Origin of the sequence: Methylobacter sp. BlB1 (assembly GCF_015476545.1) — a bacterium.
In the GTDB taxonomy this organism is placed as follows: Bacteria; Pseudomonadota; Gammaproteobacteria; order Methylococcales; family Methylomonadaceae; genus Methylobacter.
Genome location: NZ_JADMKV010000002.1, coordinates 1 through 57,671 on the forward strand (window position 1 = coordinate 1; position 57,671 = coordinate 57,671).

Here is a 57,671-nt window from a genome sequence, read left to right on the forward strand (position 1 = left end):
TTTTTGTCAAGAATCGCTATTTCCGCTTTCCGGACTCGCGCCATGAAAATTTTAGACGAGCCAATAGAAAAAATTCCCAGCGTAAAGGCAACATCAGCAATTCAGCCCTAAATCTCTTGAATCAGCCAAAGAATTTGCAAGGCAATAACAGAAGCATAGATAAACTGTTAGAGGCTTTTTAACCCGTTTGGCTTTAATAAAATTTTTATAGGAGGTGACTGGCGACTTCAGCAATTACGAAGACTCTAATTGAGCCGTCGAGAATGCAGAGAGCCTTAGTAAAAATATATTTGTCGAAGAGTTAAATTCATTGCTAAAAAATCTAATTTATCTATATACTGTGACCAGCATTTATGCGTATCTTTCTACTGGTTTTGATTTCTCTGTATCCCGCTATAGGCCGAATAACAGGGGGTTTCAACCCGGTCAAAATATTATTCATTAAGTTTTGCTCCGCCAGTATTTTAAGTTCTACCATTGGATGCAGTGAGACGTTTGAGCCGGCTTTATTGTTAAGGCTGGGATTTATAAAGCCAACAGAAATTGGCGATTTTTTTTAAGTTTAAGAGTGAAATATGTCAGAGCAAGTCGTAGGTACCGTTAAGTGGTTCAATGATGAAAAAGGGTTTGGATTTATTGAACAAGAAGGTGGTAAAGATGTTTTTGTTCATCACAGTGCAATTAACGGCACCGGCCGCAAAACCTTGCGCGAAGGCCAAAAAGTTACTATGCAGGTAACTCAAGGTCAAAAAGGCCCGCAAGCTGAGAATGTGACCCCAGCGTAACCAACCCCAAAATCAAGCCCAAAAGTCGATAGACTTTTGGGCTTATTTTGCATGCGAAATAACTGCCGGTTCGCTTCGGCCATGCATTGGGAGCTAAAACCTTTTCAGGTTTATTTATTAAAGCTTCCCTGTACTATTTGATATAGTCATTGTTGGCATTCTCTCATTTAGCGAGGCCGCTGTCTTGCTTATAGACTTTCTCGCAGGCCTTGCGATTCTCTGATTGCGGCCGCCCAGCTACCGTTTTTTCAGCAAAAGTCAGATTTATACCAAACCGATACGGTAACGGAGTCTTTGCCATGCCTGAGTTTTCCTTAAACACAAACTGGCTGATCCCTGCGCCTGTTGAAGCCGTCTGGCCGTGCCTGATCGATACTGAAAATTGGCCGTCCTGGTGGAAATATGTGATATCGGTTGAGGAAATAGAATCGGGAGATGCGTCCGGCATCAACAATATCAGGCGTTATTACTGGCGCACCTGCTTGCCGTACACGCTGATGCTTAATTTATGCGTCACTGAAATACAGCCTCGTCGTTTTATCGCCGTAAAGGTTGATGGCGATCTGCAAGGTCATGGCTATTGTCAATTATGCCCGGACTCCACTAACAGCCGCACTGAAGTTGAATTCAGATGGCAGGTGCAAACCTGCAAACCCTGGATGAACCGATTTGCGACATTAGCCGCGCCGATTTTTGCATGGAACCATGCACGCGTCATGAAGTCTGGAGAAGAAAGCTTGATCCGACACCTGTCAACGGTTAAAAATTTATAAATAACATGGAATAATAGTACACATCAGGTTACCCTTTATCAATTTACAACTGATACGCAAAAATATGGCGCAATACATATATTCAATGAATCGGGTAGGGAAAATTGTCCCGCCCAAAAAATACATACTCAAAGATATTTCGCTATCCTTCTTTCCCGGCGCCAAAATCGGCGTGCTGGGTTTGAACGGTTCCGGTAAATCGACATTGCTGCGAATCATGGCCGGCATCGATAAAGAAATCGAAGGTGAAGCGATTCCGCTAAAAGGCACTAATATCGGTTATCTGCCGCAGGAGCCGCAATTAGACCCCAATAAAACCGTGCGCGGCAATATAGAAGAAGCCGTTGCCGAAACCAAATCGATCCTGGACCGTTTTAACGAAGTCAGCAATGCTTTTGCCGATCCTGACGCCGATTTCGACGCCTTACTGGCAGAACAGGCCGAACTGCAGGAAAAGATTGAAGCGGCCGGCGCCTGGGAACTGGACAGGAAACTGGAAATTGCGGCCGATGCATTGCGCCTGCCGGACTGGGATGCCGATGTGACCAAATTATCCGGTGGCGAAAAACGCCGCGTCGCCCTGTGCCGGTTGTTGCTATCCAATCCGGACATGCTGCTGCTGGACGAACCCACCAACCATTTGGACGCCGAATCGGTCGCCTGGCTGGAACGCTTCCTGCACGATTATCCCGGCACTGTCGTCGCAGTAACGCACGACCGTTATTTCCTGGATAATGTCGCCGGTTGGATTCTGGAACTGGATAGAGGCTCGGGCATTCCATGGGAAGGCAATTACTCCAGCTGGCTGGAACAAAAAGGCCGCCGCCTGGAACTGGAGGAAAAGCAGGAATCTTCCCGCCAAAAAGCCATGAAAGCCGAGCTCGAATGGGTGCGTTCGAATCCCAAAGGCCGTCATGCCAAAAGCAAGGCCCGTCTGGCGCGCTTTGAGGAATTGTCATCCCAGGAAGTGCAAAAACGCAATGAGACTCAGGAAATTTATATTCCGCCCGGTCCACGCCTGGGCGATGTCGTGATCGAAGCGGATAACATCAGCAAGGGCTTCGGCGACCGGTTGCTGTTTAACGGCCTGAGCTTCAAACTGCCGCCGGGAGGCATCGTCGGCATTATCGGACCTAACGGCGCAGGTAAAACCACGCTGTTCCGTATGATGGCGGGCCTGGAGCAGCCCAGCTCAGGTTCGCTGACCATGGGACAAACCGTGCAGTTGGCCTATGTTGACCAGCTGCGCGACAACATGGACCCGAACAAGACCGTCTTTGAAGAAATTTCCGACGGTTTGGATATGATTACGGTCGGCAGGTATGAAACGCCTTCGCGCTCTTATGTCGGGCGTTTTAACTTTAAAGGCGCTGATCAGCAAAAACGCATCGGCGAGCTTTCCGGCGGTGAGCGCAACCGCGTACATTTAGCCAAGCTGCTGAAAACCGGCGGCAACGTATTGCTGCTTGACGAGCCGACCAACGATCTCGACGTTGAAACCTTACGCGCTCTGGAAGAAGCCTTGCTCGCCTTCCCCGGCTGCGCCGTGGTTATCTCGCATGACCGCTGGTTCCTGGACAGAATCGCCACGCACATGCTGGCCTTTGAAGGCGACAGCAACGTGGTCTGGTTTGAAGGCAACTATCAGGACTACGAAGCTGACCGCCATCGCCGTCTGGGCAGTGATGCGGATAACCCTCACCGGTTGAAATACAAAAAGCTGGCTCAATAGTGTCAGTCGTATGGAGCGGGAATAACCCGCTCCATACCCAATGCCGTTAAGTTAAGCCGTTCGTGGTGAGCTTGTCGAACCATGAATGGCTTAACTTAACGGCATTGACACCAGACCCGATCCCTTAGCCCGCAAACACAACGTCATACCGCTTCATCAGCCCGGCTATGTCCTTTCTGTAAAACTCCTGCACCGGCAGACATAAATCGCCCGGTTTCAACCCCCTCTCTTGCAGGGATTCAACTTCCGTATAAATATCATGCACATCATAGATTTCCAGCGCCTTAAAGATGGCGGCCGTATCCTTCATGCCCGCAATACCGGGTTGCTGGCCGTTTTTCAGATGGAAAACCCCATCATCCAATAACAGGATCGCGACCTGCTGATCGAATGCCGCCGTGGTCAGAACAATATCGAGCATTTCCTGAACCTGGCCGCCGCTGTGCGCCGGCTTGCGCAATACAAACAAATATTTTTTCATTTCTCAACCAAAAACGATGAAACGGTCAGCTTCCAGCGTAGCCTCAACCAATTGCCCCAGCCCTGAAATACGAAAGCCCTCAGCCAGATCATTATCGGCCTTGCCCTGCCTATTGCCTTCGTCCGTGCACAATAAACCGCGCCGCTGGGCGGCAGAGATACAAACGACCAGGTCAATCTGATGCTGCCGCGCCAATTCACGCCACTGCGCAGTGAACTGAAGCTCATCATCCGGGGGCGTGGCGTACCTGAAGGCATGATAGATGCCGTCATGATAAAAAAACACCCGAAACACTTCGTGCCCCTGTGCCAAAACGGCCTTGATAAACTGATAGGCAATATGGCCGGCGTTCGACTGATAAGGACTGGTATTAACTTGAATGGCAAATTTCATTATTAAAAGAATCGTTAGACATAGAATAAATACACTCGGCCCCCTCGAGAACAGCCTTGTTGATAGTGACGATCTTAGCCTATTATAATCCTATAAAATATCAATAGTCGGCTGTCAGGCCGTTATTTCATTGTTTTCGGAACCAATCCTGTCTCACTCAGTCTCATCGCCATGAAATTTAAACCATCCGCTCTAACGCTGGCTTTGGGCCTTGCCCTGTTCCCTGCTGCACAGCAGGCTGTTGAAATTGATAAGATTGAATTGCCCGACATGGGCGATTCCTCAGGCGCACTGATCACCCCGGCGCAGGAACAGGAACTCGGCGCCGCTTTTTTCAGAAGCCTGCACAGCCAAGTTTCCATCAGCCAGGATGCCGAAATCCAGCAGTATATTGACTCTATCGGCAAAAGGCTTGCAACTAACAGTGATACCCCGGGTTATCCTTTCCATTTCTTTGTCGTCATGGAAAATCAAATCAACGCCTTTGCGGGTCCTGGCGGCTATATCGGCGTAAATTCCGCGCTCATTCTGACAACTGAAGCCGAAAGCGAGCTGGCTTCGGTCATGGCGCACGAGGTTGCTCACGTAACCCAGCGTCATCTATACCGTGCCTTTGAAGCTGCCAGCCGTTTGTCGCTTCCCACAGCTGCCGCCACCCTGGCCGCTATTTTATTAGGCACACAATCGCCAGCGGCTGCACAAGCAGCACTCATGGCCATACAGGCCGGCAGTGTTCAGTTTCAAATTGACTTTACACGCGAACATGAAGCGGAAGCCGATCGCGTCGGCATGCAAACATTGGCGGGGTCGCAGTATGACCCGCGCAGCATGCCCACTTTCTTTGAACGTCTGCAGCAATCCACCCGCTATTATGGGCAGGATGTTCCGGAGTTTCTAAGAACACACCCGGTTACCGCTTCGCGTATTTCCGATACCCGCGGCCGGGCGGAAACCTATCCTTATAAACAATACCCCGACTCGCTCGGCTATCAGCTGGTCAAAGCCAAGCTGCGCGTAATAACCGCAACCGATACTGCCGATGCCGTCAACTATTTTCAATCACGCTTGACGCAGGGCACCGAAGAGCAGCGCACCGTTTCCCGTTACGGCATGGGTTTGGCTCAGCTTCATGCGCAAAAATTCAAGGAAGCCGAAGCCATCTTTCGACAACTGGCCCAAGAACATCCCGAGCAGGCCCAATACGTAGCGGCGCTGGCCCGTACGCTGCTTGAAGCAAAGCATTACCCTGAAGCCCTTGCCCTCTATCAAAAAACGGTTAAACAATTTCCTGACAATGATGCCGTCAAGCTTGAATATATAACGTCTCTGTTGAAAGCGGGCAACCCCGAGGCGGCCCGCAAAAATCTAATGGCGTTGAGTCCTAAAATCCAGCAGCAGCCGATGTATATGCAGCTCCTGGCGCAAACCTACAGCGATTTAAACCAACCGGCCGAATCGCATCGCTATCTTGCCGAATACTACTATATGACAGGACAAACCAGAGACGCTATCCTGCAGATCAAATTGGCCCAGAAATCAAAAGACCTTAATTTTTATCTGTCCTCCATTCTTAACGAGCGCCTCAGTTTCTTTCTGAACGAGGAAGAAGAAGCCCGGCGTGACCGGTAAAAATTTTGCATTGACTGGCAAAAGGCAATCACGTGTATTCTTAACGTTTACTTAATTGACTGCAATCTTTGCCAGCCATTTCTTACATTAGAAATCGCTAAAATTTCATAACATAATGTATCTATTAACTATTTTCGAGCCGATACTATTTAACTTAAAAAATCATTTTTTTTGATGGACACTACTGTTTTTTTTGATATAGAATCTTCACCAGCTTAACGGAGTGAGCCCGGTTTAACGGCCGGCTAAGAGGAGGATAAGCCTTTCAGGCTATTGATAACAATAATAAATTAAGTAATTCTGCTTGAGTTAAGTTGTACAGAGGATCATAGAGTACAACAAAAATAATAAAAATAATAACACTCAGTACGCCCGCTCCATGCGGGCTTTTTATTGCCTGCAATTTATACAAACTTGTTTCAGATTTTCGAGCGTCCCTGCTCAGCTCAATCCGGAATTTTACATGCTCAAGCGCACACCGATCCATCCGGCCCTTGGCGCGCCGGGCGAGACAAAACGGCCGCTATTGAAAGCATCGCCCAAAACTTCATCAGCTTGCCCGTAGACACCGAAAGAGGCATAGTCCTTATCGAAAATATTATCCACCTTACCAAACAAGGCCAGGTGTTTATTGATCTTATATTCCGCCTTCGCATTGAACAACCAGTAACCGGCCAGCTTCGGAGTCGTATTGGCCTCATCGCCCCTAAAGAACTGATCACCGCTGTACAGGCCATCAATGCCCAACGAGAAACGTTTCCATAAATCGACACCGATCGACGCCTTGAAGATATGCTCGGGCATGCCCGGAATTCTATTGCCGCGCGTTACTTGAGCCGGCTCGTCTTCATCCAACGGACTTTGAATCGTAAAGCCATCCATAAAACGCGCATTCAGGTAGGTATAATTGGCCGCAAAATGCCAGTCGTCAATGCCGCTGAACAACTGCGCATAATTAAGCGTAGTGCCGGCTTCTATGCCGTAACGGCGCGTTTGCCCGACGTTGCTGAAAAATCCTTCGCTGATGCTGTCGCCGCCGCGATTAAAGATGATATCGTCATGATTCACGGTATGGAAATAGCCCAGATTCCACTTCATGTCGCCTTTCTCCAAGAATTTATCAAAATTGCCGCGGAAACCGCCCTCCCAGGTTTTGGCCACGACCTGATCCAACGGCGGATCGGAAACAAACGCATTCGGCAGCCGGCAGGGATCATCCTCATCGGCACAGCTTAACTCCATCGGCGTCGGCGCCCGCGAGGATTCACTGTAACTGCCGTACATGCCGACGTTATCGATAATCTGATAAGTAAAGCCGGCCGATGGATTAAAGCGCTCGAAACTATGCTTGCCGCTTAATTTGTCCTCGCCGTCGATGAACTGGTTGGCCATGGTGATGCTGACATGGTTATAACGTCCGGCCAATGTGACGGCCAGATCGTCGGTCACCGAGAATGTATCGCTCAGATAGAAGCCATAGATTTCGGTATTGGTATTCAGGCGCACCCTGGCGTCTCTGACCAGAATACCGCTGCCTATGGTGCCGCGGTCATCGGTCAGCTGCGCCAATTCGGTATCGGAACCAAAATGCACATCGGCATAATCATAGCTGGCGCCGACTGTCAGATTGTTTTCATGCTCGAACCAGTCCTGCTTGAACATCGATTGCAAAGTGCCGCCCCGGCTGCGCATATTGGTTGCGCTGGTATTATTGGTCGCGCCTTCCACGCTGTCGTCTTCAAGCACCTGGTTGCCGTTGATATCGACAACCGGAAATTCGCCTGACTCATCGCACAAAAAGCCGCTGTCATCTGCACAGCCATCAAAATCGCTGTCATCGCCGTTAAAGGTTCTGATCCGGTTCTGACGGAAATAGGCATTACCGCTTACTTCAATGTCATCAGTCAGGTCATAACTGCCTGACAGTTCGGAAAAGAACATGCGCGTAATGGTTTGGTCAGGATGCGTGAACACGGCTTTTCTGCCCAGACCCAGCAACTGCTCAGGCGCTGCGCCGTTGCCTTTCATATCGTTATCGTTGGCGGCCAGCGTTAAATCCAGTTCTCCGCGGTCGTTCTGCCAACTCAAGGTGCCTAAAACCTGCTTGGCGCGCGTCGGCGAGAAATCGCGCCAACCCTGTTCGCCGAAATTGTGCACATCGAGAAAATAGCCCCAGGTGCCGTTATTGGCGCCGCTGGTTAATTCTTCCGAATGCCGGTCCCATGAACCGCCGTAAACTTCAAACTGATGGCCAGGCGCCGAAAAACCAGTTTTGGTTTTGAGCGCTATGGCGCCGCCCAGCGTATTCAAGCCATACATCGGATTGGACCCTGGCACCAATGCCATCGTGTCAATCGCACCCTTGGGGATCAGGTCCCAGTTGACCGTATCGCCGAAGGGCTCGTTAAATCTGACCCCGTTCACATAGGTCGACAAGCCTTGCGGCAATCCCAGCAATGGCGAAGCGACAAAGCCGCGGTAATATATATCAGGCTGCAACGGGTTGTTCTGTGCTTCATTGACATGTACGCTGCCCAGATAGCGGTTGATATATTCATTCAGAGACAGACTCTGCGCCTTCTCCAACTGCTCGGATGTTACCGTCTGGATATTGGCCGGTATCTTGGCGGCCTCAACGCCACTGCCCGGCAATGGCGTAACGCCTACGACATCGATGGTTTCCAGCGTAACTTTTGATTGCTCTTCCGCCATAACGGCAGACAGCGAGGACAGGCTGAAAAGCCCGATCGCTCCATAAACAAGATTTTTTTTCATTATCCCCCCAAGCTTAAAAAACCGGTCATGGTAGCTGAACCAGCAGGGAGGACATAGACATGACAACAAAAAAGGAAAAATTCCTATATTCGGGCAATTAAATTACCATGCGGCAGATACAGGCTTATTGAATTACTTAGGTTTTTATAACCATACAACAGCAGAGTATTTAGCTATAATGCCAGGCACAATAACTATAACCATTCAGATCAGCTGAGGCAGGCCACGCTTATGACAATCACAGTAAATACTGTCAATAAAATACAGCGCTACTTAGAACATCAACTAGTCCGGATAAAATCCAGCCAGAACTATCAAAAACTGCAGGCCATGCCTCCATTGAAGCGCTGGAGCGTTGTAGCCGGACTGTTTTTATTGTCGCAGATAGCCCTGTTCGGCGCTTTGTATCTGATTTTCGGCAAAATCGTTGTGATTGGCTTTTTCGCCAGCATTCTGGCTGGACTGGCGACCGGCATCGGCGCCCTGCCCGCCCTGTACTTTAAAAACATTTCAGTCAACCTGTTCAATGGCATGCTTGGTGCGGCGGCCGGCGTGATGCTCGCGGCGACGGCCTTTTCCCTGCTGGTTCCCGGCATGACTTATGGCAACGAGATCTGGCCCGGCAACGGCATTTACGTCGTCTCCATCGGCATGCTGATTGGCGGGCTGTTTCTGCATTATGCCGATCGCCAACTGCCCCATGTTCATTTCGAGACCATCTCAGATACGCAACTGGCCTCGTTAAAAAAAATCTGGTTATTCATTATCGCTATTACGATTCACAATTTTCCTGAAGGCATGTCGGTCGGCGTCAGCTTCGGTTCAGGAGAGATCAAAAACGGTGTGATTCTGGCTGTCGCGATCGCCCTGCAAAACATTCCCGAAGGTTTGGCCGTCGCCCTGCCGCTGGTGGGCCTCGGCTATAACCGTTGGAAAGCCATAGGCATCGCCACTGTCACCGGCCTGGTTGAGCCCGTGGGGGGCTTGCTGGGCATCACCATGGTCACGCTGTTCGAACCGGTACTGCCGGTCGCCATGGGATTTGCTGCCGGCGCCATGCTGTTTGTCATCAGCGAGGAGATCATTCCTGAAACGCATTCCGGCGGCCGTTCGCGTTATGCCACTTTCGCCCTCATGATCGGCTTTATCATCATGATGGTTCTGGATAACCTGTTGGGCTGACAAAGATCCCTAACTTCCACTACAAACCAAACACATATATCGGCTGTCCGCCGCATCTGCCGGTGGGGCGGACGTTTGCCTTTCGTACTGTTTACAGAGACAAATAATGGGTGAGCTGCAAAATTTCTTTCAAAACTATCTACAACACTTTCCAAATTATCTACAGCACTTTCAAAACTATCTACAACACTTTTTATCTCTACTGACTTCCGGCAACTTGGCTGAAATATCGGCCACGGCCGCAACCAGCTATGCGCTGATTGCAGCGGCTGAAATTGGCGATAAAAGCCAGCTGGTTTGCATGACGCTGGCGTCAAGGCATCGAGGGCTGCCGGTCATGCTCGGCGCCATCACCGCCTTCGCTTTTTTAAACACGCTGGCCGTGGTTTTCGGTGTTGCTATCGCCGCCTGGCTGCCTGAGTATATCGTTGCCGCCACTGTCGCTTTCTTGTTTGCGGCCTTTGGCATTCATGCATTACGGATAGAAGAAGAGGATGAAGACGAGGAAGTCAAGGAAAAAAGCGGCCACGGCATTTTCTTTACCACGTTTCTGCTGATTACAGTGGCTGAATTCGGCGATAAAACGCAGTTGGCTGTCGTCGCTTTAAGCAGTACCGCCTCTCCTGTCGCCGTCTGGCTGGGTTCTACAGCCGCCCTCGCCTCAACATCGGCCCTTGGCATTCTGGCAGGACGCACTATCCTGCAGAAATTCCCGTTAACTCTGCTGCACAAAATCAGCGGCGCAATTTTTCTGATATTGGCTGCCCTTGCCGGCTACAGAGCTTATACGGATTACATGGGTTAATAACGTAATCTTCTTAGAGAATAATGACCTGAGCATCCGTCGACTTAATCTATTAAGACTTTCACAGACTCCTTGAATTGATAGGGCACTTGAGCGAGCGGGCGGTGTCTGAGAGGTATGAAAAAGAAGCCTATTGAGTTGCCTGCATTACTGCAAGCAGCTGCTGATCCCGATCAATTCCATATTGATGCTCTATCTTCATCCGGCGCAATCATATGCCTGTGCTTTTTCAGATTAAGTCCTATTCAAGGACTACTCCATCGACCGGTCATACCGTTCATCCCTTAGAACAGCGCTTACAGGAGGATTGTCCGGCCCAACAATTCCGAAATGCTTCGCTAATCATGCGGCTTGCTTAACTTTTATCGTAAGCCTCTAATTTCGGTTCAAAAATTGAGGCTGATAAATAGAGGAGAGAGAAAATGAAAAAATCGTTTTCACTATATATGATGGCCTGTCTGCTTTTTGTCTCAGCCGGAGTGGATTCCGCGCCATCCATGAAAATCTACGGCATCGGCGGAGGAAACGGCCGCCAAGTAGATATCTTGAAACCTAATAATGGCGAAACGCAGCCGGAAATCACGGTTAAAGGCTCTAACGGGACGGCATGCATTAATATCGCCGGCCGATGGAATTTTTCGGAAAATGGCACGTTTACCTGTCAAGCTGAGGGAGAACAGCCGTTTACTGACCCTATAAGCGACACGGGAACATTTGACATTCTGCAGAATGGTTGCAACATCAGCTATACGGGACCAGGCCCCGATCCAATCAAAAGAACCGGCCAGATAAACGGCAACATGGTCACTCTTTCCGGGGTACTTGTTGTTCCCGGAGCCGGCGTAACGCTTTCTGAAAATAGCTTTACCGCGACAGGCGCAGTAAACGCTCCAGATGAGTTTACTTTAAGTGGTACGGGCCAAATCAGAGGCACGGACTCCGGCGTACCCTTTTCGTGTACATTAAACTCGATCGGTAAATTTACGCGGGATTCCGTGTTACGCAATCGAATAGAGTGTCTTCTGAATTGGGCGGAAAATAATTACCCAGACTTATTTTCTCCGGCTGGAGCAACCTCGCAATTTCAACCGCCGTATACTTATCGCCATTATAGCCAGACAAACTCTTATGCAGGGGTTTCAGCCGACAACAACCATGTTTACTATCTGGGTCCTGATGGCGTTTTAGTCGATGTGGGTGATTTAGCGGGCTGGTTGACCAGGGCATCGTGTCAATGATGCTGTGCCGGTTCGAGAGCGCATGTCCCTGGGCTTACATGTCCCGGCCAGGCCGCGCAGAGGACTGATCGTTGGACTTTCGATTCCTAAAAATGGTCAATTGTGAGGTAATGTAAAAGACGACTCCTGTTCTCTTCGGCTCAATCCGCCAGATGAGGAAATGATCATGATGTTCAGAAAACTATCAATTGTGCTGATGATCCTTGTTGCTTTCCTAGTTAGCGAAAGTTCCTCGGCCCGTGACGGAGGCGGAGCCCGTGGAGGCGGCTTTGGCGGAATTCAAGGCGGCGGTTTTGGCGGAGGTCGTGGAGGCGGTATCAGTGGAGGTCATGGAGGCGGCTTCAGCGGCGGCTATAGGGGCGGCGGTTTTGGGGGGATCTACAGCGGTGGATTTAGTGGCGGCGATCATCGAGGAGATTATGGCGGAAGCTATAGAGGCGGCGGCTTCAGGGGGATCTACAGCGGCAGATTTAGCGGCGGCTATGGAGATGTTCGCAGAGGCGGCTATATCGGGCCAGGGCATAAAGTATATCCTTCTTATTATTACGGCGGTTGGGGATTTTACGCAGGTTACCCTTTCTTCTGGCCAGACTATTATTGGCCGCCCTATTATTACTGGCCTTACTATTCAACCCCTCCTTATTACTCCTCGACTATCACCCCTCCTGTTTACATAGAACAAGGGACTGCACCCAAAGTCCAGCCGCTTGAACCGGGCAGCTGGAGCTATTGTTCAAATCCCAAGGGATATTATCCCCATGTGAAAGAATGTCCGTCAGGCTGGGAGAAAATCGATCCTCAACCTGTCGGGCAAGAACCCGGCTATTGGTATTACTGCACCAGGCCAGCCGGTTATTATCCTTATGTCAGGAATTGCTCAACCAGTTGGCAAAAAATTGTTCCCTAACGGAGGCGTGCCCAATGCGACAGATTCTGATAATCCTAATTTCTGTTTTCGTGCTCGGCGCATGCACGACAATGCCAAGCAGCCCGAGTATTTTAGTACTGCCAGGCACTGGTAAAAGCTACGATCAGTTCCATAATGACGATCAGTTGTGCAGGCGGCTTGCCTATAAGCAAATTGACGAATCGCAAAACCGGCCCGATTCCGAAGAGGAAGGTCAACAAGATTATGACATCATTTACATTCAGTGCATGTACAGTCAAAACCATCGGGTTCCCGTGCCGGGAAGGCTGACATATGGTACTCAGCAGGAATGGCTTGCGCCGCCGCCGCCAAATTTGCCTGCTCCGCGGCAGACAACCAAACCCAAGCCGTCCGGCAGCGACTAAGCGCCCATGGGCTCTGGCGCACTAGCTATTTGAGTAGCAGATCGGACTTTGAAAGCGATAATCTTCAAGCGCTGATGCGCCGTTGAGCCTGGCCTTGTGGCTTGGATCGGCAATCCTCCCCTTTCAGGCAGAGGCGCATTCAATCCCGATTATTTTGCATGATATTTTCATGATGATTGGGATCATGCCGATATTGCCCTTTGGTATTTTCACAGCCCCAAAGTAGCGCCAGTATAAAAAGCATTAGTGCTGATTGTTTCATCACCCGCTCCTTAATCAAAAGATGGCACAGGGAGATAAACTAGCAGAATCTATTGAGACGAACTATGCCTATTTTACTCAAAGAACGCTTAAGTTTCAGTCATTTAAATTAACTATCTTTTAACAGGACCACCTTCGATGTTTTCAAAGCTTTGTTGAGAATAAGATAAGTATCTCGGTCAAACACCGGCTTTCCTGCGGCCAATAATGCCTGAACATCCGCTTCATTTTTTGCCGTACCGAGGCAGCACCATTGATCAATGACATGCAGATCATCCCCCTCCCGAATGCCGATGGCGCCCGGATAAGGCCAGGCGGCGAGTTTAAGCCTGGTCATTGCCATCAATAGCCGGCCTGCATGAGCCAGCGGTCGTTCCTTGCCTACGCAAGCTCCCCGGCATTTTTTAAGCTGATGGGCAAAACAGGGGCGGTTTCCGGCTGTCTTCTCGAGACCCAGCACACTCAAACAGAGCTGATGTTGATCGGCTAGACTGCGCAATGCTTTTTGCGCGTCGCGTTGGCTGTGGTACAAGCCATACAGATTGTCCTGGGCGCCAAAATCAAGATCGTCGGCCCAGGCCAATACCGGCCGCAAATGATCACCTTGTTGCTGAAGCTGCCAGGCGCACAGCGCCTTTTTCCTTCGCAACCGTTGATTGTGCGTCGGCAGCAATTGTTTGACCAGTTTGGCTTCGGTCAACAATGCGCCCAATTCGCCTGCCGTTTCAATCCAGTCGATCCGGCGTAACTGCTGAGATAGGCTCATCTCCTTATGGTGACGATGATCGGCGGAAAAATGCGACAAAACACGGCTTTTAATATTGACACTTTTACCTATATACAACGGCAGGTCATTTTCGCCATAGAATAGATAAACGCCGGGGCCTTCGGGCAGTTCATGGATCAATAGCGGATCGATATGCGACGGCAGACTCGAACGATTGATCAACTGCCGGACCGTATCGTTGAGCTCTGATTCGGAAAATTTTTCCAAGAGCACATGCCAGAATTGGTGAATCAGCTGGGCATCGGCCAAGGCCCGATGGCGATCTTTGGTGATCAGGTTATGGCGTTCCATCAGACTGTCGAGATTATGATGCCTGTACTGGGGATAGAGCGCTCTCGATAACTTGACGGTACATAACACCGTAGGCCTGAACGTCATGCCCAGACGGTTGAATTCATTTTTCAAAAAGCCGTAATCAAAACGGGCATTGTGGGCAATGAACAGCCTGCCCTGTAACATCGCCTCGACTTCGTCTGCCACTTCGGCAAACTTCGGCGCCTGTTCAACCATGGCATTGGTGATGCCGGTCATCTGCTCGATGTACGCAGGTATTCGGGTTTGCGGATGAACCAACTGGCTCCATTCCCGAATGCCGTTTTCATCGACTAACACGATGCCAATTTCTGTAATACGGTCTTTAGTTGCAGAAGCGCCGGTTGTTTCCAGGTCGACAAAAGCCATCGGCTGTTTTATGGATATCAAACTTTTACTACTCTTTGAACAATAGCCTGGATATAGATCACAGGCTTAATTACAGCGAACGCAGGATTAAGCAATCACAGGAGATGCGTTGTCTGTGATAGTTTCCACGACCAAGGCATCAATGCTATCAGGAATATCCGCTTTGGGGGGTTAAATACCCATTAAGATGGGACGATTGTGCAGTAAGTTCCCTCTACAGGCAAACCGGTCAGCTCGGGCATTGCAGCGATTAGTATCGGGAAATCCCTGCACAGGCTTACATAGGTCCTGATAGTCTTACTTAAATACCACTATTCATACTCCGACATAGGTGGGCAAGTGCATACCAGATGCCGGTCGCCATAAACATTATCGATACGCCCCACTGGAGGCCAGTATTTATCGTCATGCTGATAGCTGGCCGGAAAAAAAGCCTGCTGTTTAGAGTAAGGCAGTGTCCATTCTTCCAGTAATAAACGGTGCGTATGCGGCGCATTGCGCAATATATTGTTTTCAGCATCGGCCGTGCCGTCTTCAATGGCCTTGATTTCCTGGCGGATCGCGATCAGCGCATCGCAGAAACGGTCGATTTCAACTTTATTCTCGCTTTCGGTCGGCTCTATCATTAGCGTGTCGGCGACCGGGAACGAGACGGTCGGCGCATGAAAGCCGAAGTCGATCAGGCGCTTGGCGATATCGTCGACGGTAATATTGCAGGATTTCTTGAAGGCATGGCAGTCGATAATGCATTCATGAGCAACCCAGCCGTTTTTGCCGGTATATAAGATCGGGTAATAAGGCGCTAGCCGCCTGGCGATATAATTGGCATTCAAAATGGCTACCAGAGTCGCGCGTCTCAACCCGGCCGCCCCCATCATGGCAATATAAGCCCAGGATATGGCGAGTATGCTGGCCGATCCCCATGGCGCGGCCGACACGGTGCCGATCGTGCCATATTTGCTTTGAGCCGGATTGACGCCCTTGACCACCGGATGATCGGGCAGATAGGGCGCCAGATGGGCGCGCACGCCTATGGGGCCGACACCGGGCCCGCCGCCGCCATGCGGAATGCTGAAAGTTTTGTGCAGATTGAGATGGGCGACATCGGCACCGATTTTGCCGGGCCGGCTCAAGCCTACCAGCGCATTGAAATTGGCGCCGTCCAGATAGACCTGTCCGCCATGCTTGTGGATCAGGTCGCAGATGGTGCGGAATGATTCTTCATAAACGCCATGCGTGGACGGATAGGTAATCATCAACGCAGCCAGCGTGTCGTGATGCTCGGCGACTTTCGCCTGTAGATCATCAAGGCTGACATTGCCGTTTTCATCACAGGCCACGACAACGACCTTGAGGCCAGCCATAGTGGCGCTGGCAGGATTCGTGCCGTGTGCCGAAGCCGGTATCAGGCAGATGTTGCGCTGGCCTTGACCCGTGACTTCATGATATTTGCGGATAACCAGCAAGCCGGTGTATTCGCCCTGAGAGCCGGCATTGGGCTGCAGCGAAATGGCATCGAAGCCGGTCAGGTCGCAGAGCATATCCTCCAGTTCGGCGAACATTTGCTGATAGCCATGGGTTTGATACAACGGCGCAAATGGATGCAGACTATGAAACTCATGATAGGAAATGGTCTGCATGGCGGTGGCCGCGTTCAGCTTCATCGTGCAGGAGCCAAGCGGTATCATTGAGCGGTCCAGCGCAATATCCTTCCGCGCCAATCGGCGCATGTAACGCATCATTTCGGTTTCCGAATGGTAGCGTTTGAATACCGGGTGCTCGAGGATGTCATCGGTACGCAATAACGATTCGGGAATGCATTCCATTATCGATGCATCAAGCGCATTAATATCGGGCAGACTGGCAAAAGGCGATGAAAAGACCTGCCAGAGCGCTCTTAAATCATTGCGCGTCGTTGTTTCATCAAGCGAAATGCCGATATGGTCAGGGTCGACGACGCGTATGTTGATATGAGATTCGGCGGCATGCGCGGCAAGGCGCTTGGCCCGGTGCGGAGTATGCACCAACAGCGTGTCGAAATAGCATTGGCTGATAACGTGGTGCCCTAATTGCCTGAGACCGGCGGCCAGAATTTCCGCATAACAATGCACGCGGCCGGCAATCAGGCGCAGGCCTTCGGCGCCATGGTAGATCGCATAAAAGCCCGCAATAACGGCCAGCAGCACCTGCGACGTGCAGATATTGCTGGTGGCTTTGTCACGGCGGATATGCTGCTCGCGCGTTTGCAGGGCCATGCGCAGCGCAATCTGGCCGTGATTGTCTTTGGATACGCCGATGATGCGGCCCGGCACGGAACGCTTATAGTCGTCCCTGGTGGCAAAAAAAGCGGCATGCGGGCCGCCGTAACCCATCGGCACGCCAAAGCGCTGCGAATTGCCGACGACAATATCGACCCCGAAGGCGGCGGGCGGCTTCAGCAGCACCAGGCTCAGCAAGTCCGCCGCGACCGTAACCAGCGCCGATTTGCTATGGGCGATTGCGGTCATTTCGCCGAGATCATGAATTTCGCCTTTCGAACCCGGATATTGCACGATCAGCGCAAAGAAGTCCTGCTGCGCCAGATCCTGATGCGGATCGCCGACGATAACTTCATAGCCTAGCGAGTGCGCGCGGGTTTGAATAACGGCGATGGTCTGCGGGTGGCAGTCCTGATCGACGAACACGCTGTTGGAAGCGCTTTTCGATAAACGCCGCGACATGGTCATTGCTTCGGCCGCGGCAGTTGCTTCATCGAGCAGCGAGGCATTCGCCAGCTCCATGCCGGTTAAATCGATCACCATCTGCTGGAAGTTCAGCAGCGCTTCGAGCCGGCCCTGGCTAACTTCGGCCTGATACGGCGTATATGCCGTATACCAGCCGGGGTTTTCCAATACGTTGCGTTTGATCACGGCCGGCATGATCGTGCCGTAATAGCCCATGCCGATCATGGAGGTGAACACCTGGTTGCGTGCGCGCATCCTGCGCAGATATTTGAGCACGGCGCGTTCGCTGATCGTTTCAGTCAGCTTCAGCGGTTCGTCAGTCAGAATATCCGCCGGAACCGCCTGCTGGATGATGTCTTCCAGTTCATTCAAACCGAGTTCCGCTAGCATATCCTGAATTTGCTGCTGATCAGGCCCGATATGGCGATGGATGAAGTTGCCGCGCATTTCCAGTTTGTCCAGACTGAGGCGAGATGAAGGCATGGTTTTATCTCCGGTAGCGATGGGGGATAAAAGGCAATTCCGTGATCATGACCGGAAGCTGGTGGTCACGCACTCGTGCGTATAATGCCCTGTTGGAGTCCGGCGCCGGGTTGTGCAGCATCGCCATGGCGATGGGGCGGCCAAGGCTGGGGGAAAAACCGCCGCTGGTGACATGGCCGATGGCCTCGCCCGCTTCATCGGCAATAATACAGCCTTCACGTACCGGTATTTTGCTTTCGACCAGCAGGCCGACACGGCTTTTCTCTGTGCCCTGCTTTAGCTGCGCCAGAATCCTGTCAGCGCCCGGAAACTGATCATGGCCTTTTTTGATCAGCCAGCGCAGGCCCGCTTCCACAGGCGTTATCGATTCGTCAAGTTCATGCCCATACAGGCACAGGCCCGCTTCCAGCCGCAAACTGTCGCGTGCGCCGAGCCCTATGGGTTCCACCGCCTCTTCAGCCAACAATAAGCGGGCAAGATGATCCGCCTGCTCGCCGACCACAGAAATTTCAAAGCCGTCTTCGCCGGTATAACCGCTGCGGCTGATTATGCAATGGATGCCGTTGATATCGTCTTCGCAAGCATGCATAAAGGATAAATCAGCGGCTGCCGCAGAGAATTTCTGCATGACCGTTGCCGCGGCAGGGCCTTGCAGAGCGAACAGTGCCCGATCAGTCATTTCTTTGAAATAACAGCGGTGAGATAAATGAGTTTTAAAATGCTCAAAATCTTTTTCCTTGCAGGCCGCATTGACAATGACCATGTAGCCTGAAGGCAGGCGAGTCACGATGATGTCGTCAATAATACCGCCAGTGTCGTTGGTCAAAACGGTATAGCGCTGCTGGCAGGGAGCGAGTCCGGTGATATCGCTGGGCGTCAGCCTCTCCAGTTCGCCGGCGGCTGAATCGCCTTGGATCAGGCATTGGCCCATGTGGGAAATATCAAAGAAGCCGGCGTAATGACGGCAATGCAGGTGCTCGTGCAGCATGCCGTTGCGGTAGTGTAGCGGAATCCGATAACCGGCGAAAGGCACCATTTTGGCCCCTAGTTCAAGGTGAAGAGGGTAAAGCGGCGTTTGTTTTAATGTAGTCACAACACTATCTCCGCGTATCAGCAAGCCCCTAGTGTAACGCCGAAGATTGATTAAACCAAGCCAATCAGCCTAACTTGTAAGTTGATGGTGCCGAATGCGCATTTTATCGCTACAATAGCTGTAACCCTACAATTAAGAAGGAATTAATCCCTCGACGTCCATGGAGGCCCACCTTTGGCTTAACTGCTGAAATAGACCAAATTGCCTGAATTCGATCAAAACAGCTCGATACCTAGTGGTAGCGAAGAACAAACAACAAAAAGCGCAACCGTAATAATCCAATGACCAGCAAATCCGACCCACCTGATCCGGTAAACGAAAATAATTCATCACACATCGAACGCCGCAGGCAATTCCGGCGCGCCGCCGATTATCAGGCCGAGCATTTTCAACACATTTTTTCCTCGTTTGAAACTTTCGGCAGACATGTTTTGCTGTTAGACAGTCAATCGCGTGTGTTGTATCGGTCTAAAAAGGTCGATGCCCTTCTGGAGAGCGATGCGATACCTTTGCGGTTGGAACCGAAATTCACTCTGCTCGACTCGTACAATGCAAAACAGTTCAAGGCATTTATCAATGGATTGGCGCAATCTCGTACCGTCGATTCGACTCCTTCGGCGCTTGATTCTCGACGGGCTAGAAGCTGTATTCTGCTGTTAGAGCGTGCTAATAGCTCTCCACTGTTATTGGGCTGTTTTCCAATGCGGCGGCAATCGCCGGACGATGAGAACGGGTTAAAAATTATGGCGATATTGTGTGACCCCGGCTGTTATTCCGAAGAGCAATGGCGGGCATTTCAGGATTTATTCAGCTTGACAGCCGCCGAGTTGCGGCTATGTCTGGCCTTGGCGGACGGTTTGTCATTGGCCGAATATGGTCAAAAATACGATATCACCGACAATACCGCTCGCAGTCAGTTGAAAAAGGTATTCGAGAAAACCAATACCCGACGTCAGGGCGACTTGATGCGCTTGATATTTTTGCTGACACGGCTATAACTTTTCTGGACGCAGCCCAAATGGGTGATGACGGGCCTTAGCGTAATAAGAATTCTGTTTCTTGCAACCCGCATCAGCAACTTATAGCCTTAGCAGAATAACGCTGTCCATAAGACAGGCGTTATCTGCATTCGTTTACGCTTTGAGGCAGCTCCCCTGCCCTAACCGGCTGCTTTAAGCCGAAAAAGCCTCTCAGCCACAACCGCAGCAAGCGAGCTACCATTCACCTCTGTCACTTCGTAAAAGCGATAAAACGCCGATATGGAGAACCCTGCTTCCAGGTAAAAGCTTCCGTGTAATAATGCATCAAAGCCAGATAGCCCAGCAAGCCGACAGTAATAACCTTGCGGAACTCTATGCCAAAGATGTAGTTGGTCATTAAATTAACCGCCGCATCGCCATAGTTCTGCAAAGCAAACGCCAGCATAAAGGAAAGCGCAGGCAACACAACAAAAACATGGAGGTTGCAGCGAGCGGCGCAACGATAAATGAAATTCTGTGGATGCGGATAATGCTTGTTGTAATCGTGCGTCACATAAAATACATAAGCCGTGGCATCATGGACCAGCCTTGGTACCAGAATGGCCAGAAAGTAATACTGCTGACTGTAAAGATAAAAACTGCTCAGCACCAGCAAGGTATTGGCCCAGAGAAACAGTTTTCCAAACGATGTAGTGACGTAGCGCTGGCACAAAACCGTACTCAATGCCAGGCCGATACACAAGCCGGCGGCCGCATGCTTGACCCATTCAGTCTGTTGGGCGTCCAGGGTGTTTTTCAGAAATATGCCGATGTAAACTACAATGCCGGCTGCCACGCTCAACCATAATAGCAGATAGAACGCCCATGCCGGCAGATGGCAGATGCTCCGCGCCACGCCATGCTGCTGTTTAAGCACATGGTAGACAGTCCAGCATGCCACAAGCACATAAAAAACCAGATAAGGAATAAACAGGCTGCCTATGCCGAAAAAAGCCGCAAGAGCGGCCGTCATCAAAATGATTTTCTTTTTGTAAAACTTCAGGTATTCCGTGTTGCTGGCCATGACAATGGCGCTGGCAACAATATGAGGCGTACCGAAAACAATTTGGAACAATATGAAATGGTGAGGACTGCTTGGTAGATATTGCTTTAGATATCCCTGCAAAAATCCGACATCAATCAGTTGCAGCAGCAAACAAGCAGGAATGATGGCATACAATCCCAGCAGCAACCGGAACGAGACCGCCAGTTTATTTTCATGGGGCAAGTCTTGAATTGAAATCGTTTGCGCAGACATGAAACTACCTTTTACTATTTGTTATATTTTAAATAGCAAATTTCACCTATTTTTGAGTTTAATTCAAGCCTCAGTATATAAAAATCATGACATTCCAATTACACCCTCTCCTCCAGCAAGACTGCATCGAAATCGGCCGGTTTGAGTTATGCCGATTGCTGATGATGAACGACAGCCAATATCCCTGGTTTATCCTGGTGCCTGAAAAGGCGGGATTGAGCGAGATCTATCAATTGTCAAAGCCGGAGCGGGAACTGTTAATGGAGGAATCCGGCTATCTGGCGGAAAACCTGGCCGCGCTTTACAAAGCCGACAAAATGAATATCGCCTCGATCGGCAACCTGGTGCCCCAACTGCATATACATCACATCGTCCGCTACCGGACCGATAAAGCCTGGCCGGCGCCCGTCTGGGGAAAATTCGACGCAATTCCGTACACGCAGCAGCAAATTTTAGAAAATCTCAAGCTTATTGAAGACCGGTTAGGCGACCGCTTGAATTAACCAGAAATGTGGCAAAAACACGCCTTTTCAGGTTTCGCCATATTCATGCTTGTCCACTGTCCTGCTTATTGGCGGCGATACGTTTCTTTCATTGCGCCTTATGCCGCTCAGTGGTTTTGCGTTGCATCCGTTTCGAAAGCAGATGCGTTCATACTGTAATTCCGGAGGTTTTTTAAGCGCTATTTAACTCTCGATCTTTAATTAAACATTGATTAAAAATATCGCCAGATTTACAGCAAACTTCGGATTTACCTGCAAATACTCTATAATTGGCTCTATTTTTGTTCATCTCCAGCAAAATTGTATAAGCCGGAATGCACAAAAGCTTAATAACAATGCAAATTTAATTCTGTATAACTTAAATATCAGATCTGAATAGGCCTTTTCCAAACGACAATAGGCAATGACACATAACTATCCTATCGGCCCGATTATGCTGGATGTTGAGGGTTTGACCCTGACGCCGCATGAAAAAGAAGTCATAAATCATCCCAATACCGGTGCAGTCATACTTTTTTCGCGCAACTATGAAAGCCCCGAGCAAGTCACTGAACTGATCGCAAGCATTCGCGCTGCACGCCAAGGCGATCTACTGATTGCCGTTGATCAGGAAGGCGGACGAGTTCAGCGTTTCCAGAAAGGTTTTACCCGCCTGCCGCCTGCGGCGCGTTATGCAGAAGCCCCTGAATTGGCCGAACCCGCCGGCTGGCTTATGGCTGCCGAACTGTTGGCTGTCGGCGTCGATTTCAGCTTTGCCCCCGTCCTGGATATTGATTGCGGCGTCAGCGAGATCATCGGCAACCGCTCATTTTCAACAGATCATGAACTGGCAACACGCTTGTCAAGCGCCTTCAGAAAAGGCATGCAGGCCGCCGGCATGGCCGCTACGGGGAAACACTTTCCGGGCCATGGCGCTGTAGCGCTGGATTCTCATCTTACGCTGCCCATAGATGAACGGGACATAGACAGCATCAGAAATAAAGACCTGCTGCCGTTCAAGCAACTCATTACTGAAGGACTGGAAGGCATTATGCCCGCGCATGTGCTTTATCCCAACATCGATGCCAGCCCAGCCGGCTTTTCGCCGTTCTGGATACAACAAATTCTGCGCAGGGAATTAAACTTCAACGGCACCATTTTCAGCGACGACCTCACCATGGAAGGCGCCGCATCGGTCGGCGATTTCCCCGAACGTGCAAGGCTGGCACAACAGGCAGGCTGCGACATGATACTGGTCTGCAATAATCCGCGCGCTGCAGAGCAGGTGCTTGAGTCGCTGCCCGTTACCCAAGATCCGCTCAGGGAACGACGCCTCAACAGCATGCGGGGTAAGCCGCAAATGGACCGCGAGCAGTTAATGAACTGCGAGAAATGGCAAAAAATCTCAGATCAAATCAACCAAACTTTTAATCATGCTTGAAGAAATCAAACACGTACAGGCTACCGCCGATTTACTGCACAGCGAACAGGAAGTTGAGGCCGCCCTGGATAAAATGGCTCAAGAAATCGATGCCGAACTCGCCGACCGCAACCCGTTATTCCTCTGCGTCATGAACGGAGGCATGGTTACAGCAGGCAAATTAATGACTCGCTTGAAGATACCGCTGACGCTGGATGCCATCAATGCCAGCCGCTATCAGAACCAGACCTCGGGAGGCCACATCGAATGGATTCTTAAGCCAGGCGCCCCGCTTAAAGACAGAACAGTTCTTCTGGTCGACGATATTCTGGATGAAGGCATTACATTAAAGGCAATTTACCAATATTGCCTGGAGCAAGGCGCCAAGGCCGTCTTTACCGCCGTACTGGTCGATAAAATTCTCGATCATGAGAAACCGATAAAGGCAGATTTTGTCGGCCTGGAAGTTGAAAACCGTTACCTGTTCGGCTATGGCATGGACTACAAGGGTTACTTACGCAATGCAGCCGGCATTTATGCCTGTAAAGAATAAAAACGAGGAAACTATCATGACCCAATTGGCCATCATCGGCGGTACAGGTCTTACCCAAATGCCTGAACTGAAAATCATCAAACGGGATCGGATCACCACGCCTTATGGATCGCCTTCGGCTGAGTATGTTACTGGCGAACTGAACGGCGTTGAAGTGGTATTCCTAGCCCGGCACGGCAATCCACACAGCATACCGCCTCATAAAATCAATTACCGGGCCAATATCTGGGGACTTAAGGAGCTGGGCGTCGAGGAAATCATTGCCGTGGCCGCAGTCGGCGGCATCACCGCTGAAATGGCGCCCGCCCATATTGCCATCCCGGATCAGATCATCGATTACACTTATGGCCGCAGCCATACTTTTTTTGAAGATGATGAAGATGCAGTGACCCACATAGACTTCACCTACCCTTACAGTCAAAAGCTGCGTTCGCGCTTGATCACTGCCGCAGCCCAAGCCAATATTAAAGTTTCCCCCCTGGGTACTTACGGTTGCAAACAAGGCCCGCGCCTGGAAACAGCCGCAGAAATTCAACGAATGGAACGCGACGGCTGCGACCTGGTCGGCATGACCGGCATGCCGGAAGCGGCTCTGGCCAAGGAGCTGAATATGGACTACGCCACGGTTGCTGTGGTTGCCAACTGGGCTGCCGGCAAAACCGAAGGCGAAATTACCATGGCGGAAATTGAACACCATTTGCATACCGGCATGGCTAATGCTGCTGAAATTGTGAAAGCTTTTATTGCCTTGTCATATAGCTAATATGGTATTGTTGAGTTATAGCATCAGCATCTGAATGAAAAAATAATCCGACAGACTGGCGCTTTAGAGCCTTTCAACTTAACAGTTAACGAAAACTGAAAGTTGAAAGGGAGATCCGGATATAATGAACAATTAGTGAGAGAATAGCTTGCGGTAACCTTGGTAGTCTTCAATTTCAAGGTTACCTATTAGTTTTGGAGATTTAGTATATATGACCGATAGATTAAAGCCGCTAACCCCGGCTATATTGACCTTGGATGATAAGACTTACACATTGCCCACCTATATAGGAATTGAAGGTGAGAAAGCGATCGATATCTCCAAGCTTCGCAGCCAGACCGGTTATGTGACACTAGATGAGGGTTATGGAAATACAGGCGCCTGCGAAAGCGCCATCACCTATATTGACGGTGAAAAAGGCATTTTGCGTTACCGGGGCTATCCTATTGAAGAACTGGCTGAACATTCGCGCTTTGTCGAAGTCGCCTACCTGTTGCTGTATGGCGAACTGCCGACCGTGGAACAGCTGCAGCACTTCTCAACCGCATTGAATGACTCGTCAATCATTCACGAAGACATGCACCATTTTTTCAACGGTTTCCCGCGCGGCTCGCACCCCATGGGCATCCTGGCAACGATGGTCGCATCACTGTCGACTTTTTACCCGGTTTTCGACCGCCTCGATGAAGCATCCGAAATACAGATTGTAGCGAATCTGGTTTCGCAGGTACGCACTATCGCGGCCTTCTCTTACAAAAAATCGATAGGTGAACCGCTGGTCTATCCATCCCACACGCTATCCTACGTCCGCAACTTTCTGAACATGATGTTCGCGTCGCCGGTACGCGATTACCAACTGGACGATGATATCGTGCGCGCGATCGATATGCTGCTGATATTGCATGCCGACCACGAACAGAACTGCAGCACGTCTTCTGTCCGTACCGCAGGCTCCAGCATGGCGAATGTCTATGCCGTTATCTCGGCCGGCATTTCCGCATTATGGGGACCAAGGCACGGCGGGGCCAATCAGGAAGTGATCAAGATGCTGGAGCAAATACATGCTGAAGGCGGAGACGGTACCGAATTCATCAACGAAGCCAAAAACAAGTATTCGTCCAAGCGCCTGATGGGCTTTGGTCACAGGGTTTATAAGAATTATGATCCGCGCGCCACTGTACTGAAAAAACATTGCGACGTGCTGCTCAACAAGCCTGGCATCAAAGACCCTCTGCTGGATATTGCCAGACGAATCGAAGAAGTCGCGCTGAATGACGACTATTTCATTTCTCGCAAGCTTTATCCGAACGTCGACTTTTATTCAGGCCTAATACTGCGCGCAGCCGGCATTCCTACCAATATGTTTACTGTCCTGTTTGCTATTGGCCGTATGCCTGGATGGCTGGCTCACTGGCGTGAAATGATACATGGCGAGCGTGTTGCTATTTATCGCCCCCGTCAGATCTACGTCGGCGAATCCATACGCCATTACCGCGATATCAAAGATCGCACCTGACAATGACGTTCTATTGGCCGGTTTTAAAAGCTTGCTTTTGAGCCACAAACAAGCAAAACCGCATGCTGAAGCAAGTCTAAATACAGACTATCTTTGGGCGACCAGCCAAACCGGTCGCCCTTCTGAAGATTAAGCCCAGACAATTATCTTTTTCAATTAATAGCTAGAAGTCGAGATCAGACTCGTCGAATTCAGACTCATCAAGACCATCTAACTGCTCTTTCAAGCGCTTCTTTTCCCAATAGATCTCGATCTTTCTGCGAGCATCCCTTTTTATCGCTTCTTTTTCAACGCCATCGGAAAATGAAGCATATTCACTCTCTTCAAACAGCTCTTCATCTTCATGTTCGATGTCTGCGCTATTTCTTGAACGGGTTTTGACAACCGATTTTGAGGATGTTTTAGACATTTTTGAACTCACATTAAAGAACTTTTTAATTTCTACCATGATGAACACATGGATAAGAAAAAATTACTATTACAATTTCAGCCTTAAATAGACTATTAACCTATATATTTTGTCAAGATTTATTTAAGAATTGTTTAAATCTTTGCTACAAGGACATCATAGTCAAGGATTAGTTTAACGCCATCCTTTTTAGCCCTTGGCCCATGCATTCCATCGCCGCCAGCTTCAGATTGACTTTTATGGGGTTGCCTAGCGACTAGCCTTTACCGCGCGTACGCGTACGGCTGGGGTGGAATGATGATTTATCTTTAACCGTTGCCAACGTTTCAATGCGTTTTTCAATAAATTGAATGATCAGATCAGCGATATCCTTGCCGCTGGTTTGTTCGATACCACGCAATCCGGGCGATGAATTGACTTCCATAATTACAGGGCCGTGATTGGAACGCAGCATGTCCACGCCGCAGACATTCAGCCCCATGATTTTGGCAGCCCGCACAGCAGTAGAGCGTTCTTCCGGCGTCAATCGAACCAATGAAGCCGTTCCGCCGCGGTGCAGATTAGAGCGGAACTCACCTGCCGCACTCTGACGCCTCATGGCGGCCACCACTTTATCGCCAACCACAAAACAGCGTATATCGCTACCCTCGGCTTCCTTGATAAATTCCTGTACCATAATATTGGCTTTGAGCCCCATAAAGGCCTGAATAACACTTTCGGCCGCATTATGGGTTTCGGCCAATACCACGCCTATCCCCTGCGTACCTTCCAGTAATTTAATAACCAGTGGCGCGCCGCCCACTTGAGAGATTAAATCCTCAATATCATCCGGATTGTTGGCAAAACCGGTTACTGGCAAGCCTATGCCTTTTCGCGCCAACAACTGTATTGAACGCAATTTGTCGCGTGAGCGTGATATGGCTACCGATTCATTCAACGGGAACACATTCATCATTTCAAATTGCCTTAACACTGCAGTACCGTAAAATGTAACTGAAGCTCCAATACGGGGGATAACAGCATCAAACCCTGTCAGGTCCTCACCCCGATAATGGATGGATGGATTATGCGAAGTAATGTTCATATAACAACGCAAAACATCCAAAACCCGTACCTCATGGCCGCGCGCCTCTGCGGCTTCAACCAACCGAGCGGTTGAATATAATTTAGAGTTACGAGACAAAATAGCAATTTTCATAAAAAGGCAGTTCCTCACATATTAAGATAAATCATATTTTGTCATGAAATATCCAGGCAAGCATTAGAAATAACAGCAACTCAGCAAGGATCGCCCAGTTTTTTAAGATAAACTTAAAAATAAAAGCTTAAGGCACGGAATCATTAAGCAGGACAAAATAAAACGGCAATTATCATTGTTCCCGTTAAAACGATGAGATAACAAAGAAAGGAATTTTTAAAAAACGCTTTTTTTTAAAATAAAAAACCACATCATTAATACGGAATTACATGTCCTGGCAAATAACCACATCTAACAGTAGAAAAGCGCATTTACAGCCCGGAAACATCGGTTTGATGTTGCTATTTACCAGCTTATTCAGCGGCTGTACCTCGGTAACCACAGCACCCTCCATCTACAAATCGCCTTATCCTTACAAATCCCCCGCTTATTCTCATAGCGCGCCTTATAACCGGCCTTATACAGTGAAAGGCAAAACATACTATCCACTCCCTTCAGCGGAAGGCTATAAAGAACAAGGGATCGCTACTTGGTATGGTTCGGAATCCGGCAATCGCACCGCCATGGGAACACGTTTTAGACCGCACGGCCTGACAGCCGCTCACAGAACATTGCCATTACCGACCAAGGTACGTGTGACTAATCTGCGTAATGGTCGTTACGTTGATGTAATAGTGAATGACCGCGGCCCCTTTAAAAACGGCATCTTGATCGATCTGTCAAAAGGAGCCGCCAGGAAAATCGGCTTGCGGGGGAATACAGAAGTGGAAGTCGAGTATCTGGAAGATCAAGCAAGCCTTAATGAATAGGTAACCTTATTACTGCAAAAAGGCTCAGCCCGGAGGCCATTTCATCTGGCGTCCGCCCAACAGATGCAAATGCAGGTGATAGACTTCCTGGCCACCCTGTTTATTGCAGCTGATTGCCGTTCTGTAGCCATTTTCAGACAAGCCTTCCTGCTTCGCCAACTTTATGACGGTCTGCAACAGGCGGCCAGCCAGTTGGGCGTCATCCAAATCATTCAATGTGGCGATATGCGTTTTAGGGATCACGAGAATATGCACAGGAGCCTGCGGATTGATATCCCTGAATGCCAGAACATGCTCGTCTTCAAAAACCACATCGGGTTTAATTTCGCCCGCAACCATCCTGCAAAACAAACAATCAGCCATATTTTTCCCCTTGAATATTGAATCTAAATCTGTTTTCTTCCATTGAAGGCGTGCGATAAGGTGCTGCTGTCAATATACTCCAATTCTCCGCCCATCGGTACGCCATGAGCGATTCTGCTGGCCTGGACGTGATATTTTTTGGCCAATTCGCCGATAAAATAGGCCGTTGCCTCGCCTTCTACCGTTAAATTCGTAGCCAATATCAATTCCTTGACACTACCTTTCGCAAGCCGCTGTTCCAGCACATCCAGACCGAGTTCATCAGGACCGATGCCATCCAACGGAGATAATCTTCCATGCAAGACAAAATAGCGCCCTTTGAACGCAGTAGACTGATCAATGATCCAGACATCGGCCGGATTCTCAACGATACAGATGACGGAGTCATCCCGTGAACTATCGGCACAGATTTCGCAGAGATTATCTTCGGTCAGCGTACGGCACTCGCGGCAATAGACAATTTCATCAACAGCCCGCAATAGCGTCTCGGCCAGTATTCTGGCTCCATCACGGTTGCGCTGCAGCAATTGGAAAGCCATGCGTTGCGCGGTTTTCGGCCCTACGCCTGGCAAGCAGCATAAATTCTGTATCAACTGCCCTAACAAGCCCCTTTTCTGCATATTAAAAAGGCATCTGGAACCCGGGCGGCAATGGAATGCCAGATGTTAGCTCAGCCATTTTTTCTTGCTTCATTTTTGCCACTTTATTGACAGCGTCATTAATGGCGGCCGCAACCATATCTTCCAGCATATCCTTATCTTCGCCTAGCAAAGAATCATCGATAGTGACTTTTCTGGCTTCCCGCTTACCGGTCATCAGGATGGTGACCAGACCGCCGCCGGCTTCCCCCATCACCTGCATGGAAGCAAGCTCTTCTTGCGCTTTTTTGATGTCTTCCTGCATTTTTTGGGCTTGCTGCATGAGGTTACCCAGTGCATTTTTCATTGTCGCTCTCCTTTATGTTGTTAAACAGGCTCTATTGAGCCGGGCAGCACCCTGGCATCAAAATGTTCTTTCAAAGCCTGAATATTTTCGTCTGAATTAATAGCGTCAACAGCTGCCTGCTGCCTGTCTTCGCGCTCTTTAATCAACTGCACCGCCGGCGTGTCAACCGCCACTTTTTCGGTATTGATCACCAGTTTCAGCGATGTGCCTCGATAACGCTGCAGAGCGCTTTGCAATTTTTCCTCTGTGACCGCACTGCGTAGATGTTTGTGCCCCGGATCCAATATTAATGTGCAAACTTTGTCGTCAATACTGTCCAAAATGCAGTTATTGGCCAGCTCCCGCGTCATGCCGCCAATCTTCATGGCTACGACCATCCCTGCCCAATCATTATCTGTCCTATCAATCGCATACTCCTGAACGGACTCCGGTTTATTCAATGCGCTGACAGTCACTTGTGATGCCTTGGCTTCCGGCTTGGCAACTGGCCGGGAAACCTGAACCGGCCTGGCAAGATTCTGTTCTTGCGCTACCGGCCTGAAAGTCAGCATGCGCAACATGACCATTTCGAAACCACTGCGCGGATCGGGCGCCAGATCAAGGTCTCTTTGCCCTATCAAACCGATCTGGTAATAGAGCTGGACATCTTCGGGCGTCAACCGCGAGGCTAATGCAGCGATCATTTCGGCGTCAAAATCATGATTGATTGCGCCGGGCACCTGCTGAATTAATGCTATGCGATGCAGGACCTGCAGGATTTGCTGCAAAACGTCGCCGAAATCGGGAGTCAAATTGGCGATTTCATTGATTTTATTAAAGATGGCCTCGGCATCGCTATCAGCCAGGGCTGTCAGCAGGTCATCGACAGGCTGCTGGGCGACCGTGCCTAACATGGCGCTGACCTGCTCAGTATTTACCTTGCCGTTACCGAAGACGATGGCTTGGTCCAGCAGGCTTAACCCGTCACGCATACTGCCATCGGCAGCGCGGGCCAGTAATTTCAAAGCCGCAATCTCAAATTCAATCCGTTCCTGCTGGAGTATGAATTCCATCTGCTTGAAAATCTGGTCCGGCAGCAGACGCTTCAGATTAAACTGCAGACAGCGGGACAATACCGTTATTGGAATCTTATGTGGATCAGTAGTTGCCAGCAGGAATTTCACATGCGGCGGCGGTTCTTCCAGGGTCTTGAGCAAGGCATTGAAACTATGCCCTGACAACATGTGCACTTCGTCGATCAGATAGACTTTATAACGGCCCTGATTGGGCGCATACTGGACATTATCCAGCAAGTCCCGCGTATCTTCGACCTTGGTGCGGGATGCCGCATCCACTTCGATCAAATCCAGAAACCGACCTTCATCAAGATCACGGCAAACGCTGCATTGTCCACAAGGATTGAAATCCTGGAGATTCTGGCAATTGATGGCTTTGGCTAGAATTCTGGCAATTGTGGTTTTGCCTACACCGCGGGTTCCGGTAAACAAATAGGCATGATGAAGTCTGTCATGCTGCAAAGCGTTCATTAACGACTTGACAACATGCTCTTGTCCGACAACTTCTGTGAAATTATGAGGACGCCATTTTCTGGCGAGAACCTGGTAATTCATTGCAGGCTCGAATTGATGATTATGAGTTTGGGCGGCAACCATGCCAGCCACATCCCGGCACACGAATCTGCTGCTACCGTTGCTCCCTTCCGGGCCTGGCGGGGTTTACAGCGTATCGTTGCGAGAGGACCGACACGGTTACCATGAAACAATCAGCCGTAGCGGCTAAAGAAGTGCTATTATGATCGAATTTGCTTAATGATGCAAGCCCTGATGAAATATTTTTAAAAAATTTTAAGCAGGCCAGAGTATGACCGCCGCCCGCAGACGGTTTTTGCCAAAGCAGGACATGCGGTCAAAATCCTCACGCGCCACGGGAATATACTGGCAGTCGACCTCACTTTGACGCCCCTCTTCCGGGTCCGGATCATGCATATACAAACAATCTTCATCGCTTCCGCTCATAACCACCCAGTGCGGTGCTTTCTTACGGTCCATGCGGAAAGTACTGATGAGCACCAGCGGTATCGCTCCGGCATTAAAGGCTTCAATCAAATCGTTTTGGGTAATATTGGCATAATGTATTTTTATGCCCTGCTCTTCGGCTTCGCGCTTAAAACCATTATCCACCAACTCGACAACCTGTTTTTTTTCCTCACTGCGTACACTATCTATAAACAGTGGCCCTGTCTGACTGATCCAGACTTCGACATTAAAATGCCGGCGCTTTGCCGCCAAGGCCAACCCCACCGGATGACAGCCGCCATGGCCGGACGTCATAAAGATCGTCGTCGCTTCGCGCCACAAATTGAGCTCTTCTTCCTGGGACGGCAGATACGTCTTGTTTAGTCCGTGCATGGCCATCATCAGCGAAGCCGGCCCGCAAGTAAAAGGCGTCGTTTGCCTCATCCAATGCACGGGCCTGTGCTCTAATGGCTCTCGATACCGGCGGATGCGCTTCTGGTAACGCAGCGCGTCTTTGTGGTCTTCATAATAATCATGGTATACGCCGAACCTCTGAAAACCCAGTGCTTCATACAGATTAATCGCCGCTATATTATCAATGCCCACTTCGAGGCGCAGGTATAATCGACCATCCTCAATGGCTTCCTGTTCGCCTGCCGCCATGAGCAATTTGGCAATGCCGGAGCCGCGTTGCTGATGCGATACGGCCAGCGAATAGATACGGGCCAGGCGCGTGCCGGGATGATAGATAATCAGGATATAACCGACGATCCTGCCCTCCACTTCCGCCACCAGTAAAGCACGATGCTCCGTCGTTATCCAGTGCCGGAAACTGCGCCTGCTCAGTCTGTCGGTTTCAAAACTGGCATTTTCAAGCGCTACCAATTGATCAAGATCATCTGGCTCGGCATGTCGAATCAGGATATTGTTGATAGTCATGAAACTGATAGCCCCCGCAATGCTTGCGAAAACACCTGCCTTGCCCGAAACAGCGTCATTTCCTTCCAGGCTTGATCATCCGGACAGAAATGGTGCCGCATGTGCCTACTATGCTCTAAACGGGCTCGCTGGTTGTCCGGCTGCGCCCACACCTGATGATCGAGCAGCAAGACTTCAAAGAGTTGATCTGTTTTGAACGTACCGAATTCCAGGGTGATATAGCAACTTCTCTCATTCATGACCGCATGCCAGGCATAATCCAGCAAGCCTATTTTGGGCACTGAACTGGACGTGCCCAAAGCCGGCAAGGCCACAGAATCGCCATACCAGCGGCGAGCCACGCTTGTGCCGAAACTATCCGGCTCATGGTCACAAATAATCTCACCGTAACCATAAGATCCAAGCCCGGTATGCAAATCGATAACAGCCAGATCACGCTGTTGCAGGTCATATTTATCGATAAGATCTTCAACGACCCGTCTGCCATGCGCGGGCGCCTGCCCGCCATAGAAAGGACCGCTGGCGTCGACATATTGTCCGGCGCTGATAGCGCTTTCAAGCGATTCGCGCCCATACTTACGTTCCCAGTCGGCAAAAGCCGCCTGTCTTTGACCGGCATCGGCCAGAAATAAAATAGGGCGCAGCGACTCGTAGCCCGGATTTCTGGGCAACGGTTTGGAAAAATCGACCACGTTCCGATTCAAATCAACACCATCGGCATCACAGCGGCGCTGCCAGGCATAGCCCCAAGGCGTCAATGCATGAATCATTAACACAGCCGTATCAGCCGGAATACAGATATGTTCAGCAGCAATCAGGCGCAAATGGTCAATTTCCACCGCCGTACCGGCAAATCCTTCAATGCCATGCGTGCCGCCTATCAGCACCACCACTTTGGAAGCCTCTTCCGAGCCCAGCCAGACCGTATCGGTAAATAACTCCTCGCCTTCAGGCCCCGCCCCGGCGCAGCGATACGGCATATGTTTCTTGAAGCAGGACAGCTGAGCCAGCGCCGCTTGCCAACGCTGCCTGCCAACTGCATAGCTGATTGGAAAAACATCTGTATCAAAAGCGGCGACGGGAAGAGAAGAGGACATAATGATTACCTAAGAATTTTTCTTTAGCATAGCGCCAGCCAGAACAATATGAAATATTTTTCCAGCCCCAAAAAACTCCTTGTAGAAAAATCTGACTGGCTCCAAAATTATATTTTATCTTAATTTGAGGCTTTTGTTTGCTATGGCGCGTACCATTCTGGTTGTCGATAATCTTACCGATTGGGGACCTTATTATCCCAGCGACCAGGTCATGGCCTTTGAAACCTATCTGGCAATCGAGCAAGGCGACCCTCAGCAGCGCACGCGCGTTATCAATCTCTGCAGCAGTTATCGTTATCTTTCAGACGGTTATTACTGTTCTCTGCTGGCCGAAGCCAGAGGTCATCACGTTATTCCATCTGTCAAGGTACTGAACGATCTGGGCAAGAAATCCTTATACCGGCTACAGCTTGAAGACCTGTCCCCGACGCTGACGCGCACTTTTAAGAGTTACGGCAAGGAAACCGAAAGCGCTTCGTACCGATCGCCACTCGAAGACTTGTCCCAGACCTTGAATCGGGCCTTTAAAAGCCATAACCAAGACACTGACGTTACCCTGCAGACTTACTTTGGCACTACGTCCGATCCGGCTTTTAACGAATTGGCAAGGCTATTGTTTGAACGCTTTCCTTGCCCGATCCTAGAAGTCACGCTACGTTTTCGGCAACAATGGGAAATCACCAGTTTAAAAGCCATCTCACACCGCGGCCTGAGCGAAGAACAGGAAACGATTTTTGCCGAAGCACTGGACCAGTTCAGCAAAAAAGTCTGGCGCAAAGGCCGCGCCCGTAAAGCCGCACGCTACGATCTTGCCATTCTGGTCAATCCGGAAGAAAAACTGCCGCCGAGCAACCTCGCCGCCCTTAAAAAATTCATCAAAATCGGCAGGCAGCTGGGCATTGAAGTCGAATTGATATCGCAGCAGCACTATATCCGCCTGTCTGAATTTGACGGCTTGTTTATCCGCGAAACCACTGCCATAGATCATCACACCTACCGCTTTGCCAAAAAAGCCGAGGCCGAAGGCTTGGTGGTCATCGATGATCCTACCTCCATCCTGCGCTGCACGAACAAGGTTTATCTTGCCGATCTGTTTCGCACGCATCGCGTTCCCTCACCCAAAACCTGGCTGCTGCATAAAGGCAATGCCGAACATCTGGATAAATTGGAAGTAGAAGCCGGCTTTCCGGTGGTCATTAAAATACCGGACGGCTCTTTCTCCCGAGGCATTGTTAAAGTTCATAACCGACAAGAACTGGATCTTAAAGTCGAGGAATTGTTTCAAAAATCGGCACTGCTTCTGGCTCAGGAATTTTTATATACGGATTTTGACTGGCGCATCGGCGTATTCAACAATAAGGCTTTATATGCCTGCCGTTATTATATGGTTAAAAACCACTGGCAGATTTACCGTCACGGCAGCAGCCGGACCGATAGCGGAAACTTTGATACCCTGCCGACTTTTGAAGTACCTAAAGCCGTATTGGAAGCAGCGCTAAAAGCCACACAGCCGATAGGCAATGGCTTGTACGGCGTGGACGTCAAGGAAAAAAACGGCAAGGGCTATGTAATAGAAGTGAACGACAATCCAAACATCGACAGCGGCATTGAAGACAAATACCTGGGCGATGAGCTTTATGTATTGATCCTGACCGAATTCCTAAGGCGCATGGAGAACCGAAGCAAAGGCATATAAATCCAAAGTCATGGCAAGTAAACGCGCCAACTCATGCCGCCCAACGCCTTGCTTTTACCCCCTTCCAGCTTGCCTCCCAGAAGCCCCGTTAATTCGTAGACTACTGCCATGCCGATACCGTGCCCATGAATGTTTTCATCGGCCCGAACCCCTCTTTTCAGAATTTCCTTAAGCTTATCGGCAGGAATGCCGGAACCGTCATCCTCAATCTGCAGCAGCACCGAAAAGCCGGCATTGGCCTTCGGGTCATGAAACGAAACGCTGATGCTGATCTTCTGATGGCACCATTTACAGGCATTGTCCAGCAAATTGCCCGCAATTTCGTAAAAGTCGCCTTCTTCGCAATAGATCTGGCAAGGCTCGGGAACATCAATATCGAAAGCAATGCCTTTATCAATATAAACTTTGCTGAGCGATGCGATAATTTTTTTAATGATGACCGCCACATCCACTGTTCGGGTAATCTGGTGCTCGCCTTTCGCGGCGGCTCGCTGCAATTGATATTCGACAATTTCGTTCATGCGAAAAATCTGCTCTTGTACGATCTCCTTGTTATCGCTGAAAGACTCGGCGCACCCCCGCAGGATGGCCAGCGGCGTTTTCAGGCTGTGCGCCAGATCAGCCAGAGTATTGCGATACCGTTCCAAATGCGCCCGTTCACTGCTGATCAGGGCATTCAGATTTCCTGCCAAGCCTTGCAGTTCCGTTGGATAACGGCCGTCCAGCCGAGTTTTTTTGCCTTTTTCTATCTCCTCAAGATCCCTGACGACAACGCGCAGCGGCTTTAAGCTCCAGCGCAACACGGCAAACTGGATAAAAATCAGGACCAGTCCTATCGCCAGCAGCCAGAATCTCAACGCCGCTTTAAAACGCTCCACCTGGCCTTTTACAAACTCGGCATCTTCAGTCACGGTGAACGTATATTCGCGCTCCACATGGGCCCGGCTTTCCCAGATCACATCATAATGCAGCGCATAGTAGCGCCCCTGCTCATCCAATAAAAAAGCTGTGTCGCCCGCGCTTAATTCAGCCGGCGGCGCCACAGGGTCCAGACCGATAGCCGAAGCCGAATGCCAGACCAATGACGGCTTGCCCTTTTTTATTTGCTGAATAAATCCGTAAAGGCCTGACCCCGGATTGGTAAACCGGGGCTCAGGCAAATCGGCGGGCATAACCAATTGACCGGAATTCTTAAGATCGGCGGCGGATAGAAGTGAGTAAACCTGGACTTGCAATTTTTCCTTCAACACCTGCTCGGCACTTTCGCGAAAGCTCTGTTCAAGAACGACAGCCACCAGCGCAAAGAAAGCAGCAAGCACCAAACCGGCGGACACCAGCAATCGAAAGCTTAAAGATCTGGTTTGCACACAATGCCTTTAAGGAAAAATAAGATACAAAGACGCATTAAGCGTTTTTGTAAAAATGGTTATATCAGGAAGGAATGATCGGCACGCGATAACCTCGGCCGCGCAATGTTTCAATGGGTTTCAACGTACCGTCAGGATCGAGTTTTTTCCTCAAGCGGCCGATAAAGACTTCAATGACATTACTGTCACGATCGAAGTCTTCATCGTAAATGTGTGCTGTCAGAACGGATTTCGAAACGATTTCGCCTTTACGGAACATCAGGTATTCCAGCACCTTGTACTCATAAGCCGTCAGCTCCAGCTTCACTCCGCCAACGGAGACTTCCTGCGCCACGGTATCCAGTTCTATATTGCCGTGGCTCAAAACGGGATGCGCCAGTCCGGCGGAACGCCTGATCAAGGCATTTAGCCTGGCCAATAACTCTTCATAGTGGAAAGGCTTGACCAGATAATCATCCGCGCCGGCTTCCAGCCCTTCCACTTTCTCCTGCCATCGGCTCCTGGCCGTCAGGATCAGGATCGGTATTTTAATGTTGTTTTTGCGCAGGCGTTTGATCAACTCGATGCCGGAAAAATCAGGAAGCCCAATATCAACGACAGCTGCATCGAGCGGATACTCCTTGCCCATATAAAAACCATCGCTGCCCGTATGAGCCGTATCGACGGCAAAACCTTTGTCCGCCAGGAACTCCTGGATCTGTTCGCAAAGGGTTACTTCATCTTCGACGACAAGAATACGCATGTTTTTCTTCCTTAAATTAACCGATTAACTCACCGGTCTCGGCATCAATCAAATAATGCTGAATACGTCCATCGGGTGTTAGAACTTTAATAACATGGACTTCCCTGCCGTTAATTATCTCAGTTTGAGCGCCCAGCACTCTTTTACCGCCTTTTTTAATGATTTGTTTCGTAGCCTGATCCAGGCTGACGCGCGCCAGTATGACAGCGCTTTCCGCATAACAGACATTGGAAAATAACAAGACCAATGCGAGCAGTTTAATCAAATTTCTCATGGATGATCCAGAGCTTAAGTTATTGTTTATTTAGCCATTGCCGAAAGTAACCGTGCCCGGATTTTTACAATCAGGAGAATACATTGAGCGGAAAGGATTTTAAATCACCATACTGAATCCGAACTGAATCCGCTACTGCAATGACATTCCTTTAACCATAGTGCCGATAGCTTGTCCGAAAGATGCACCCAATTTGCCTGCAATTCTGTCCAGCAATTGTTCCTGTTGTGTAAAATCAACTTTATTCTCGACGCCAATAACTTCCTTGGCAACGTAGTCATCATTACCAAACGCATCGGCAACGCCAAGCTTGACGCCTTCTTCACCGGTCCACACCAGTCCCGAAAAGAGTTCAGGCGCATCCTTAAGCCTGTCGCCGCGGCCGGCTTTAACAGCGCCAATAAATTGTTGATGAACCTGATCCAGCAACCCCTGCATGTAGCGTGTTTCATCTTCTTTAGGCGGCGAAAACGGATCCAGCATGGCTTTATGCGTGCCTGCCGTCAGCAACCGACGTTCGACGCCCAATTTTTCCATGACATTAACAAATCCAAAGCCATCCATGAGAACGCCTATGGAACCGATAAGGCTGGCTTGGTTGACAAAAATCTTATCGCTCGCTGAAGCGATATAATAGCAACCTGAAGCGCAAATATCGCTGACTACAGTGTAAATCGGCAAGTCAGGATGCTCTTTTTTTATCCTTCTGATTTCATCATAAACATAGGATGATTGAACCGGACTGCCGCCAGGTGAATTGGCGTGCAGAATAATGCCTTTGGTATTCGTATCTTTTACCGCATTCTTCAGGCTTTTTATAATGCTATCGGCATTGGCGTCCTTATCCTCCGCAATCATCCCGACTATATCAATAACTGCCGTATGCTCCTCAGTGTCGCCGCTCATACCCTCCATAATATTCGGAAATGTGAACAGGGTTAATATGACGCATAGATATAAGAATACAAGGGATTTGAAAAAAACGCTCCAGCGTCTTGCTCTTGCTTGCTCTGTAACGGCCGCCAAAGCCACTTTCTCAAGAACTTCACGCTCCCACCCGGCAGCCATTTTAATTTGGTTGTCTTGTTGATTTTCCATTACTTGATTTAACCTCCAATAATATCCAGTAATTCCGTCGGCCGCTGTAAGCATATCAACGGATTGTATTGTTGCAATATGTCTTTTGAATGCGCTCCGCACGATACGGCGATTGATGAAATCTGTGCATTGAGCGCCATTTGCATATCGTGAACCGAATCGCCTACCATAAGAGTTCGCTCATTGGCGGCCTCCATATGCTGAATAATGTCCAGAACCATGGCGGGGTCGGGTTTCGAAGCGGTCTCATCGGCACAGCGCGTGATATGAAACAAATCTTCGGTTCCCGTCGCCTGCAGAGCCTTTTCCAAACCGGTTCGGCTCTTCCCGGTCGCTACAGCCAACTGAAAGCCCGCCCGTTTCAGCTGCACGAGCATCTCATAAACGCCTTCAAATAAATCATCCTGACTAGTTTGCCTTGCGAAAAATGCCTGAATGTAATAGGACATTAGCTGAGCCCGGATTTTTTCGTCGGCTTCCGGAAACAAGGTCCGTATTGCATTTTGGGTACTTAAGCCGATCACATCCTTCGCCGCTTGCCGCTCCGGAACAGTGCAATTGCACGATGCCGCGGCTTGCTGCAAGCAACTGACGATCCAGTCGATGGAATCGACTAAAGTACCGTCCCAATCAAATATAATTAAATCAAACCTGTTCTTCATTGCTTAATAATTCCTCCAGATCCTGCGGCAGAGGAGCGAAAATTTTCAATAATTCCCCGCTGACCGGATGCTGGAACTTCAGTTTCTGCGCATGCAAAAACAAACGTTTATAGCCTCTGCTCTTAAATGCCTTGTTGACCTCGTCTAGACCATAACGCTCATCGCCGACAATAGGATGGCCCAACCAAGCGGCGTGCACACGTATCTGATGAGTACGCCCTGTTTTCGGCGAAGCTTCGACCAGCGTTGCATTTGGGAATAATTTCAGACGCTTGAAAGCCGTTTCGGCCTGTTTGCCGGATTGACTGACGACCACCATACGCTCGCCGCCTTTATTGACATTCTTTTGCAGAGGTACAGTAACTATAGTTTGCTTCTTGGCCCACTGACCTGCCAGTAGGGCTACATAGGTTTTTTGAACCTGATCACTGCGGAAAAGTTCATGCAGCTTGCGCAAAGCGCTACGCTTCTTCGCTATCAACAAACAACCGGAAGTATCGCGGTCCAGCCGATGCACCAGCTCCAGAAAATGAGCCTCGGGCCTTATCTGCCTGAGACCTTCTATAATGCCCGAATTTACGCCGCTGCCGCCGTGGACGGCAAAACCCGAAGGCTTGTTCAAAATTAAAAAGGCATCATCCTCAAATAAAATATTTTTTTGCAGGGCATCCCTCAAATTCTGGCCGACAAATGTTTCCTCGGTTTTTTCCGATACCCGGACCGGCGGAATTCTGACGATATCGCCCGCTTCCAGGCGGTACTTAACGTCCACACGGCCTTTATTGACTCTAACCTCGCCTTTGCGAACAATACGATATATGCGGCTTTTAGGAACACCTTTCAAGCGGGTAATTAAAAAATTGTCCAATCGTTGATCACTATTTTCTTCCGTAATTTCGACAAATTGAACTTTTGGCGCGCTTTGTTCTTCTGAATTCATGATATAGATAATACCAGCATCTCGTTAGGATTGATTCTTTAAATTGATGTAGAGCGATAAGGTTGCTATATTAAGCAAGTTTGAATATAAAAAACATACTTTTGCTCGGCAGATTTCCATGACGAAACTGAACCGGCAACCCAACTGAAGATAAAACAGCCGATTACGATGCTGGGTCTTCAAATACGATTTTTCGGGTAGCGTTCGACCCATGACGAACGATTTATAACTCCTGTTTAAGACAGAATTTACAACAAGACTGAAAAAAGAATATTTATTTGCTTAGTAGTTGTCCGTGCCAATTATCGTTGCCTTCACGTCTTGAAGGTCAAGATACCAACTGCAACGCTTAGATGACGGAAAAACAAAACCGTAAAAAAACAAGTCTGACGCGTTATTGGCCAGAAAAATGAATCTAGTTTGACCTTACAAACTTACTTAGCACTAGACCCTAACCCAGTCTGATCAGTAAATTCTGATAATGGAGCAGGAAACCACAAGGATAATTGAATGAAAAGAATGCTTATCAACGCTACGCAGGCAGAAGAACTGCGAGTCGCATTGGTAGACGGTCAAAAACTGTATGATTTTGACATAGAAGTCCCTTCTAAAGAACAAAAAAAGTCCAACATATACAAAGGCATCATTACTCGCGTAGAGCCCAGCCTCGAAGCAGCATTTGTAAACTATGGCGCCGAAAAACACGGCTTTTTACCTTTTAAGGAAATTTCTTCCGCCTACCGCCAACCTCAAGAAGGCGCCGAAACCGAAGGCCGCCGCCCATCCATTAAAGACCTGATTAAAGAAGGCCAGGAAATCCTGGTTCAAATTGAAAAGGAGGAACGCGGCAATAAAGGCGCTGCCTTAACCACCTATATCAGCCTGGCCGGCACCTATTTAGTGCTGATGCCTAACAATCCGAAAGCAGGCGGCATTTCTCGCCGCATCGAGGGTGAAACCCGCAGCGAATTGCGCGAAGTCATGACAGCGCTGGATATTCCGGAAGGCATGGGCTTGATCGTGCGCACGGCTGGCTGCGGCAAAAACGCTGAAGAACTGCAATGGGATTTAAATTACCTGCTGCAGTTATGGGAAGCCATAGAACGCACTTCCAGCGAACAAACCGCGCCGTTTCTGGTGTTCCAGGAAAGCAACGTCATCATCCGCGCCCTGCGCGACCATTTGCGCGGCAATATCGACGAGATCCTGATAGACAACGAATCCTCGTTCAAACTGGTGCAGAAGTTCCTGAAGCAGGTCATGCCGCACTTTTTGCCGAAAGCGAGACTGTATCAGGATGCGGTGCCGCTATTCAGCCGCTATCAGATCGAATCTCAGATTGAGATGGCTTACGGCCGCGAAGTGCCTTTGCCTTCCGGCGGCTCACTGGTCATCGACCATACCGAAGCTTTGACCTCGATCGATATCAATTCGGCGCGCGCCACAAAAGGCAGCGACATTGAAGAGACTGCTCTTAATACCAACCTCGAAGCAGCCGATGAAATTGCCCGTCAGCTCAGATTGCGCGACTTGGGCGGCCTGTTCGTCATCGACTTCATCGATATGATGTCCAATAAAAACCAGCGTCTCGTTGAAAATCGTCTGCGCGATGCGCTGAAAATAGACCGTGCCCGCATCCAGACCAGCCGCATCTCGCGCTTTGGTCTATTGGAAATGTCCAGGCAAAGAATGCGCCCGTCACTGGGTGATTCCACGCAGCTGCCCTGCCCGCGCTGCAAAGGCCAGGGCACTATCCGCAACGTAGAATCGGTTGCGCTGGCTGTGCTGCGTATTCTTGAAGAAGAAGCCATGAAAAAAGGCACGGAAAAAGTCATCGCCCACCTGCCGATTGAGTGCGCCACTTTTCTGCTGAATGAAAAACGCCATGCCATTGAGCAGGTTGAATCAAGACTGAAAGTCAGCATTGTGATCCTGCCCAGCAAACATCTGGAAACACCGGCTTATGACATCGAGCGCATCAAGGAAAAGGATGCTATTGAAGAAAAACCCAGCTACCAGCAGATAAAAGAAGAAGAGATCACAATTCCGGAATTTGCCCAGCAAGTCAGGCAAAAAATCGAGAAGGCGGCTATCAGGGAATTTTTACCGGAATCCCCGGCTCCGATGCAAAAGAACGTTTCAGCCAGCCTGATCAAGCGCTTCTGGTATAAACTGATCGGCCCGAGCATTCTAAGCGCAGAACCCGAGCCCGAGAGAAAAGAAGCCTCGACCGGAGCTCCCGAGAAGACCAAAGGCGCAGATGAAACCCAGCCAAGCAGAAGCCGCGATAGCAGACGCGGCCCTCGCCCCAAGCGTGGCGGCCGCGGCCAGGACAGAAATGGCAAGCGCCCCTCTGAGGCTGCTGCTGGCGTGCCTGAGGCAAAAAGCGAGCCGGCTAAAAGCGAGCCTGTCGCAGAGCCAGAAGTAGCGGAAAAGCCTGCCGAAAATGCCGCACCGGTAGCGGAACAGCAAGCGCAGAAGCCATCCGGTGGCAGAAACAGAAGAGGACCTAATCGCAGAAGACCGCGTAATCCTAATTACAAAAAACCTGAATCCAATGGCGATACAAATGGCGAAATCCATGCCGTTTCAGAGGAAGCGCCAAGAGAAGCCCGAAGCGAACCTCGGCCCTATGCTCACGATTTTGCTGAAAGAGCCGAAAAAATAGAGCGCCATGAGCCGCAGACCCACGAAAACACCAGTCAACCGGTTTCAGAATCGCCGAAACCTGTCGCTGAACCAAGGGCTAGAGTTGAACCCGTAACACAAGAATCTGGCTCCGACTCTTAATCGATCGGTTGCATTATGAATCGCCGCGAAGCATAAAAGCTTATGCTTCGCGGCGACCGTTACTTGTACTTAACTTCCACTTCGCTGGCTCCCGGCAGACGTTTCAGGCGCATAATCAATTCATCTGTTGCCTGCACACGCCACTCATCGCCAAGACGCACGGTTGCCTTCGCCTGGCGCGATTTGTAATTCATCAGCACCGGACACCCGCCGCCCTTGAAGGGGCTGAGCACCGCACTTAATCTCTGCAGGAATGCATCGTCATGCTCTTCGGCCTGCCATGTCAGCTGAATCCCTCTGGCGAAAGCATCCCGGGCCTGATCCATGCTGTAGAGTTTCTCTACCGTCAAGCGCAGGGTGCCCAAATAATCGTCAACCGCCAGCGGACCTTCAGCGACCAGCAACGTATCGCGAGCAAAGATATCGCGATATTTTTCATAAACATCGTTAAACGCCGCGATTTCGAGCCGGCCGGACCTGTCATCCAGCGTGGCAAACCCCATCATTTTTCCTTGCTTGGTCTGACGGGTTCTGATTTCCACGACCAACCCGGCAACTCGCGCTTCCATCTTGCCTTTCATGCCCCGTTGAGGGCCTGCGCGCTCGACATTGGCGGTCAAACTGGCTATTTTCCCATGCGTAAACTCTTTCAGTTCCGCCTCGTACTGGTCAATAGGATGACCGGTTAGAAACAGACCCAGCGTTAACTTTTCCGCTGCCAGACGATCCTTTTCAGACCAAGGCTCGACAGTAGTTGAATAAGCTTCGGTTTCTTCGACATTATTCTCGGCATTGACCGCCAGGCCGAACAAATCATTCTGGCCTGTCTGCGCCATCTTGCCGTGCTGCTCGGCCACTCTCAAAGCCGTAGACAACTCGGCCAGATGGCCGGCCCGATTATCGTCAAACTCATCGAATGCACCGGCGCGTATGAGCGCCTCCAGCACGCGCCGGTTGACTTTTCTCAAGTCGACGCGTTTGCACAAGTCATACAAGCCGGTAAACGGACCGTTTTCATCCCGCTCCTTCAGCATGTCGTCAATGGCCGCCTGACCTACGCCCTTGATGGCGCCGATACCGTAGACGATGTGCCCCTTGTCATTGACGGTAAAGCGGAAATTGGACACATTGATATTCGGCGGACAGATGGTCAGCTTCATCTGCCGGCATTCCTCAATCAGCACCACGATCTTGTCGGTGTTATCCATATCCGAGGACAGCACCGCCGCCATAAACGCGGCCGGGTAATGCGCCTTCAGCCAAGCGGTCTGGTACGCGACCAACGCATAGGCGGCCGAGTGCGATTTGTTGAAACCGTAACCGGCGAATTTTTCCATCAAGTCGAAGATATAGGTCGCGATGCCTTCATCGATCTGATTCGCGACGGCGCCCTGCGTGAACACTTCGCGCTGCTTGGCCATTTCTTCGGGCTTTTTCTTACCCATCGCGCGCCGCAGCATATCCGCGCCGCCCAGCGTATACTGCGCCATTTCCCGCGCGATCTGCATCACCTGCTCCTGATACAGAATAACGCCATTGGTCGGCTTCAGGATCGGTATCAGCAAGGGATGCGCGTATTCGGCCTTGGCCCCGTGCTTGACGTTGATATAATCGTCCACCATGCCCGATTCCAAAGGGCCGGGCCGGAACAGCGCCACCAGCGCGATAATGTCGTCAAAGCAGTCTGGCTTGAGCTTCTTGATCAGCTCTTTCATGCCTCGGGATTCGAGCTGGAATACGGCCGTAGTCTGGGCGTTTTTCAGCAATTCATACGAAGCAGGATCATCTCTGGGAATAGTCGTGATATCGACCAATGGCTCGCCGGCCTGTTTTTTCTTCTGATTGATCGTCTGCAGTGCCCAGTCGATAATCGTCAGCGTGCGCAACCCCAGGAAGTCGAACTTGACCAGACCGACAGCCTCCACGTCGTCCTTATCGAACTGCGTGACTAGGTTGCCGCCGCCCTGCTCGCAATACAGCGGCGTAAAATCGGTCAGTTTGGTCGGCGAAATTACCACGCCACCTGCGTGCTTGCCTGCGTTTCGGGATGTTCCTTCCAGAGCACGCGCCATATCGATCAGCGATCTGACTTCCTCCTCGGTATCGTAAAGCTGCTTCAGATCGGGGCTGTCTTTCAGCGCCTTATCCAGCGTCATGCCGATCTCGAACGGAATCAGCTTGGCCAACCGGTCGACAAAGCCGTAGGAGAAGCCCAACACGCGCCCGACATCGCGAATAACCGCCTTGGCCGCCATCGAACCGTAGGTGATGATCTGCGCGACGTGATCACGGCCATAATGGCGCGCCACATAATCGATCACTTCGTCGCGCCGATCCATGCAGAAGTCAACGTCGAAGTCGGGCATGGAAATACGTTCCGGATTCAGGAACCGCTCGAACAGCAGATCGAATTCGATAGGGTCCAGGTCGGTAATCTTAAGCGCGTACGCCACCAGAGAGCCGGCGCCCGATCCACGACCCGGTCCGACCGGAATCTGATTGTTTTTTGCCCACTGGATAAAGTCGGCGACGATCATGAAATAGCCGGGGAAGCCCATCTGAACGATCACATTGAGCTCAACCTCCAGACGGTCGTAATAGGCCTGGCGATTTTCCTGATCGGTGCCCTTGCCGACGGCCGGGTATTGCACCAAACGCTCCTCCAGCCCTTTTCTGGCCGAATCGATCAGATGATCGCCCAGCGACACGCCGGCCGGCACCGGAAAATCAGGCAGGAAGTTCTCGCCCAGCGTCAGCTTCAAATTGCAGCGCTTGGCAATTTCGACCGTATTTTCGAGCGCTTCAGGAATATCGGCAAACAACGCCTGCATTTCCTCGCTGCTGCGCAGATATTGCTGGTCGGTATAATCTCTGGGCCGCCGGGCATCATCGAGCACGCGCCCCTGGTTGATGCAGACCCGGACTTCATGCGCTTCGAAATCCTTCTGATGTATAAACCTGACATCATTGGTCGCCACCACCGGCAGATCGGCAGCCAGAGCCAACTCGACGGCTGCGGCTATGTAACGTTCCTCATCGGGCTTGCCGACGCGCTGCAGCTCCAGATAAAAGCTCCGGTCGAACAGCGCACCCCATTGCTCGGCCAATCGTTTTGCCAGCTCCTTGTTTTCGGCCAGCAAGGCCTTGCCGATATCGCCGCTCATGGCACCCGACAAGGCAATCAAGCCGGCATGATTGGCTTCTATCCATTCCTTTCTCAGCATCGGCACGCCCTGATGCTGCCCTTCCTGATAGGCTTTGGAAATGAGTTCGGTCAGCGTGATGTAACCCGTGTGATTGTTGACCAGCAAGGTCATCCGGAAAGGCGTCGCTGGCTCCTCCGGATTGAATATCAGCACGTCCGCCCCGCCTATCGGCTTGATGCCCTGCCCCAGCGCCGCCTTATAAAACTTGACCAGTGAGAACAGATTGGTATGTTCAGTCACCGCAGCAGCCGGCATGTTCAATTCGGCCAGACGCTTAACCAGCGGCTTGATTTTGACGATGCCGTCAACCAGGGAAAATTCGGAATGAAGCCTTAAATGAACAAACGCGGGTTGCATAAGTGTTTTTTTATCAGAATCAGGTAAGTAGTGCTTGCATCAAAGCGGGTAAAGCAGCGCGAAACAGGCAAGGCTTGAACAGCCAAGCCTATTTTTACCACGAAGCGCATGATTTTTAGAGCGGATATAAAGCCGGCGGCATACGTCTTTCATGGACCGATATTATACACTTTCAGCTTTACAGAGGGCTTCAGTTTCAGCAGCATGCCGATAAAAATATCCGCACCGCAGGCTTTAAAAAGTTATTCACAAAACCTGTGGATAACTCTGTGGATTGGTTGTTTTCTTTATCGCTTAATTACCGTTTTTATTACAGTTTTGTTAAATTGTACAAAAATAAACCAATACGGTAATTTTATTTTTATCAATGACTTACAGCTCAATCTCTCCTATGCTGGAGTCTAGGTTAGCGCTCGCTAAGTCATTGATTTAGCCTGTGGGCAACTGATATTGAGTCAACACCACTTCCATAAACATCAAGCTGATCCTTGCGTTGGATTTACTCAGTTTTTTATAGCGCTTCAGACAGGAAAACCAGATGTGGCTTTGTTGAGATAAGCCTACCGGCAGGCATCCGATAGGCTTCTTTTGCAGTTATTCACAAAACCTGTGGATAACTCTGTGGATTGATTGTTTTATTCATCGCTTAATTACCGTTTTTATTACAGTTTTGTTAAATTGTACAAAAACGAACCAATCCATTTATTCATTAATAATCAATAAGTTATACTCTAGCTTTAAGCCTGATTCAAGCCGGATAAATATGCGCTAAGTTATTGATTTAGGCTGTGGGCAACTGATATTGGGTCAATACTTTCCAAAAACATCGGGTCTTTATCCTCTTTCATCCCAGGCCTTTTCCATGCGTTTTGCCGAAATCGGATAAGCCGTTTTAAGTTGCTGTGCAAACAGCGAAACCCGGAATTCTTCCAGCATCCAACGGTAATTATCCTGTTCGGGAATAACGGGCTCTTTTTTAGTCTTCTTCTCAACGTCTTTCCAGTAACGCGTCCAGTACCGATTTATTTCCTGCATTTTCTGCATGCTGTTATCGAGCTTATCGATACGGTAGAGAATCGCCCTTACATAACGCGGCATGGCTTTAAGCTGCTGGAACGGCGTGTGGCGGACAAAGCCCTCGTAGATCATAAACTTGAGTTGCTCATTGATGTCCTGAACCATCGGATCGTTGACATTGAAGCGTTTAAGCTGCGCTTTGACGGCGCCATGCAGTTCCATGATCTCCAGAATGATCCTGCCCGCCTCATTGGCAAACCCGACCAGCTCACCTTTATGCTGCTTTAAACTTTGTTCGAAAGCCTGCTGTGTGCGTATCGTCTTGCCTTCGACAAACACCGTGTACAGGATCAAATAGAGCATATCGTCTTTATAGGAAGCCGCCGCGTCAGTCTCTATGATCGGATGCTTGGGCAACTGGTTGTAAGTTAATTCCGCAGCCGCCGACTTGGGCAGGTTTTTGACGACATATGTGCATTCCTTGCGCAGATAGAGCTGGAACAGGCGCATGAGCCCCGCCTGGTGCTGGCGCGCGGCTTTTTGCTCGGTATCGAAAATGCGCACGCCGACGGCATCGCCTTCATCGACAATGGCCGGATAGCCAACAAATGCCTGCCCTTTCTGCATGAATTGCCAGGTTTCGGGCAGATCATCGAATGCCCATTGTATGCAGCCGGTATAATTCAATTCATCGGCTGCCAGTTGATCAAAACTTTCCCCGGCCGTTTGGGTATATTTGCCTTGCAGCTTTTTCAGGTCACGGCCATAGTCCAGCAGTTTGCCCTCGTCGTCAATGACTCTGAAATTCATTTTCAGGTGCTCAGGCAGCGCCTCCGGATTCCAGGCATTGAGCGGTATCGCTTCACCCGTCAATTTTCTGAGCCGATTACTCAGCCATTCATAAAGCGAGCCTTTAAAGTCGGGCTCGATTTCAAGACATTGCTTGACGGTTTCCGGCACCGGCACGAAATGTTTTCTCAGGTTTTTAGGCAGCGATTTGATCAATGCGACCAGTTTTTCTTCCAGCATGCCCGGCACCAGCCAGTCGAACGGCATCTGCGAAACCTGATTCAGCTGATGCACGGGAATGACGGCCGTGACGCCGTCTTCATCATGGCCCGGCTCAAAGCGGTATTGCAGCGCGATCGCCAGATTGCCTACTTTCTTGCTGTCGGGAAAATCCCATTCGCTGACTTGGCTGTCCTGCCCGCGGGTCAGGTCTTCCTTGGTCAGAAACAGGATTTTGGGATTTTCCCGTTCGGCGATTTTACGCCATTGATCGAGCGCAATGCCGCTGACGATATCGGCCGGCAGTTTCTTGTCGTAGAACTGATAAAGCCATTCTTCATCTTCGATCAGATCGACGCGGCGGCCTTTGTGCTGGATATAGCCGACTTCTTCGAGCAGCTTCTGGTTGGCGATAAAAAACGGCGCATTGCTATGGTAATCCTGATCGACCAGCGCCGAGCGGATAAAAATCTCGCGCGCAGCCTTGGGATCAACGCGTTCATAAGGCACTTTGCGGCCGGCCTGCAAGGTCAGGCCGAACAGCAAAGTGCGTTCATAAACGGCGCTGCGGCCGGCTTTCTTTTCCCAGTGCGGATCATAATAGCTTCGCTTGATCAGATGCTCGGCGCACTGTTCTATCCATTCCGGCTCAATCTTGGCGACATTGCGTGCGTAGACTTTGCTGGTTTCGACCTGCTCGGCGGCCATGATCCACTTCGGCCGGGCTTTATGCAGGCCGGAACCGGGGAAAATGAAGAACTTGAGGCCTCTGGCGCCCAGGTACTCGTATTGCTCATGGCGGAAGCCGATGTTCGACAGCAGCCCCGGCAGCAAGGCGCGGTGAATTTCTTCATAGCTGGCCTCGACCATATTCGGCTTCATTTTCAGTTCGCCTTTGATCACCTGCATGATCTGCGCATGGATGTCGTACCATTCGCGCATACGGATATAGGACAGGAAATTCTCGGTGCAGTATTTGCGCAGTTTGTTGTTGGACAGATGCTTTTTCTGCTCTTCAAAAGTATTCCAGATATTCAGGATCGTCAGAAAGTCGGAATCCTCTTTGCGGAAGGCCGCGTGCTTGGCCTCGGCCTGATGCATTTTATCGGCTGGTTTCTCGCGCGGGTCCTGAATACTGAGGGCCGAAACGATGATCGCCACCTCGGTCAGACAATGCTGCTTCTCGGCCGCGATCAGCATGCGCGCCAGTTTCGGGTCGGTCGGGAATTTGGCCAGTTGCTTACCGATCTCGGTCAGCTTGCCCTGTTTGTCGAGTGCATTGACTTCATGCAGCGCATTTTTGCCGTCGCGAATCATCTTGTCTTCAGGCGGCTCCACAAACGGGAATTTCTCGATATCGCCCAGATTCAGCGAGGTCATCTGCAGAATGACCGATGACAGGTTCGTGCGCATGATCTCCGGCTCGGTAAATAGAGGCCGGGCCAGATAATCGTCCTTCGAATACAGCCGGATACAGATGCCCTCGGCAACACGGCCGCAGCGTCCGGCTCGCTGATTGGCGCTGGCCTGCGATATTTTTTCAATAGGCAGACGCTGGATCTTGCTGCGGTGGCTGTAGCGGCTGATTCGCGCATGGCCCGTATCGATCACGCAGCGTATGCCCGGTACGGTCAACGACGTTTCGGCGACGTTGGTCGCCAGCACGATGCGGATCTTGCCGCCTTTGGGCTTGAACACGCGCTCCTGTTCGCTGACGCTGAGTTTCGAATACAGCGGCAGGATTTCATACTGGGTCGGATGATGCTTTTTCAATGAATCGGCCGTTTCGCGGATTTCGCGCTCGCCGCTCAGGAAGATCAGGATATCGCCGCGGATGTCCCGCTGCAGTTCATCGACGGCATCGAGGATAGCCTGCTGCAGATCATCGCTGGTTTCATCGTCCTCTTCGTCCCGTTGCTCTATCGGGCGATAGCGTAATTCGACCGGATAAGTGCGTCCCGATACCTCGATAATCGGCGCATCGTTGAAATGATTGGCAAACCGCTGCGGATCGATCGTGGCCGAAGTAATGATCAGTTTCAAGTCGGGGCGCTTGGGCAGCAGCCATTTCATGTAGCCCAACAGGAAATCGATATTCAGGCTGCGCTCGTGCGCTTCATCGATGATGATCGTATCGTATTGAGTCAGATAAGGATCGTTTTGCGATTCAGCCAGCAAAATACCGTCTGTCATGAGCTTGACCAGCGACTCGGCATGAGTCTTGTCGTTGAAGCGGACTTTGTAGCCAACTGATTTGCCTATCGGCTCGCCCAGCTCTTCGGCTATCCGGTCGGCTACGGTGCGCGCGGCGATGCGCCGGGGCTGCGTGTGGCCGATAAATCCCGAAGCGCCGCGCCCGATCGACAGGCAAATCTTCGGTAATTGCGTAGTCTTGCCCGACCCGGTCTCGCCGCAGACGATCACGACCTGATTGACTTTAATCAGCTCGGCGATGTCGTCTTTCTTGCCCGTAACCGGCAAGTCGGGAAAATTAATCGCAGGAATACTGGCCAAGCGTTTATTGCGCAGGGCTATCGATCTTTCAATGCGGTTTTTCAGCGCGTTGAAGGGCTCGATTGGGTCTTTGCCTTTTTGACAGTCACTGCGCAACCTGTCCAGTTGCCGCTTGAATCCGTGCCGGTCCTGGCTCAGGCATTGAGGTAATCGGGAAGTGAGTTGTTTAATAAGATCGAGGGTGGACATCCAGTACAATCAAGGCAAATAAAACTATTATACGTTATGTGTCCTGTTTTGAATTTTATCAATGATCAGAGTGCGGCTCAGATCGGCCGCAAGCATTCGTAACAGAGATGAAGGCCTAACTTTTTTTGCAGACTGTATTGTATACCTTGAAGGATAGTATCGAGGCTGCCAGCACCAGCGTTATCGCGTTGGCGAATATAATGGCCTTATCGGAAATATAAACGCCATAGACAAGCCAGCACAGCACGCCCAATGTGAATATACTGTACATGCTCAAAGACAGCGCTTCCGTATCTCTGGTTTTTATGGTCAATATGGCCTGCGGTAAAAATGAGGCTGTCGTCAATGTTGCAGCTATATAGCCAATAATTTCAGGCGTCACTATCATCGGTGTCGTTCTCTATAAATAGAATTTTTTATGAATATTTAGAAACAGTAAGGCATTGTAAAGCCGTGTTAGATAACCACGGTTCTGTTCAGTTCAAAGCCCGGTACTGTTTTTTTGCCGGCATATCCCCTAGGGTTGCATAATATTCGGGTGCCGGCTATCCGGTAATCGGACGAACTGTGCACATGACCGTGAAACCAGGCGTCGATCTCGTATTCATAGAACAAGGGCTGCAAGTCAAAGTCATTGCAATAGGCTAACTTTCTAAGGGCATTCGGCGACTCATACCAACTCCATTGGGACGGCGCATGATGCGTAACTACAATGGTCTTGCCTGGAAATGGCTGGGCTAGTTCCTGCTCCAGCCATTCCTTCGAAATTCGATGCAATTGGGTAAAATCAGCGCTGTCAAATGACCTTCCTGCCAATCTGATTTTCTTGAAATCATTTAAGCTTTTGCATAAGGTATCGGCTTTTTCATCACCTTCAATAAACAGATCGGTCCACATCGTGCAGCCTAAAAAACGAACATCCTGGAATAAAAACTCGCTGTTCTCAAGAAATCGTACATTGCTGCCTTGGCACTGTTCTCTAAGCTTTTGCAGCGTTTCCTGATAGTCGTGGTAATAGAATTCGTGATTGCCGGCTACATAAACAACGGGTTTATCCAGGGATTTCAGCCATTCCAGACCTTGTGTGCAAACTCCGATATCGCCTGCGGCAATAATAATATCGGCATCATTGGCCGACGCTTCCAGTGCCCCGAATTCCAAATGTACATCAGAAAAATAATTGATCCTCACGATTTAATCTGCTCAATGTCCTGTATGAGAGTATAATTTCCGGTTATTCTTTCAGATAACCGTAACCTTTTCCATAAAGATTTTATATGTCAATTAGCCCTAGAAAAATTACTCAGCAAGTATTAATCGGCAATGTTAAAGTCGGCGGCGGCGCGCCTATCGTGGTTCAATCGATGACCAATACTGATACGGCCGATGCTTCCGCAACCGTTAATCAGATTATCGAGCTGTCCAAGGCGGGTTCTGAACTTGTCCGTATTACGGTTAATTCGGAAGAAGCGGCTAAAGCCGTCGCTGAAATCCGCAATCAATTGGATCAGAAAGGCTGCGATACCCCTATTATTGGGGATTTTCACTTCAATGGGCATAAATTACTGGAAAAATATCCGGACTGCGCTGAAGCATTGAGCAAATACCGCATCAATCCGGGCAACGTCGGCCGCGGGAAAAGCCGCGACCCGCAATTCCAGCAAATGATCGAGTTTGCCTGCCGCTACGACAAACCGGTCCGTATCGGCGTCAACGGTGGCAGTCTCGATCAATCGGTATTGACTCGCCTGTTGGAAGAAAACAGAAACAAAGCCAATCCTGAAGAACTGTCGGCCATCACCCGCGAAGCGATTATTGTTTCGGCCCTTGAAAGCGCGGCCAAGGCCGAAGAAATCGGCCTGGCCAAAAACAAAATCGTGCTGTCCTGTAAAATCAGTAATGTGCAGGAATTAATCAGTATTTATGAGGAACTGTCCAGACGTTGCGATTACGCCTTGCATCTGGGCCTGACCGAAGCCGGCATGGGCTCGAAAGGCATCGTGTCTTCGTCCGCCGCGCTATCGGTGCTGATGCAGCAAGGCATCGGCGATACCATTCGTATTTCCCTAACGCCCGAGCCCGGTTCGGCAAGAACCCAGGAAGTCATTGTTGCCCAGGAAATCCTGCAAACGATGGGTTTTCGCTCTTTTACGCCGATGGTTATCTCCTGCCCTGGCTGCGGCCGCACTACCAGCGATTATTTCCAGAAGCTGGCGTTGGAAATTCAAACCTATCTGCGTGAAAGCATGCCGGTCTGGCGCAACCAATATCCGGGCGTTGAAACCATGGAAGTGGCGGTCATGGGTTGCGTGGTCAACGGTCCCGGCGAAAGCAAAAACGCCAATATCGGCATCAGCCTTCCTGGTACCGGCGAATCACCTGTCGCGCCTGTTTATGAAGACGGCGTAAAAACAGTCACCCTGAAAGGCGACCGGATTGCCGAAGAATTTCAGGAAATAGTACAGCGTTACATCGAATCGCATTACAGCGCGTAAGCCGCCATTCACCGGCTGAATGCTGAATTCAGCCGGTATCTTCAATCACCCTTCCTGACCGTCGATCCGGGCCGTAGTCAATATCGGCGCATAAACAAACACAAACAGCGAAAACGTCGCCAGCCAGGATAGCGTCGACACATACACGAGAACGCCGTACCAGTCCGGCAACGCTATCGGCAATAAAACCCTGAACAAGGCCGCCACATTGATCAACACAAATCCGATCGCCATGGCATTAGAAACCCGAAGCGCCCTGCCGGTATGCCCTAACGACACGCGCGCCATCATGCCCAGCGTTAGCACGCCAATGCCGCCAACCGTAAAAGCGTGCAAGGCCAAAGTCGGCGCCACCAGCTCATAAGCGGAAAACGCCGTCAGTCCAAAGCCTAAAATGACCCAACCGTAGCCGATATAGAGCACCCACAATAACGGTACGTACCAGATGCGCTGCACGTACCAGCCCGCCACTCTGATAATGTTAACGGCAACGGCCAGAACCGCTATCAGCGCCAAGACAATGCCCGAAATATTGAACAGCTGCAAGCCGAATACCAGTGCCGCCGCCGCAATCGACAGACCATCCATAATAGGATTTCTCACCACCCGCGCGCCTGGCAAGCCTCGCTCCGTGAAAAAAGGAAAGACGCGCCCGGCGATGACCAGAATCATGATAATGATAGTCGCAACAACCATCTGAATGCCCGGCCATGCGCTGTTTTCCTGAATGCCGAGAATCTCGGCATGTATCAAACCATTGCCCAAGGCCAGCAGGAGCAAAAGCCCGATAAAGATCAGGTTTCTGTATTGGCGGACCTGCATGATCGGTTTGCTGATCTGGTAAGCCAGAGCCGGCAGGAAGGAAAAATCGATTAAGGCAATCAATGCATCCGGCAGGAGCCCGGCATAGAATGGCACGATGCGCCCGTATAACCATAACAGACACAAGCCGGCCAATTGATCGCCGGTTAATGTAGGCCGGCCGGTCCAATTTCTAACCGCCGTCAATAAAAAGCCTGCAATCACGGCGACGGAATACCCGAGCAGCATTTCATGCGCATGCCAATAGGTATTGGCAAAGTAATTGCTCAGCGTCAACTCACCCTTGAAAATAGCGTTCCAGAGCACGATCAGAATCAGCGCTGACAAGCCGGCTAATCCGAAGAACGCCCTAAATCCCAAGGCAAACAGAGGATAATCAAAAATAGTAGATGATTTCATGTCGATCAATTTTCCAACCAGTCCAGTTCAGCATTCGAGAAACCTGCAATTATACGCATTTCTCGGTTAAATGGGCCTTTTGGTTTGCCGCCTTTGTAGTATTCCCTGATCAATTCACGATATTTCGCTTCGGACTCGTAGCCGTGCTGCCGGCAGACAAACTTAAACCAGTAGGAACCCAGCTCCACATGCCCGACTTCATCGGTTAAAATCCGAGTCAGGAGTGCTACACTGGTATCGTCGCCCAGTTTCTTGAATTTTTCAATGATGGCCGGCGTCACATCCAGGCCGCGCGCCTCCATGCAGCGCGGCACCATGGCTAGCCTAGCCAGCACATTATCGGCCGTATCCGTGGCATGTTCCCACAAACCGCTGTGGGCCGGCAGATCGCCATAATCGATCTGCATGCTCTGGAGATGAGCTCGAATCAATGCGAAATGTTGCGCTTCTTCATCAGCAACGCGCAGCCAATCCTGATAAAATTGATCGGGCAAGCCGCGGAAACGATAAAGTATGTCCCAGGCCAGATAAATAGCGACAAATTCAACGTGCGCAATAGCATGAAAAAAAGCGATGAGGCCGTCCGGAGTAGTCAATTTCCGCTGCGGCATATGGCGCGGCGCCAATAATTGCGGCCGGTCAGGAAACTTTACATTAACAATCGGCAATACCGGTCGATCGGAATCAAGGCTTAAACGTTGCGATTGCAATAATTGCCAAGCCTGATGCGTAAGCGCTAACTTTTCGTCGATATCAGCCCGATGCAAGCATGCTTCGGCAAACTCAAATATATTTTTCATTAATCAAAGTGACAGTAAAAGAATGAATAAAATTTTCGATTTCACTTTTCTATTAGCCTATTGCCTGTGTATCTACTGGCTTTCCGATCAACCATCATTGAAAGGCCCCGAGTGGTTCCCCCATCAGGATAAGCTCCACCATGCCGGAATCTTCTCCATTATGGCGCTACTGGCCTGGCGCAGCTTCAGGCACTGGATCGAGCATCCTATTATACTCGCTATACTCGCTGTTTCCTTTTGCAGTGTATATGGCATATCCGATGAATGGCATCAATCTTTTGTCGAGGGCCGGACGTCTGATGTCGCTGACTGGATTGCCGATACCGTCGGCGCAGCCATGGCTATATTTTTGTTTTATAAGCTACGCATCCGCTCACAAGTTCGGATAAAATTGTAATCTTTTGTCTACGTTTATATCCCATGTCCAAAAACATTCGCATTGAAAGATGTAGCGGCAAAGCGCTGGAACGATATATTCCAGAGCTGGCCCGTTTAAGAATTGAAGTGTTTCATGATTTCCCTTATTTGTATGACGGCACTTATGAGTATGAAGAAAAGTATCTGCAGACTTATATCAATTGCCCGGAGAGCGTCATCGTTATGGCATTCGACGGCGATAAGGTAGTCGGTGCATCGACCGCCATTCCAATGAAATATGAAACGGATGAACTAAAAAAACCGTTTATTGAGCACGGCTACAACCTGGACGAAATTTTTTATTGCAGCGAATCAGTGTTGAACAAGGATTATCGAGGTCTCGGCATCGGCGTGCGTTTTTTTGAGGAAAGAGAGGCTCATGCCCGGGAACTGGGCGGCTTTAAGCATATCTGTTTTTGCTGCGTGGAAAGGCCAGTCGACCACCCCCGCCGTCCGGCCGATTATGTGCCGCTCGATAAGTTCTGGAACAAACGCGGCTATTTCAAGCATCCCGAATTATCGACAACTTACAGCTGGAAAGATCTGGACGATGCTGAAGAGACCTCTAAACCGATGACATTCTGGCTGAAACATGAAAGTTAAGATCGCTACCGCCCAATACGACATCAGCTTCCTGGAGAACTGGCAGAATTATCAAGCCAAAATTGAGCGCTGGGTTGGCGAAGCGGCCGAACAGGACGCGAAGATTCTGCTTTTCCCCGAATATGGCAGCATGGAACTGGCCTCGCTGTTTCCTAAAGAGGTCTATTCATCGCTCAGCAAGCAGCTGGCGTCCATGCAATCCCTATTGGATGACTATACCGGCCTGTTCCGGACACTGGCGCAAAAATACGGCTGTTATATCCAGTCCGGCACGTTTCCGGTGGAAATCGAGCCCAATGTTTATCGTAACCGGGCTTATCTGTTCATGCCCGACGGCCGGCTCGATTACCAGGATAAGCTGATCATGACCCGCTT

At 50.1% G+C, this 57,671-nt stretch carries 50 protein-coding genes and 1 other RNA gene (1 of these 51 running past the window's edge); 22 read left to right on the plus strand and 29 right to left on the minus strand.

Annotated features, from left to right (window positions below; translation table 11 throughout):
• Positions 1-575 precede the first annotated feature (575 nt).
• The 3 genes from IT781_RS01210 (at position 576) to ettA (ending at position 3,290) form a co-directional block, all read left to right on the plus strand.
• Positions 576-785 (plus strand): cold-shock protein, encoded by a 210-nt coding sequence (locus IT781_RS01210; protein ID WP_020157177.1) that lies wholly within the window; start codon positions 576-578, stop codon positions 783-785.
• A 299-nt stretch (positions 786-1,084) separates the two neighbouring features.
• Positions 1,085-1,558: an SRPBCC family protein gene (locus tag IT781_RS01215; protein ID WP_194968312.1), complete on the plus strand. Its 474-nt coding sequence runs from the start codon at positions 1,085-1,087 to the stop codon at positions 1,556-1,558.
• 64 nt (positions 1,559-1,622) lie between these two features.
• Positions 1,623-3,290, plus strand: a complete 1,668-nt coding sequence (gene ettA, locus IT781_RS01220; protein WP_194968313.1) for an energy-dependent translational throttle protein EttA — start codon at positions 1,623-1,625, stop codon at positions 3,288-3,290.
• 124 nt (positions 3,291-3,414) lie between these two features.
• On the opposite strand, the gene tusC is transcribed toward ettA, so the two are convergent.
• A complete protein-coding gene (gene tusC, locus IT781_RS01225; RefSeq protein WP_194968314.1) occupies positions 3,415-3,771 on the minus strand; it encodes a sulfurtransferase complex subunit TusC in 357 nt (118 codons plus the stop codon).
• Between the two features lie 3 nt (positions 3,772-3,774).
• The gene (gene tusD / locus IT781_RS01230) at positions 3,775-4,164 is read right to left on the minus strand and encodes a sulfurtransferase complex subunit TusD (RefSeq protein ID WP_194968315.1); all 390 of its coding nucleotides are present in this window, start codon (positions 4,162-4,164) and stop codon (positions 3,775-3,777) included.
• 171 nt (positions 4,165-4,335) lie between these two features.
• Between tusD and IT781_RS01235 the strand changes: the two genes are divergently transcribed.
• Complete coding sequence (locus IT781_RS01235; protein ID WP_194968316.1) at positions 4,336-5,793, plus strand: M48 family metalloprotease; 1,458 nt, start codon at positions 4,336-4,338, stop codon at positions 5,791-5,793.
• Between the two features lie 459 nt (positions 5,794-6,252).
• On the opposite strand, the gene IT781_RS01240 is transcribed toward IT781_RS01235, so the two are convergent.
• Positions 6,253-8,568 carry a TonB-dependent receptor gene (locus IT781_RS01240; protein ID WP_194968317.1) on the minus strand — a complete coding sequence of 772 codons (2,316 nt, stop codon included), beginning with the start codon at positions 8,566-8,568 and terminating at the stop codon, positions 6,253-6,255.
• A gap of 231 nt (positions 8,569-8,799) precedes the next feature.
• Here IT781_RS01240 and IT781_RS01245 point away from each other — a divergent pair, with 231 nt between their 5' ends.
• From IT781_RS01245 to IT781_RS01265, 5 genes are all read left to right on the plus strand, one after another.
• A complete protein-coding gene (locus tag IT781_RS01245) occupies positions 8,800-9,750 on the plus strand; it encodes a ZIP family metal transporter (protein ID WP_194968318.1) in 951 nt (316 codons plus the stop codon).
• 106 nt (positions 9,751-9,856) lie between these two features.
• The gene (locus IT781_RS01250; RefSeq protein WP_194968319.1) at positions 9,857-10,555 is read left to right on the plus strand and encodes a TMEM165/GDT1 family protein; all 699 of its coding nucleotides are present in this window, start codon (positions 9,857-9,859) and stop codon (positions 10,553-10,555) included.
• 422 nt (positions 10,556-10,977) lie between these two features.
• Positions 10,978-11,793: a hypothetical protein gene (locus IT781_RS01255; protein WP_194968320.1), complete on the plus strand. Its 816-nt coding sequence runs from the start codon at positions 10,978-10,980 to the stop codon at positions 11,791-11,793.
• A gap of 166 nt (positions 11,794-11,959) precedes the next feature.
• Positions 11,960-12,700, plus strand: a complete 741-nt coding sequence (locus IT781_RS01260) for a hypothetical protein (protein WP_194968321.1) — start codon at positions 11,960-11,962, stop codon at positions 12,698-12,700.
• A gap of 14 nt (positions 12,701-12,714) precedes the next feature.
• The gene (locus tag IT781_RS01265) at positions 12,715-13,086 is read left to right on the plus strand and encodes a glycine zipper family protein (protein WP_194968322.1); all 372 of its coding nucleotides are present in this window, start codon (positions 12,715-12,717) and stop codon (positions 13,084-13,086) included.
• Positions 13,087-13,225: 139 nt separating this feature from the next.
• Here IT781_RS01265 and IT781_RS22575 read toward each other — a convergent pair whose 3' ends face one another.
• From IT781_RS22575 to gcvT, 4 genes are all read right to left on the minus strand, one after another.
• Positions 13,226-13,348 carry a hypothetical protein gene (locus IT781_RS22575; RefSeq protein ID WP_255528652.1) on the minus strand — a complete coding sequence of 41 codons (123 nt, stop codon included), beginning with the start codon at positions 13,346-13,348 and terminating at the stop codon, positions 13,226-13,228.
• Between the two features lie 108 nt (positions 13,349-13,456).
• Positions 13,457-14,836, minus strand: coding sequence for a 3'-5' exonuclease family protein (locus IT781_RS01270; protein ID WP_228778845.1), 1,380 nt, complete (start codon positions 14,834-14,836; stop codon positions 13,457-13,459).
• A 290-nt stretch (positions 14,837-15,126) separates the two neighbouring features.
• Entirely contained in the window at positions 15,127-18,021 is a 2,895-nt protein-coding gene (gene gcvP, locus IT781_RS01275) for an aminomethyl-transferring glycine dehydrogenase (RefSeq protein WP_194968323.1), read from the minus strand.
• Between the two features lie 4 nt (positions 18,022-18,025).
• Complete coding sequence (gene gcvT / locus IT781_RS01280; protein WP_194968324.1) at positions 18,026-19,114, minus strand: glycine cleavage system aminomethyltransferase GcvT; 1,089 nt, start codon at positions 19,112-19,114, stop codon at positions 18,026-18,028.
• A 281-nt stretch (positions 19,115-19,395) separates the two neighbouring features.
• On the opposite strand from gcvT, the gene IT781_RS01285 reads away from it, so the two are divergent.
• Positions 19,396-20,112: a helix-turn-helix transcriptional regulator gene (locus IT781_RS01285; RefSeq protein ID WP_194968325.1), complete on the plus strand. Its 717-nt coding sequence runs from the start codon at positions 19,396-19,398 to the stop codon at positions 20,110-20,112.
• 232 nt (positions 20,113-20,344) lie between these two features.
• Here IT781_RS01285 and IT781_RS01290 read toward each other — a convergent pair whose 3' ends face one another.
• Entirely contained in the window at positions 20,345-21,391 is a 1,047-nt protein-coding gene (locus IT781_RS01290; protein WP_194968326.1) for a hypothetical protein, read from the minus strand.
• 86 nt (positions 21,392-21,477) lie between these two features.
• Between IT781_RS01290 and IT781_RS01295 the strand changes: the two genes are divergently transcribed.
• From IT781_RS01295 to IT781_RS01315, 5 genes are all read left to right on the plus strand, one after another.
• A complete protein-coding gene (locus IT781_RS01295; RefSeq protein ID WP_194968327.1) occupies positions 21,478-21,894 on the plus strand; it encodes an HIT domain-containing protein in 417 nt (138 codons plus the stop codon).
• A gap of 403 nt (positions 21,895-22,297) precedes the next feature.
• Positions 22,298-23,314 (plus strand): beta-N-acetylhexosaminidase, encoded by a 1,017-nt coding sequence (nagZ, locus tag IT781_RS01300; protein ID WP_194968328.1) that lies wholly within the window; start codon positions 22,298-22,300, stop codon positions 23,312-23,314.
• On the plus strand, positions 23,307-23,846 hold the full coding sequence (locus tag IT781_RS01305; RefSeq protein WP_194968329.1) for a hypoxanthine-guanine phosphoribosyltransferase: 540 nt from the start codon (positions 23,307-23,309) through the stop codon (positions 23,844-23,846). Before nagZ ends, IT781_RS01305 begins: the two co-directional genes overlap by 8 nt.
• 16 nt (positions 23,847-23,862) lie before the next feature.
• Positions 23,863-24,609 carry an S-methyl-5'-thioinosine phosphorylase gene (locus tag IT781_RS01310; protein WP_194968330.1) on the plus strand — a complete coding sequence of 249 codons (747 nt, stop codon included), beginning with the start codon at positions 23,863-23,865 and terminating at the stop codon, positions 24,607-24,609.
• Positions 24,610-24,820: 211 nt separating this feature from the next.
• Positions 24,821-26,125, plus strand: coding sequence for a citrate synthase (locus tag IT781_RS01315; RefSeq protein WP_194968331.1), 1,305 nt, complete (start codon positions 24,821-24,823; stop codon positions 26,123-26,125).
• Between the two features lie 163 nt (positions 26,126-26,288).
• Here IT781_RS01315 and IT781_RS01320 read toward each other — a convergent pair whose 3' ends face one another.
• Positions 26,289-26,573 carry a PA3496 family putative envelope integrity protein gene (locus IT781_RS01320; protein ID WP_228778846.1) on the minus strand — a complete coding sequence of 95 codons (285 nt, stop codon included), beginning with the start codon at positions 26,571-26,573 and terminating at the stop codon, positions 26,289-26,291.
• A 217-nt stretch (positions 26,574-26,790) separates the two neighbouring features.
• Positions 26,791-27,732: a 30S ribosomal protein S6--L-glutamate ligase gene (gene rimK, locus IT781_RS01325; protein ID WP_194968332.1), complete on the minus strand. Its 942-nt coding sequence runs from the start codon at positions 27,730-27,732 to the stop codon at positions 26,791-26,793.
• Positions 27,733-28,001: 269 nt separating this feature from the next.
• Between rimK and IT781_RS01330 the strand changes: the two genes are divergently transcribed.
• Positions 28,002-28,541, plus strand: a complete 540-nt coding sequence (locus tag IT781_RS01330) for a septal ring lytic transglycosylase RlpA family protein (RefSeq protein WP_194968333.1) — start codon at positions 28,002-28,004, stop codon at positions 28,539-28,541.
• A 24-nt stretch (positions 28,542-28,565) separates the two neighbouring features.
• On the opposite strand, the gene IT781_RS01335 is transcribed toward IT781_RS01330, so the two are convergent.
• The 7 genes from IT781_RS01335 to IT781_RS01365 all read right to left on the minus strand — a co-directional run bounded on the left by IT781_RS01335 (position 28,566) and on the right by IT781_RS01365 (position 33,900).
• Positions 28,566-28,904, minus strand: coding sequence for a histidine triad nucleotide-binding protein (locus IT781_RS01335; protein WP_194968334.1), 339 nt, complete (start codon positions 28,902-28,904; stop codon positions 28,566-28,568).
• 23 nt (positions 28,905-28,927) lie between these two features.
• On the minus strand, positions 28,928-29,524 hold the full coding sequence (gene recR, locus IT781_RS01340; RefSeq protein WP_194968335.1) for a recombination mediator RecR: 597 nt from the start codon (positions 29,522-29,524) through the stop codon (positions 28,928-28,930).
• A gap of 1 nt (position 29,525) precedes the next feature.
• Positions 29,526-29,849: a YbaB/EbfC family nucleoid-associated protein gene (locus IT781_RS01345; protein WP_194968336.1), complete on the minus strand. Its 324-nt coding sequence runs from the start codon at positions 29,847-29,849 to the stop codon at positions 29,526-29,528.
• A 20-nt stretch (positions 29,850-29,869) separates the two neighbouring features.
• Complete coding sequence (gene dnaX / locus IT781_RS01350) at positions 29,870-31,459, minus strand: DNA polymerase III subunit gamma/tau (RefSeq protein ID WP_194968337.1); 1,590 nt, start codon at positions 31,457-31,459, stop codon at positions 29,870-29,872.
• A 38-nt stretch (positions 31,460-31,497) separates the two neighbouring features.
• An RNA gene (ffs, locus tag IT781_RS01355) (signal recognition particle sRNA small type) lies at positions 31,498-31,594 on the minus strand.
• Positions 31,595-31,693: 99 nt separating this feature from the next.
• Positions 31,694-32,803: a GNAT family N-acetyltransferase/peptidase C39 family protein gene (locus IT781_RS01360; RefSeq protein ID WP_194968338.1), complete on the minus strand. Its 1,110-nt coding sequence runs from the start codon at positions 32,801-32,803 to the stop codon at positions 31,694-31,696.
• Positions 32,800-33,900 (minus strand): DUF2817 domain-containing protein, encoded by a 1,101-nt coding sequence (locus IT781_RS01365; RefSeq protein ID WP_194968339.1) that lies wholly within the window; start codon positions 33,898-33,900, stop codon positions 32,800-32,802. The genes IT781_RS01360 and IT781_RS01365 overlap by 4 nt, the downstream gene beginning before the upstream one ends.
• A gap of 142 nt (positions 33,901-34,042) precedes the next feature.
• On the opposite strand from IT781_RS01365, the gene IT781_RS01370 reads away from it, so the two are divergent.
• Positions 34,043-35,596 carry a RimK family protein gene (locus IT781_RS01370; RefSeq protein WP_194968340.1) on the plus strand — a complete coding sequence of 518 codons (1,554 nt, stop codon included), beginning with the start codon at positions 34,043-34,045 and terminating at the stop codon, positions 35,594-35,596.
• An 8-nt stretch (positions 35,597-35,604) separates the two neighbouring features.
• On the opposite strand, the gene IT781_RS01375 is transcribed toward IT781_RS01370, so the two are convergent.
• The 6 genes from IT781_RS01375 to rluC all read right to left on the minus strand — a co-directional run bounded on the left by IT781_RS01375 (position 35,605) and on the right by rluC (position 40,679).
• Positions 35,605-36,963: an ATP-binding protein gene (locus tag IT781_RS01375; RefSeq protein ID WP_194968341.1), complete on the minus strand. Its 1,359-nt coding sequence runs from the start codon at positions 36,961-36,963 to the stop codon at positions 35,605-35,607.
• A gap of 64 nt (positions 36,964-37,027) precedes the next feature.
• Positions 37,028-37,705: a response regulator transcription factor gene (locus IT781_RS01380; protein ID WP_194968342.1), complete on the minus strand. Its 678-nt coding sequence runs from the start codon at positions 37,703-37,705 to the stop codon at positions 37,028-37,030.
• Positions 37,706-37,721: 16 nt separating this feature from the next.
• A complete protein-coding gene (locus IT781_RS01385) occupies positions 37,722-37,979 on the minus strand; it encodes a PepSY domain-containing protein (protein ID WP_194968343.1) in 258 nt (85 codons plus the stop codon).
• Positions 37,980-38,111: 132 nt separating this feature from the next.
• Entirely contained in the window at positions 38,112-39,077 is a 966-nt protein-coding gene (locus IT781_RS01390) for a S49 family peptidase (RefSeq protein ID WP_194968452.1), read from the minus strand.
• An 8-nt stretch (positions 39,078-39,085) separates the two neighbouring features.
• A complete protein-coding gene (locus IT781_RS01395) occupies positions 39,086-39,739 on the minus strand; it encodes an HAD-IA family hydrolase (RefSeq protein WP_194968344.1) in 654 nt (217 codons plus the stop codon).
• Positions 39,723-40,679: a 23S rRNA pseudouridine(955/2504/2580) synthase RluC gene (gene rluC, locus IT781_RS01400; protein WP_194968345.1), complete on the minus strand. Its 957-nt coding sequence runs from the start codon at positions 40,677-40,679 to the stop codon at positions 39,723-39,725. Before rluC ends, IT781_RS01395 begins: the two co-directional genes overlap by 17 nt.
• A 510-nt stretch (positions 40,680-41,189) precedes the next feature.
• Here rluC and IT781_RS01405 point away from each other — a divergent pair.
• A complete protein-coding gene (locus tag IT781_RS01405) occupies positions 41,190-43,469 on the plus strand; it encodes an Rne/Rng family ribonuclease (protein WP_194968346.1) in 2,280 nt (759 codons plus the stop codon).
• Between the two features lie 59 nt (positions 43,470-43,528).
• Here the strand turns inward: IT781_RS01405 and dnaE are convergent, their stop codons facing one another.
• From dnaE to IT781_RS01425, 4 genes are all read right to left on the minus strand, one after another.
• Positions 43,529-47,032: a DNA polymerase III subunit alpha gene (gene dnaE, locus IT781_RS01410; protein ID WP_194968347.1), complete on the minus strand. Its 3,504-nt coding sequence runs from the start codon at positions 47,030-47,032 to the stop codon at positions 43,529-43,531.
• An 834-nt stretch (positions 47,033-47,866) separates the two neighbouring features.
• Positions 47,867-51,760 (minus strand): ATP-dependent RNA helicase HrpA, encoded by a 3,894-nt coding sequence (gene hrpA / locus IT781_RS01415; protein ID WP_194968348.1) that lies wholly within the window; start codon positions 51,758-51,760, stop codon positions 47,867-47,869.
• A gap of 115 nt (positions 51,761-51,875) precedes the next feature.
• The gene (locus tag IT781_RS01420) at positions 51,876-52,148 is read right to left on the minus strand and encodes a SemiSWEET transporter (protein ID WP_194968349.1); all 273 of its coding nucleotides are present in this window, start codon (positions 52,146-52,148) and stop codon (positions 51,876-51,878) included.
• A 68-nt stretch (positions 52,149-52,216) separates the two neighbouring features.
• Positions 52,217-52,951 (minus strand): metallophosphoesterase, encoded by a 735-nt coding sequence (locus tag IT781_RS01425; protein WP_194968350.1) that lies wholly within the window; start codon positions 52,949-52,951, stop codon positions 52,217-52,219.
• An 86-nt stretch (positions 52,952-53,037) separates the two neighbouring features.
• Between IT781_RS01425 and ispG the strand changes: the two genes are divergently transcribed.
• Positions 53,038-54,255, plus strand: coding sequence for a flavodoxin-dependent (E)-4-hydroxy-3-methylbut-2-enyl-diphosphate synthase (ispG, locus tag IT781_RS01430; protein WP_194968351.1), 1,218 nt, complete (start codon positions 53,038-53,040; stop codon positions 54,253-54,255).
• A gap of 45 nt (positions 54,256-54,300) precedes the next feature.
• On the opposite strand, the gene IT781_RS01435 is transcribed toward ispG, so the two are convergent.
• Together IT781_RS01435 and IT781_RS01440 are read right to left on the minus strand one after the other, a co-directional pair.
• Complete coding sequence (locus tag IT781_RS01435; RefSeq protein ID WP_194968352.1) at positions 54,301-55,476, minus strand: NnrS family protein; 1,176 nt, start codon at positions 55,474-55,476, stop codon at positions 54,301-54,303.
• Between the two features lie 5 nt (positions 55,477-55,481).
• Entirely contained in the window at positions 55,482-56,276 is a 795-nt protein-coding gene (locus tag IT781_RS01440) for a ferritin-like domain-containing protein (RefSeq protein ID WP_194968353.1), read from the minus strand.
• A 22-nt stretch (positions 56,277-56,298) separates the two neighbouring features.
• Between IT781_RS01440 and IT781_RS01445 the strand changes: the two genes are divergently transcribed.
• The 3 genes in view from IT781_RS01445 to IT781_RS01455 are tightly spaced (at most 23 nt apart) and all read left to right on the plus strand, a layout consistent with a single transcriptional unit that may run on beyond the window.
• Positions 56,299-56,673 (plus strand): VanZ family protein, encoded by a 375-nt coding sequence (locus IT781_RS01445; RefSeq protein ID WP_194968354.1) that lies wholly within the window; start codon positions 56,299-56,301, stop codon positions 56,671-56,673.
• Positions 56,674-56,696: 23 nt separating this feature from the next.
• Positions 56,697-57,296 (plus strand): GNAT family N-acetyltransferase, encoded by a 600-nt coding sequence (locus IT781_RS01450; protein ID WP_194968355.1) that lies wholly within the window; start codon positions 56,697-56,699, stop codon positions 57,294-57,296.
• Positions 57,286-57,671, plus strand: partial view of a carbon-nitrogen hydrolase family protein gene (locus IT781_RS01455; RefSeq protein WP_194968356.1) — the start only. 478 nt of this gene lie beyond the right edge of the window; 386 of the gene's 864 nt are visible here — the first part of the coding sequence; its start codon is at positions 57,286-57,288; its stop codon lies beyond the right edge, outside the window. The genes IT781_RS01450 and IT781_RS01455 overlap by 11 nt, the downstream gene beginning before the upstream one ends.

Coding starts and splice junctions, on each gene's coding strand:
- IT781_RS01210 (WP_020157177.1), top strand. CDS start 576: ATGTCAGAGCAAGTCGTAGGTACCGTTAAGTGGTTCAATGATGAAAAA.
- IT781_RS01360 (WP_194968338.1), bottom strand. CDS start 32,803: ATGACTATCAACAATATCCTGATTCGACATGCCGAGCCAGATGATCTT.
- ettA (WP_194968313.1), top strand. CDS start 1,623: ATGGCGCAATACATATATTCAATGAATCGGGTAGGGAAAATTGTCCCG.
- dnaX (WP_194968337.1), bottom strand. CDS start 31,459: ATGAATTACCAGGTTCTCGCCAGAAAATGGCGTCCTCATAATTTCACA.
- IT781_RS01240 (WP_194968317.1), bottom strand. CDS start 8,568: ATGAAAAAAAATCTTGTTTATGGAGCGATCGGGCTTTTCAGCCTGTCC.
- IT781_RS01395 (WP_194968344.1), bottom strand. CDS start 39,739: ATGAAGAACAGGTTTGATTTAATTATATTTGATTGGGACGGTACTTTA.
- IT781_RS01435 (WP_194968352.1), bottom strand. CDS start 55,476: ATGAAATCATCTACTATTTTTGATTATCCTCTGTTTGCCTTGGGATTT.
- IT781_RS01345 (WP_194968336.1), bottom strand. CDS start 29,849: ATGAAAAATGCACTGGGTAACCTCATGCAGCAAGCCCAAAAAATGCAG.
- IT781_RS01385 (WP_194968343.1), bottom strand. CDS start 37,979: ATGAGAAATTTGATTAAACTGCTCGCATTGGTCTTGTTATTTTCCAAT.
- IT781_RS01255 (WP_194968320.1), top strand. CDS start 10,978: ATGAAAAAATCGTTTTCACTATATATGATGGCCTGTCTGCTTTTTGTC.
- IT781_RS01295 (WP_194968327.1), top strand. CDS start 21,478: ATGACATTCCAATTACACCCTCTCCTCCAGCAAGACTGCATCGAAATC.
- IT781_RS01285 (WP_194968325.1), top strand. CDS start 19,396: ATGACCAGCAAATCCGACCCACCTGATCCGGTAAACGAAAATAATTCA.
- rimK (WP_194968332.1), bottom strand. CDS start 27,732: ATGAAAATTGCTATTTTGTCTCGTAACTCTAAATTATATTCAACCGCT.
- IT781_RS01390 (WP_194968452.1), bottom strand. CDS start 39,077: ATGGAAAATCAACAAGACAACCAAATTAAAATGGCTGCCGGGTGGGAG.
- IT781_RS01420 (WP_194968349.1), bottom strand. CDS start 52,148: ATGATAGTGACGCCTGAAATTATTGGCTATATAGCTGCAACATTGACG.
- tusD (WP_194968315.1), bottom strand. CDS start 4,164: ATGAAATTTGCCATTCAAGTTAATACCAGTCCTTATCAGTCGAACGCC.
- IT781_RS22575 (WP_255528652.1), bottom strand. CDS start 13,348: ATGAAACAATCAGCACTAATGCTTTTTATACTGGCGCTACTTTGGGGC.
- IT781_RS01260 (WP_194968321.1), top strand. CDS start 11,960: ATGATGTTCAGAAAACTATCAATTGTGCTGATGATCCTTGTTGCTTTC.
- rluC (WP_194968345.1), bottom strand. CDS start 40,679: ATGAATTCAGAAGAACAAAGCGCGCCAAAAGTTCAATTTGTCGAAATT.
- IT781_RS01215 (WP_194968312.1), top strand. CDS start 1,085: ATGCCTGAGTTTTCCTTAAACACAAACTGGCTGATCCCTGCGCCTGTT.
- hrpA (WP_194968348.1), bottom strand. CDS start 51,760: ATGTCCACCCTCGATCTTATTAAACAACTCACTTCCCGATTACCTCAA.
- IT781_RS01365 (WP_194968339.1), bottom strand. CDS start 33,900: ATGTCCTCTTCTCTTCCCGTCGCCGCTTTTGATACAGATGTTTTTCCA.
- IT781_RS01235 (WP_194968316.1), top strand. CDS start 4,336: ATGAAATTTAAACCATCCGCTCTAACGCTGGCTTTGGGCCTTGCCCTG.
- IT781_RS01405 (WP_194968346.1), top strand. CDS start 41,190: ATGAAAAGAATGCTTATCAACGCTACGCAGGCAGAAGAACTGCGAGTC.
- IT781_RS01250 (WP_194968319.1), top strand. CDS start 9,857: ATGGGTGAGCTGCAAAATTTCTTTCAAAACTATCTACAACACTTTCCA.
- IT781_RS01440 (WP_194968353.1), bottom strand. CDS start 56,276: ATGAAAAATATATTTGAGTTTGCCGAAGCATGCTTGCATCGGGCTGAT.
- IT781_RS01330 (WP_194968333.1), top strand. CDS start 28,002: ATGTCCTGGCAAATAACCACATCTAACAGTAGAAAAGCGCATTTACAG.
- IT781_RS01290 (WP_194968326.1), bottom strand. CDS start 21,391: ATGTCTGCGCAAACGATTTCAATTCAAGACTTGCCCCATGAAAATAAA.
- IT781_RS01265 (WP_194968322.1), top strand. CDS start 12,715: ATGCGACAGATTCTGATAATCCTAATTTCTGTTTTCGTGCTCGGCGCA.
- nagZ (WP_194968328.1), top strand. CDS start 22,298: ATGACACATAACTATCCTATCGGCCCGATTATGCTGGATGTTGAGGGT.
- dnaE (WP_194968347.1), bottom strand. CDS start 47,032: ATGCAACCCGCGTTTGTTCATTTAAGGCTTCATTCCGAATTTTCCCTG.
- IT781_RS01335 (WP_194968334.1), bottom strand. CDS start 28,904: ATGGCTGATTGTTTGTTTTGCAGGATGGTTGCGGGCGAAATTAAACCC.
- ispG (WP_194968351.1), top strand. CDS start 53,038: ATGTCAATTAGCCCTAGAAAAATTACTCAGCAAGTATTAATCGGCAAT.
- IT781_RS01445 (WP_194968354.1), top strand. CDS start 56,299: ATGAATAAAATTTTCGATTTCACTTTTCTATTAGCCTATTGCCTGTGT.
- IT781_RS01315 (WP_194968331.1), top strand. CDS start 24,821: ATGACCGATAGATTAAAGCCGCTAACCCCGGCTATATTGACCTTGGAT.
- IT781_RS01320 (WP_228778846.1), bottom strand. CDS start 26,573: ATGGTAGAAATTAAAAAGTTCTTTAATGTGAGTTCAAAAATGTCTAAA.
- IT781_RS01450 (WP_194968355.1), top strand. CDS start 56,697: ATGTCCAAAAACATTCGCATTGAAAGATGTAGCGGCAAAGCGCTGGAA.
- gcvP (WP_194968323.1), bottom strand. CDS start 18,021: ATGCCTTCATCTCGCCTCAGTCTGGACAAACTGGAAATGCGCGGCAAC.
- IT781_RS01380 (WP_194968342.1), bottom strand. CDS start 37,705: ATGCGTATTCTTGTCGTCGAAGATGAAGTAACCCTTTGCGAACAGATC.
- IT781_RS01370 (WP_194968340.1), top strand. CDS start 34,043: ATGGCGCGTACCATTCTGGTTGTCGATAATCTTACCGATTGGGGACCT.
- IT781_RS01310 (WP_194968330.1), top strand. CDS start 23,863: ATGACCCAATTGGCCATCATCGGCGGTACAGGTCTTACCCAAATGCCT.
- IT781_RS01305 (WP_194968329.1), top strand. CDS start 23,307: ATGCTTGAAGAAATCAAACACGTACAGGCTACCGCCGATTTACTGCAC.
- IT781_RS01245 (WP_194968318.1), top strand. CDS start 8,800: ATGACAATCACAGTAAATACTGTCAATAAAATACAGCGCTACTTAGAA.
- tusC (WP_194968314.1), bottom strand. CDS start 3,771: ATGAAAAAATATTTGTTTGTATTGCGCAAGCCGGCGCACAGCGGCGGC.
- recR (WP_194968335.1), bottom strand. CDS start 29,524: ATGCAGAAAAGGGGCTTGTTAGGGCAGTTGATACAGAATTTATGCTGC.